Source organism: Amycolatopsis sp. NPDC006125, from assembly GCF_040614195.1.
Classification (GTDB): Bacteria; Actinomycetota; Actinomycetes; order Mycobacteriales; family Pseudonocardiaceae; genus Amycolatopsis_E; species Amycolatopsis_E tucumanensis.
In genome coordinates, this window is record NZ_JBEXTZ010000043.1 from 1 (window position 1) to 57,671 (window position 57,671).

Consider the following 57,671-nt stretch of genomic DNA (forward strand, 5'->3'; position numbering starts at 1 on the left):
TTCCGATCTCCGCCGAGGCGAAGGCGTGCGTGGCGCCCAGTTCCAGCGCCTTATGGTGCAGTCGCCGGTGCCGCCGCGGGCGCGGCCGGCCGCCGTCCCGGCATGGGCGACTCCGAGCCCGGCCTGCTCACCCACGCCGAGCTGCACGCCGGCGGGTACCACGACGACTACGACGACTACGTCGACGAGCCCCTGAACGACTCCGGTCCCGAGGACGACGCGCCCGAGGAGACCGGGAAGGGGAAGAAGGGCAAGGCGGCCCTGACGCCGAAGCAGCGCAAGAAGCGGCGCTGGAAGATCATCCGGCGCACCCTGTACGCCTTCTTCGGCGTGTTCGTGGTGCTGCCCGCGATCGCGTTCACGATCACCTACTTCCTGGTCGACGTGCCGACGCCGGAGGAGGTCCTGGCCCAGCAGGACCAGGTGGTGACCTACTACTACAGCGACGGCTCCGTCATGGGCAAGGAGATCCCGGACAGCGGCAACCGCCAGATCCTCAAGCCAGGCCAGATCCCGGACACCGTCAAGCACGCCGTGTACGCGGCCGAGGACGCGACGTTCGAGACCAACAACGGCTTCGACGTGATGGGCATCCTCGGCGCGGTCTACAACAACCTGACCGGCGGCTCCGGCGGTGGTTCGACCATCTCGCAGCAGTACATCAAGAAGGCCACCGAGAACGAGGCGCCCACGCTCACCCGCAAGGCGACCGAGCTGGTCAAGTCGTTCAAGATGAACCAGACGCAGTCCAAAGAGGACATCATCACGGCCTACTTGAACATCGTCTACTTCGGACGTGGCGCGTACGGCATCGAGGCGGCGGCGCACGCGTACTTCAACAAGACCTCGGCCGAGCTGACCCAGTCCGAGGCGGCGCTGCTGGCCGGCATGATCCAGGGCCCCGGCAAGTCGGAGAACGCCGAGTACACCACGTGGCGCTGGAACTACGTGATGGACCAGATGCTCAAGTACAACTGGATCACGCAGGCCGACCGCCAGTCCGCCCAGTACCCGACGCCGCTGCCGAAGGACCAGACCAAGCCGCAGGCGATCACCGGCAACAACGCCTTCATCCAGGCGCAGGTGGAGGCCGAACTGGAGGCCGCGGGCTACTCCAAGGAGAAGATCCAGGCCAACGGCTACAACGTCTACACGACGATCGACCCCAACGCGCAGCGGCTGGCCGAGAAGGCCGTCAACGACGTGATGCAGGGGCAGCCCGCGGAGCTGAAGAAGGCGCTGGTCGCGGTCGACCCGAAGACCCGCGGCGTCATCGCCTACTACGGCGGCCCGAACGACAAGACCGACTACATCGACTGGGCCAACACGGCACGCAACCCGGGGTCGTCGTTCAAGACGTTCGACCTGGTCGCGTTCCTGAAGATGGGGAAGGGCCTCGGCGAGACGTTCGACGGCACCACCCACCGCCAGTTCGGCGTGCTGCCCAACGGCAACCCGCGCTACATCAACAACGCGGGTGCGTCCAACAGCTGCTCGAAGGAGTGCACGGTCGCCGAGGCGACGATGCGCTCGACCAACACCGTGTTCTTCGACATGGTCGCCAACGTGACCGGTCCGCAGGCCGTCGCCGAAGCGGCGAAGGAGGCCGGGGTCACCTCGCTGAAGGCCGTCGACAACAACATCGCGCTCGGCGGTGGTTCGACCGCCGCGTCGCCGCTGGACATGGCGTCCGGCTACGCGACGATCGCCGACAACGGCACCTACCTGGACCGGCACTTCGTGCAGAAGGTGACCACGCCGGGCGGCGACATCGTGTACCAGCCGTCGAGCAACCCGAAGCCGGCGTTCGCCGAGGGTGACGCCAACAAGAGCAAGCAGATCGCGGGCAACGTGACCAACGCGCTCAAGCCGGTCATCGAGTTCTCGAAGCTGAGCTGCCCGAGCGGCCACGAGTGCGCCGGCAAGACCGGTACCCAGCAGTACGACGCCAGCGCCGGCAACGGCTCCGGGTCGGAAAAGGACAACTCGCAGGTGTGGATGGTCGGCTACACGCCGTCGGTCTCGGTCGCGTCCTGGGTCGGCAGTGACAAGAACACGCCGCTGCGGGACAAGAACGGCAACGCGGTTTCGTCGACCGGGCTGCCGGCCAAGATGTGGCAGCAGTTCCTGAACGACTACCTCAGGGGCAAGCCCAGCGAGAAGTTCCCGACGGTGTCGCCGATCGGCAAGAGCGCGACCGCCGGCGACGACGCGTCGTCCTCGACGAAGCCGTCGTCCAGCAGGCCGAGCACGACGAACTCCAGCACGCCGTCGTCGCCCCCGCCGTCGACGCCGCCGACCTCGGAGTCCACGGAGCCGTCGACGAGCCGGAGCCGGAACACGCCGACCTTCACGTTCCCCGGCGGCGACGACTTCGGGCCGACGAACACCCGCGACAACGGCTGATCCCCGGCTCACGCCGGAGGCCGTAACATCGCGCGGGTGTCCAGCCCGACCGACGAGACCACCTCGGCCGAACCCGCGCCGGCGTCACTCGACGCCGGTCAGCGGGTCGCGCCGTCCCGGACCGATCCGCTGGTCGCGGCCGCGAGCAGACCGATCGGCGGACCGCTCGGCGAGCACGCGGCCGTCGGGCGGCACTGGTTCTGGACGCCGCAGCGGGTCGGGCTGGCGCTGGCCACGCTGGCGCTGATGCTGTGCTGGTTCGGCAAGGCCAGCTGCATCCAGCAGTACGTCGACGACAACGGGCAGACCCAGCTGGACTGGCGGTCCGGCCGGCCGTACGTCGCGATGTGCTACAGCGACGTCGTGCCGCTGTTCAGCGCCGAGCGGCTGGACCAGCCCGGCACGTTCCCGTACCGGACGAGCTGGATCGACGACGCCGGCACGCCGAACGCGCACGTTCGGTACATGGAGTACCCGGTGCTGACCGGGCTGTTCCAGTGGGCGAACGCGAAGATCACGCAGGCGTGGAAGGCGATCTCCGACACCGGGTGGCTGCCCGGGGCGCTGCCGGTGGCGATCTACTTCAACATCACCGCGTTCTGGCTCGCGCTGGCCTGGCTGGTCACGGTGTGGGCGGTGGGCCGCACCGCGAACCGCAGACCGTGGGACGCGTGCCTGGCGGCGATCTCACCGCTGGTGCTGGTGCACGCGTTCACCAACTTCGACACGCTGGCCACCGCGTTCGCCGCGACCGGGCTGCTGGCATGGGCGCGGCGCAAACCGGCGGTCGCCGGGCTGCTGATCGGGCTCGGCGCGGCCGCGAAGCTGTACCCGTTGTTCCTGCTCGGACCGCTGCTCATCCTGTGCATCCGCGCCGGGAAGCTCCGCCCGTGGGCGGTCACCGCGGGCACCGCGGTCGGGACCTGGCTGGCCGTGAACCTGCCGATCGCGCTCACGCTGAACGCGGGCTGGCAGGAGTTCTTCCGGCTCAACGCGCAACGCGGGATGGACCCGGACTCGATCTACAACGTGATCTCCTACTTCACCGGCTGGGCCGGCTTCGACGGCCCGCTCGCGGCCGGGCAGACGCCGACCTGGCTGAACATCGTCAGCGGCACGCTGTTCCTGGCCTGCTGCGCCGGGATCGCCTACGTCGGGCTGTCCGCGCCGGTGCGGCCGCGGCTGGCGCAGCTGTGCTTCCTGGTGGTGGCCGCGTTCCTGCTGACCAACAAGGTGTGGAGCCCGCAGTACTCGCTGTGGCTGGTGCCGTTCGCGGTGCTGGCGATCCCGCGGTGGCGGCTGCTGCTCGGGTGGATGCTGCTGGACGCGCTGGTGTGGGTGCCGCGGATGTTCTACTACCTCGGCACCGACCACAAGGGACTGCCGCCGGACTGGTTCCTCGGGTTCGTCGCGCTGCGGGACCTGGCCGTGATCGGGCTGTGCGTGCTGGTGCTGCGGGAGATCTACCGCCCGGCCGAGGACCTGGTGCGCGCCGCGGGCGACGACGACCCGGCAGGCGGGGTGCTGGACCGGGCCCGCGACGTGGTGGTGCTGCAGCGACGCCGGGCCCGGCACGCGGTCTGAGATCAGCAGCCCCGCAGCACGCCGGCCAATGCGGACTTCTCGGCCTGGTCGACGGTGAGCCGGTAAGCGGCCTTGGCCTGCACGTACAGCGCGGCGTATTCGCAGCGGTGGCCCCGGGGCAGCCAGTGCGCCGGGTCCTGGCCGTTCCGCTGCTGGTAGCTGCCCTTGCTCACCGCGACGAGGAACCGCTCGTCGTTGCCGAACCGCTCCTTGTCGGCCTTCGACCAGGTGCGCACGCCGGACCGGTTGGCCTCGGCGGTGCCCACCACGTGGTCGACCTCCATGCCCGATTCGACCTTGACGGTCTGCCCGTCGTAGGGCGAGGTCCACTTGCCGGTGATCCGGCAGCTCCCCTTGACCTTCGTCCCGGTGCCCTGCCGCCGCAGGACCCGGTCCCGGACGCTGCAACCCTGCTTCATGTCCGGCGCGGCCTTGAACTGCGCCCAGTCGGAGCTGTAGTACCGCAGCTCGACGTCCTCGGGCGCCACGACCAGCGTGTCCAGCTGCTGCAAGGCGGCCGCGGGGCTGGGTGCGTCGTCCAGCGGCGTCCGCCCCTTGGACGAACACGCGGAAGCCACCAGGCACACACCGACGGCCAACACGATCGGAAACTTCTTCACTTCTTCCCCCTCGATCACGACAGCGGTCGCGATCATGGCAGGGGTCAGCCGAGCTTCTCCCGCAGGTAGGCGATGTCGTCGGCCTGGCCGTCGGCCGGGGTTTCGACCACCACGGGCGCTCCCGCGGCCGCCGCGACGGCTACCAGCGCCTCCGGGTCGATCGTGCCGCCGCCGTGCACCACGTTCGCGTGGCGGTCCCGGCCGGAGGCGAACTCGTCGCGTGAGTTGTTCAGGTGCACCAGGTCGATGCGGCCGGTGATCGCCCGCACCTTGTCGACCACGTCGTCCAGCTCCCAGCCCGCGGCGAACGCGTGGCAGGTGTCCAGGCAGAACCCGGCGCCGAACTCGGCCACCTCGTCCCACAGCCGCGCCAGCACGTCCATCTCCCGCGTCATCGCGCCGTCGCCGCCCGCCGTGTTCTCGATCAGGATCGGCACCGCGAAACCGCCGTCGGCCGCCTGCCGTTCGAACAGCTTGCGCCAGTTCGCCAGGCCCTCGGCCACGTCCTCGCCGCGGCCGACGTGACCGCCGTGCACGATCAGGCCCTTCGCGCCGATCTCCGCCGCGGCGGCCGCGTGCTGGGCGGCCAGCTTGCGCGACGGGATGCGGATCCGGTTGTTCAGGGAGGCCACGTTGACGATGTAGGGGGAGTGGATGAACACCTCCACCCCGGCCGCCTCGATGTCCGCCCGCGGCGGCTGCGCGACGGGCTTCTTCCAGCCCTGCGGGTCGGCCAGGAAGAACTGCACCACGTCGGCCGAGCGTTCCTTCGCGGCGGTCAGCGGGTCGTCGTCACGGACGTGCGCACCGATCTGCATGTGGCCACGCTACCGGCGGAATCGGCTCGGTTCTCGCCAACCTCGCGGACGCTATGAAGTACCGTGAGCGCGGTCCGTGACACCTGAGGGGGACTCATGGGGAAGACCGCGCGCCGTGCCGGGGTGGCCGGGTTCGTGCTGGCGCTGTCGGCCACGCTCGCCGCGCCGGGCGCGTTCGCCGAGGAGGCCGATCCCGCGCTGGCCGGCAGCTGCGCGGCGACCCTGCGGGACGAGCCGGGCGATGCCCTCACCCTCGACGTCGGCGCCCCGCTCGACCAGCCCGGTGTGCTCACCGTCGGCACCGGCAGCGAGTCCGCCCCAACCGGCCCGGACCAGCGCGACCCGCTGCTGGCGCTGCCGGTCGCGGACCTGACGAAGGCGCTGGGTGTCGGGGACGCGCCCGTCGTCGGCGACCTGGCCGCCGAGCAGCTGTGCCCCGGCGTGCAGGGCACGGTGAACACCCTGTCCGCGGCCACGCAGAGCGTGGTCTCCGGCGAGCCGCTCGACCCGCCGTCCGACCCCGCCCCCGGCCGACCCGCGCCCGGTGAACCCGGCGAGCCCGCGCCCGGCGCGCCTCAGCCCGGCCAGGACGTGACCCCGGCGCCCAGCGGCCCGGCCCCGGACGGCGGGATCGTGCCCGCCTCGTTCGTCACCGGCGGCCTGGTGGCCGGGTCCGGGATCGTCCCGCTGACGCCGCCGCTGTCGGCGCTGATCCGGCCCGGCGTCGTCCCGCCCACCGCGCCCGGGCTCGTCCCACCGGCTGGGACGGAGCCGCCGGTGGTCACGCAGAACTCCGGGACCGCCGAGGCGATGCCGTCGGCGACGACGCCGGCCCGGTTACCGCTGATCATCGCGGTGTTCGCGCTCGCGGTCGTGGCCGCCGCTCTGACCCGCGCCTGGGTGCGCCGCGCCTGACGGTCACGTTCCGGCGTGCGGGCGTCACGCACCTGCCCTAGCTTCGTTGGAACCAGTAGCGACGCGCTGGAGGACGAAGATGCAGGGTCGGACACGCAGGACCGCCGCGGTGGGCGCCGCCGCTTTCGCACTGGCCGGATCGGTCTCGCTCGCCCTGCCCGCGACCGCGAGCGCGGAGACGATCAGCGCACAGTGCGGCGACACCGTGACGGCCAAGCCCGGCGACGTCATCAAGACCCCGCTCGGCCTGAAGACCGTCACCGACGGGCTGACCTCGATCGTCGGCGGCCTGCTCGGCGGGCTGTGCCAGATCACCGTCAAGGTCGTGGACACGGTCGTCGAACCGCTGCCGGTCGTCGGCGCGCCGGCGGCGAGCGCGGTCAACGGCGCGGTCGCGGGCACCACCAACGGCCTGACCAGCACGGTCGACCAGACGGGCAAGGCCCTCACCGGGGGTGGTGCGAGCCAGCCGCAGCCGCAGACCCCACCGGGCGGCGGCAACCAGCAGACCCCGCCGGGAGTCACGCCCGGCCGCACCGAGGGCGCCGCGCCGGCCGCGATCCCCGGGTCGACCAGCCCCGTGCTGGCCGGCGATCCGTCGGCCTTCAGCCTCCTGCCGTTCGGCTCGGGCAGCGCGTACGCGCCGATGCGCAACTACGCGGGCCTGCCGTTCGCGGTGTCCGCGTTGTGGGCGCCCTCGCCAGGCCTGCGCTACGGCAGCCAAATCCCGGGTTACGCGCCGCAGTACGGCGCGCTCGGCCAGCCCGCGCAGTCCGGCCAGGCGGTGCAGAACGCGGGCCAGGCCGAGGCGTTGCCGGGCGGTTCGGACCGCGGCGGCAACGTCGCGCTACCAATGCTCATCGCCGTTGTCGCTCTATCGGGTGTCAGTGCCGCACTAGTACGCTCGTGGGTCTTACGCGGAGCTACCGCTTAGTATCCTTTGGGTCCGCTCGTCGTTAATCCCTTCCGGGGACACACGCCTGCGATCACTGGAGGTCCGCGCTCGTGCGCAACACCGGCCTGATGAAGACCACCCGTAGAGCGCTCACCGTCACCGCCGTCGCCGCGGCCATCGCCGGCGGTTCGCTCCTGTCCGCGGGCACCGCGTCGGCGAGCACCGTGCTGTCGCAAGCGTGCACCGGCACCGTGATCGGCGCCCTCAGCGACAGCGTCGCCGTGCAGGGCAAGGACCTCGCGGGCGTGGTCAAGGCAGGCGCGCAGGAGCAGGAGTGGTTCCTGCACCTCAACGGCGTGGACCCGCAGAAGGTCGCGGACACGGTCAGCAAGGCGGGCGCGATCACCGTCGGCCAGATCCCGGCGAACGCGGCCAGCGGCACCATCGCGGGCGACGCGATCGCCACCGCCGTCGCGACCACGCTGAAGAACGCGGGCGACCCGTACGCCGTCGGCCTCGGCATCGGCGCCGACCAGCAGAAGAAGACCCTCGACGCGATCACGAACAAGGTCACGGGCAACTGCGGGCTGACCACCTACGCGAACAACTACTCCCAGCCCGGCCTCCCCTCCTCGCAGCCCGGCACGACCGCACCCGCGCCCGGCACCCCGGCGGCCACGACCGTCCCGGGCATCTCGGGCACCGGATCGGCCACCGCCCCGCCGCGCAACTACGGCAACATCCCGGCCGCCGTGCCCGGGGTGGCCGGCGTCGCGGTGCCGCCGAGCGCGCTCTACCCGTCCTCGGCCACGCTGCCCGACCAGGCGCTGCCGCAGGTCGGCGTGCTGGGCGGCCAGTCCACCTCCGCCGGCGACCAGGCGGACGTGCGCAACGCGGGCAACGCCAGCGCGATCGGCGGCGAGCCGGCCGCGGGCAACGTCCAGCTGCCGATGCTCCTGGCGGTCGTGGCGCTGGCCGGGGTGAGCGCCGCGCTGGTGCGGACCTGGGTGCTGCGCAAACTGTCGTAGCCGCCACGTACACTCGACAACCGGCAAACCCTCCTGCCACGGAAAGCCCGTGGCCGTGAAGCCCACAGGAGGTGAGTGGTTGTGTCGCGCCATTACGAGGTGATGGTCATCCTCGACCCCACGCTCGACGAGCGTAAGGTCGCCCCGACTCTGGACACGTTCCTCAACGTGATCCGCACGTCCGGCGGAAGCGTGGAGAAGGTCGACGTGTGGGGCCGTCGCCGGCTCTCGTACGAGATCAAGAAGCACGCCGAGGGCATCTACGCCGTGCTGGACCTCAACAGCGAGCCCGACGCGGTGAAGGAGCTCGACCGGCAGCTGTCGCTGCAGGAGACCGTGCTCCGCACCAAGGTCGTCCGCAAGCCGGTTCCGCGCAAGGCCGCCAAGGCCGCGGCGAAGGCCTGAGGCGGATAGCCCATGGCTGGAGACACCGTCATCACCGTGGTCGGCAACCTGACGTCCGACCCCGAGCTGCGGTTCACCCCGTCCGGCGCCGCGGTCGCGAACTTCACCGTCGCGTCCACCCCGCGCACCTTCGACCGCCAGTCCGGCGAGTGGAAGGACGGCGAGGCGCTGTTCCTGCGCTGCAACATCTGGCGGCAGGCGGCGGAGAACGTCGCGGAGAGCCTGACGCGCGGTGCCCGCGTCGTCGTGCAGGGCCGCCTCAAGCAGCGGTCGTTCGAAACCAAGGAAGGCGAGAAGCGGACCGTCGTCGAGCTCGAGGTCGACGAGATCGGTCCGTCGCTGCGCTACGCCACCGCCAAGGTGAACAAGGTCAGCCGCGGCAGCGGCGGCGGTGGCGGCGGCTACGGCGGGAACACCGGCGGTGGTGCCCCCGCCGACGACCCGTGGGGTTCCGCACCGCCCGCGGGCGACAGCGGCGGTTTCGCCGACGAGCCCCCCTTCTGACCAACCACTCGTACTGAATTCCCAGGAGCATCACCGTGGCCAAGCCACCCATCCGCAAGCCCAAGAAGAAGGTCTGCGTGTTCTGCAAGGCCGAGCAGAAGGGCCACCCGGAACTCATCGACTACAAGGACACCAACCTGCTGCGGAAGTACATCTCCGACCGCGGCAAGATCCGTGCCCGCCGGGTGACCGGCAACTGCAGCCAGCACCAGCGCGACATCGCCACCGCGGTCAAGAACTCCCGCGAGATGGCGCTGCTGCCCTACACCTCGACCGCGCGCTGAGGAGGGACCACATCATGGCGAAGATCATCCTCACCACTGACGTGGCGAACCTCGGCGGCCCCGGCGACATCGTCGAGGTCAAGGACGGCTACGCGCGCAACTTCCTGCTGCCCCGCGGCTACGCCATCCAGGCCACCAAGGGCGCCGAGAAGAACGTGCAGACCATCCGACGCGCGCAGGAGTCCCGCCGCATCCGCGACCTCGACCACGCTCGTGAGGTCAAGGCCGCGCTGGAGGGTCTCGGCACCGTCGAGCTGACCGCGAAGGCCGCCGCCGGCTCGAAGAAGCTGTTCGGCTCGGTCACCACCGCCGACATCGCGAACGCGATCAAGGCGGCGGGCGGCCCGCTGCTCGACAAGCGCGTCCTGGAGACCGACGGGCACATCAAGACCGTCGGCAAGCACTCGGTGAACGCGCGCCTGCACCCCGACGTGCAGGCCTCGGTCCGCCTCGAGGTGAAGGCAGGCCAGTAGGTCGTCGAACCGGAGAACCGGGCAGGTTTCCGCAGCTCGCGGGACCTGCCCGGTTTTTCCTGTTCGGGCCCGGAACCGGGTGGCCTGCGCTAGCATCCAATCCGGGCGATCAACGCGGACCGGCGAGAACGTAGGGGGTTCCTGGCGATGACCGGTGAGAAGCCGACCGACCGGCTCACGGAGGTGCCGCCGCCGGCACCGATCCAGGTGGGCGGCAACGGCAGTCCTGGCGGGTACCAGTTCTCCCCGGACGAGGTGCGTGGCGTGATCAGCAAGTGGAAAGAGCTGCGCGACGACCTCCAGACGGACCTGGCGAACGCGCAGGCGGTCGCGCGCGTCGCGCCCCCCGGCAAGGAGTTCGCCAGCGGCGACTTCATCAACAAGGCGGCCAAGGCCTCCGGCGAGACCCTCCTGCTCCAGCACCAGCGGATGGTCGACTACGTCCAGAACTACATCGCGGCGCTGGAGAAGGCCGCGGGCATCGTCGAAGAGCAAGAGGCCGAGACGCACCAGTCGGTGGGCCGGTACCGGGAAGTCTGAGCATGATCCGCACGTGCCTGGCGGCCGCCACCGTGGCTGCCGCCGCACTCCTCACCGCCTGCTCGTCGAGCGGTGGCACCGCCGCCGCACCGAGCACGGCCCCGTCGATCGACCCGTCGCTGCGGGTGCCGGCCCCGTTGGCCGCCGACGCGCTGACCGGCAACCCGTGCGCGGGCCTGTCGGACGGTCAGGCGAGCGCCATCGGGCTCGCCACCCCGGGCGAGGTCATCCCGGGCCAGACCGGTTCGCGGTGCCAGTGGCAGTCGGCCGCGCACGACGCCAACAAGATCTTCATCTCGCCGCTCGCGGTGCAGGAGAACGGCCTGACCGGGGTGTACGCCACCAGGGGAGCGTCGAAGTACTTCGAGCCGACGACCATCGCCGGCTACCCGGCCGTGTACGCGGACAACGCCGACCTCCGGCCGAACGGCTCGTGCGCGCTGTGGGTCGGGGTCACCGACCAGCTGGCGGTCGGGGTCACGTCGAGCATCCTCGTCGGGCCCAACGCCACGAATCCTTGTCCCATCGTCGAAGAGGTCGCCGTCGCGATGGTTCAGCACCTGAAGGGGGACGCGTGATGCAGATTCGGCAGCAGGAGGGGTGGAGCCATGGTTGACGACTACACGGTCGGGCGCGTCGCCACGGGCGCGGCCGTCGGCGCGGCGGTCGGATCGGTCGTCCCGGGTGTCGGCACGGCGGTCGGCGCCGGGGTCGGCGCGGTCGTCGGCGGTCTCGTCGGCCTGATGAGCACGCCCGAGGCGGAGCACCACGAGGCCAACATCGCGGGCCGCACCATCGACGCGCGGCAGATCTGGGAGCAGATCAGCCCTGGCAACGCGACCTCGCTGGTCACGGGCGCCAACGCGGCGAACAGCCTGAAGAGCGTGCACGAGGAGCGCGGGCGGCTCATCCAGCAGATCAACGACCTGATGGACAACGCCTGGAAGGGCATGGCCTCCGGTCAGGCGCAGGCCGGCGCGCACCCGCTGGGCATCTGGCTGCAGGACTCGGCCACGAACCTCGGCAAGAGCCACACCTACCTCAACGACCAGGCCGCGGCCTTCGACACCGTGAAGTCCAAGGTGCAGGAGGTGCCGGCGCAGCCGCCGGATGGCAACTTCCTGGACGGCATCAACCCGATGTCGGACGTCGACGAGCAGATCGAGCAGTACAACCAGCGCGGCAAGGCGAACGTCGACGCGTTCAACGCCTACTACCAGGCCAGCATGAACAACGCGGGCGGGATGCCGCAGTACACGGCGTGGCAGGGCAACGTCTTCTCCGGCGGCGGCGTCCCGGGCGGGGTGCCCGGCGGGGTCGGCGGCGCCGGCAACATGCCCAGCGCGTCGGGCATGCCCGGCGACTTCAAGCCGGCCAGCACCGGTGACCTGCCGCAGTTCAACTCGACCAACCCGTCGGCCACCGTGCCGAAGACCCCGACCCCCGCCGGCTTCACGCCGGGCACCGGTTCGGGTGGGTACAACCCGGCCTTCGACGGGACCACGGCGGCGGGCTACACGCCGTCCTCCACCAGCGGGTTCGGTCCCGGTGGCGGCGCCGGAGCCGGCATCGGCGGTGGCGCTGGTGCGGGTGGCGGTGGCGTCGGCGCCTCCGGATTCGGCGCCGGGTTCGGGCCGGGAGCCGGCATCGGCACGGGCGCGACCGCAGGCACGGGCGCCGGGCCCGGCGGCGCGGGCGCCGGTGGTGCGGGCGGGCGATCCGGCCGTGGCGCGGGCCGCGCGGGCATGGCCGGGGCGCCGGGCATGGGCGGACGCGGCGGTCACGGCAACGGCGAGGAAGACGAAGAGCACGAGAACAAGTACATGGTGGGTGACGATCCGAACGAGCTGTTCGGTACCGACGAGCTGACGGCTCCGCCCGTCATCGGCGAATGAGGCCCGGGACCATGCCGGTGAACCGGCCGCTGACGATCACCACCCCGACGCTGCTCAACCTGCTGCAGCGCCGGGGTGCGGAGCCGCACAACACGCTGTCGCCCACCCCGACCTGGTACGACGAGACCGCCCAGCGGATCGTCGACCAGCAGGTCAACGCGGTGCTGACACACCACGGCCTGATGGGGCCGCGGGGCATGGACCGCGAGTTCGCCGCGATGATCGAGTCGATCGCGCGACCCGGTGTGGAGTTCTACGGCTGGTTCGAGGGCTCGTTCCCGGACGACGCGCCGCAGAACTTCGCGGTGCTCGCGGGCAGCGGCCCCGGTGGCGGGTTCGTCCTCGCCCGGCACATCAAGGAAGACGTCGTGGTGATGCGGCCGCAGCGTCCGGACCAGCTGCTCCCGGCGTTCCTGGACCAGATCCCCCGGGTGCCGCCGGGTGGCAGCAGCCCGATCGTGGCGCCGAAGAGCGAGGTCTACGGCGGTGGCCGCCGCTCGTCCGGGGAGGACGTGTCGATCATGCGCGGTGGCGGCCGGACGGTGGCCGACCCTGGCAAGGAGATCAAGCGCATCCTCGAGGCGCCGCGGGTCGCGGCCGGCAGTCTGTACGCCGCCGCCCGCACCCGGGCCGGCACGCGCAAGCGGTGCGACCGCGCGCTGAACTTCATCGACACGGCCGAGGGCCGCTGGCTGATGGAGGAGCGGCCGGGCACCGGCGAGTCGTTGATCGTGCTGACTCCCGGCACCCCGCAAGCGATCGGTGAACGACTACACAACGCGATTCGATCTCTGGGCTGATCGGCCCGCCGGACCCCCACTCGGACGAGTGGGGGGTCTTCTACTGTGCGTAGGCTCATCCACAGGTCGAGGCCTGCACTCGGCCGCGACACGCCGAAGATCGGCTTCCCGGCGACACGCCGAAGTTTTTTCACCGGAGTTCTCCACAGGTTACCCACAGGGTTTGACCTGCGGTTTTCCTGACGGTCCCCGGAGTTGCCCCCAGCTTGTCCACAGGGTGCGGCGTGCCTGTGACTGGTTGACCCCGCTCCTCCACAGGCTGTCCACAGAGCGGTCCCCAAGCAGGTTTGCACTGGTCCGTCCGAGCGATCTACGGTGCCCGCCGGAGTAGTAGCACTGGGTGCCCGCGGGACGCGGTTCCCGCGGGTGCGCCGGTCCCACACTCCGGCCGGGGATCCGGCATAATCGAACTGGTGTTCGCTGTCTGGGAGGTATCCGCGCGGTGGCGCTGACTGACGACCGTGGTCCGGCCTATCCGTCCGATCCCGGGCCCGAGGACCCGGGGCCGCGGTACGGCGAGTTCGACCGTCAGCCGCCGCAGGACATCCCGGCCGAGCAGTCCGTGCTCGGCGGCATGCTGCTGTCCAAGGACGCCATCGCCGACGTCGTCGAGGTGCTCTCGCCCAACGACTTCTACCTGCCCAAGCACCAGGCGGTCTACGACTGCGTCCTCGACCTCTACGCGCGCGGCGAGCCCGCCGACCCGATCACCGTGTCCGCCGAGCTGGAACGCCGTGGCGAACTGGCCCGCGTCGGCGGCGCGCCCTACCTGCACACCCTGATCGCGACCGTGCCGACCGCCGCCAACGCCGGCTACTACGCGCAGATCGTCGCGGAGAAGGCCGTGCTGCGCCGCCTGGTCGAGGCGGGCACGCGGATCGTGCAGTACGGCTACGGCGCGGCGAACGACGGCGGCGACATCGACGAGGTCGTGGACCGCGCGCAGGCCGCGATCTACGACGTCACCGAGCGGCGCACCAGCGAGGACTACGTGGCGCTGGAGGAACTGCTCCAGCCGACCATGGACGAGATCGACGCGATCGCCTCCCGCGGCGGGGTGTCGCAGGGTGTGCCGACCGGCTTCGCCGACCTCGACGAGGTGACCAACGGCCTGCACCCCGGCCAGATGGTCATCGTCGCCGCGCGTCCCGGTGTCGGCAAGTCGACACTGGGCCTGGACTTCGCGCGGTCGTGCTCCATCAAGCACGGCATGACCAGCGTCATCTTCTCCCTGGAGATGAGCCGCATCGAGATCGTCATGCGCATGCTCTCCGCGGAGGCCCGGATCCGGCTCGCCGACATGCGCAGCGGCCGCATGTCCGACGACGACTGGACCCGGCTGGCGCGGCGGATGAGCGAGATCAGCGAGGCGCCGCTGTTCATCGACGACTCCCCGAACATGACGATGATGGAGATCCGCGCCAAGGCGCGGCGGCTCAAGCAGCGCAACGACCTCAAGCTCGTGGTCCTGGACTACATGCAGCTGATGACGTCGGGCAAGCGCGTCGAGTCGCGGCAGCAGGAGGTCTCGGAGTTCTCCCGTCAGCTCAAGCTGCTGGCCAAGGAGCTCGAGGTGCCGGTGATCGCGATCAGCCAGCTGAACCGCGGTCCGGAACAACGCACCGACAAGCGCCCGATGCTGTCCGACCTGCGTGAGTCCGGCTCGCTGGAGCAGGACGCCGACATGGTCATCCTGATCAACCGGCCGGACGCGTGGGAGCGGGACGACCCGCGCGCGGGCGAGGCCGACCTGATCCTGGCGAAGCACCGCGCCGGCCCGACCAGCACGATCGTCGTCGCGCACCAGCTGCACTACAGCCGGTTCGCCGACCTGGCCCAGAGTTGACCGGCCCGGAGCCGGCCAGCACCACGCTCCGGCGCTTCACCGCGCGCGACGGAGCCGAGCTGGCCTACCGGGAGACCGGTTCGGGGCGCCCGTTGGTGCTGATCCACGGCTACTTCTCCACGTCGCAGGTCAACTGGATCAGCTACGGCCACGCCGCGCACCTCGCCGGGCTCGGGTTCCGCGTGATCACCCCGGACCTGCGTGGCCACGGCGAAAGCGCGAAGCCGCACGACCCGGCCGACTACCCGCCGGACGTGCTCGCCGACGACGCGTTCGACCTGGTCGAGCACCTCGGCCTGACCGACTACGACCTGGGCGGCTACTCGCTGGGCGGCCGGACGACCATCCGCATGCTGGTGCGCGGAGCCCGCCCGCGCCGGGCAGTCGTCGCCGGGATGGGCCTGCACGGCATCGAGCACACCAGCGGCGGCAACGCGCACTTCCGCAAGGTCCTCAACGGCCTGGGCACCTTCGAGCGCGGCACCGCGGAGTGGCGGGCGGAGGCGTTCTTCAAGCAGATCGGCGGCGACCGCGACGCGCTGCTGCACGTCCTCGACACCTCGGTCGACACGCCCCGCGCGGACCTGGCGCGCCTCGACACGCCGACGCTGGTCGTCGCCGGCACCGAGGACCCGCACAACAAGACCGCGCCGGACCTCGCGGCAGCCCTGCCGCACGGGCGGTACGTGAGCGTGCCGGGCAACCACCTCAGCGCGGTCGCGCAACCCGAGCTCGGCCACGCGATTGGCGAATTCCTCACCTCATAGGCCGAGCAGCTCGGGCCGGGCCGCGAGCGCGCGCCAGTAGTCGCCGGGCTGCTCGACCAGTCGCCGCCGGGTCAGGTCGAGCAGTCCAGACACGCTCCTCACCTCGGCCACCAGGACGCCGCCCGGGTCGTGGAACTCCTGCGCCACCCGCGAGATCTTGCCGGCGCCCCAGGCGAAGTCCGTGGTCACCGTGATCGTCGCGCGGGCCCGCAGCTCGCGGCGGAACCGGATCGTGGTCTCCAGGTTGACCGGCCCGAGGTCCTTCTCCCGCAGCCGGTCCGGGTCGATCCCGGCCGCCCACAGGCACTCCCACCGGGCGTGGTCGGCGAAGGCGAGGTAGGCCGGGCCGCGGACGTGCCCGTTGAGGTCGAGGTCGTCAGTGCGCACCGCGATCGTCAGCCGGAAGCTCATGGCGACGATCCTGCGGCCAGGCGGACCCCGGCGTCTGGAACGTTTCGGCCAGCCGCCGGCCGCGCACCAGCTCGGCGGGCGAGGAGCCGGTGAGCCGTCGGGTCTCCCGGCCGAGGTGGGACTGGTCGGCGTAACCGTGCTCGGCGGCGGCCGCGGCCAGTGCGGTCGCCGGCGTCAACCCGGCCAGGAAGGCCTGCAACCGCAACACGCGCTGGAGTCGTTTCGGCGACATGCCGACCTCGTGGGTGAACCGGCGGCGCAGCACGCGCTCACTCGTCCCGGTGCTGGTCGCCAGTTCGGGCACCCGGGCCCCGGACAGCAGGGAGACCGCCGCGGACACCACCGGATCCGGCTCCGCCGCACGCCAGCCGACCAGGTCTTCCAGCAACGCAAGCGCTTGCGCCGGGGTGGCGCAGCCGGCGAACCGGTCCTCGCGCACCTCCGGCCACAGCTCCCGCAGCGGCGTCGCGCCCGGCGGCAGGTCCGCGATCGAGGTCCCGAGCAGCGATCCGGCCACACCGCAGCGCAACCGCAGGCCGGCCGACCACGACGAGCGCAGCGGAACACGCAGGGCCGCGTCCCGCGTGACGACCGCCGAGAGCTCGCGCCCGTCCCACACCAGGTCGACGCACCCGTCCGGCAGCACGCGGATGTCCCGGACCCAGCCCGGCCTCCCCGCCCAAGCGGCGGCGACCACCGGCCGCAGGCCCGGGTGTGGTGGGCGAGAGCGGTACACGGAGGGACCCGCGCGGTGGTGCAGTGGGACGCTCACGGCCTCACCCTCCCGTCGCGGCGCGGATGCGGTCGGCGAGTTCGCGGGACCGCTTGACGAGTTCCGGCGGACCTTCGATGGTGTACGGCACGCCGACCATCGGCAAGGTCACCGCCAGCCACTCCCACGAGTCCACGGGTGTGACGAACCGGCAGCTGTGCTCGTCGAGCGCTTCCAGCGTGTCGGCTTCGGCCATCAGCCGCTCGGACACGACGGAGACCGGCGCGTCGAACCGGACGACCCCGCGATGCCTGCTGAGCGGGAAGTCCGCGCTGGACTGCACGAAGCTCACCGGGTCCGGCGGCAGCGGGCGCGGGGTGAACGTCGTCCCGGGCACGGTCACGTCGGTGATCCGGTCGATCCGGAAGGTCCGCCAGTCGCGGCGGTCGATGTCCCAGGCCAGCAGGTACCACCGCTTGCCCAGCAGCACCTGGCGGTACGGCTCGGCCCGGCGTTCGCTCCGTTCCCCGGCGCGCGTCGTGTACCCGAACCGCACGTCCTGGTGGGCGTGCGCGGCGGTGGCCAGCAGCTGGAGCACGCGCAGGTCGAGCAGGCCCACCGCCCGGGAGACCGCCTCGGTCGAAGCCAGCACCGCCGCGACCCGGTACCGCAACCGCGACGGCAGCACCTGCTCCAGCTTCCGCAGCGCACCGTCGGCAGCGCCCGTGGCGCCGTCCACCCGCGCCAGCGCCGCGAACCGCAGCCCGACGACCGTGGCCACGGCCTCCTCGTCGGTGAGCAGCAGCGGGGGCATCGCGCGGCCGGCGGCGAGCTGGTAGCGGCCGCCGGGCCCGGACACCGACGACACCGGGAAGCCCAGCTCGCGCAGCCGTTCGACGTCCCGGCGCAGGGTGCGCGGCGAGACACCCAGCCGCTCGGTCAGATCAGCGCCACTCCAGGTGCGGCCGGTCTGCAGCAACGACAGCAGCTCCAGCATCCGCGCGCTCGGTCCGTGCACGGATCGATGGTCGCAGGAATCGCGGCCAGGATGTGGCCGCGATCGTTCCTAGCGTCGACGGCATGACTGAACTACGGGTCGTCGGCGCCCGCGAGCACAACCTCCGGGACCTCACCGTCGCGCTGCCGAAGGACGCGTTCACCGTGGTCACCGGGGTGTCCGGGTCAGGCAAGTCGTCGCTGGTCTTCGACACGATCGCGGCCGAGTCCCAGCGGCAGCTCAACGAAACGTTCACCACCTTCGTGCGCAACCGGCTGCCCCGCTACGGCCAGCCCGACGTGGACGCGATCGAGAACCTGCCCGCCGCGATCGTGGTGGACCAGAAACGCCTCGGTGGCGGGCCGCGTTCGACGGTCGGCACGGTCACCGACATCTATTCGCTGATGCGGTTGCTCTGGTCGCGCGCCGGCCGGCCGTTCGCCGGGTACTCGAACGCGTTCTCCTTCAACGACCCCCAGGGGATGTGCCCGCACTGCACCGGGCTGGGCACCGCGCGGACGATCGTCGTCGACGAACTCATCGACCGCCGCCGCTCGCTCAACGAAGGCGCGATCCGGTTCCCCACGTTCCAGCCCGGCGGTTGGATGTGGCGCACCTTCGCCGACTCCGGCCTGTTCGACCTGGACAAACCGCTCGCCGAGTACACGCCCGCGGAGTGGGAAGCGTTCCTGCACGGCGTGCCGGACGCACCGTCCGCGAACTACGAAGGGCTGCTGCCGCGGTTCGAACGCATCTGGCTGCCGAAGGACGCCGACTCGCTGAAGGGCCGCACCCGCGAGGCCTTCGAGCGGGTCGTCATCCAGGAGACGTGCCCGAAGTGCCACGGCGCGCGGCTGTCGCCGGAGGCGCTGGCGTCCAAAGTGGGCGGACGGTCGATCGCCGAGTGCGCCGCGATGGAGGCCGAGGATCTGCTGTCCTTCGCGCGGACGCTGACCGAACCGGAGCCGGTGGTCGCCGCGCTGGTCGCGCAGTTGCGGCGGCTCGTGTCGATCGGCCTCGGCTACCTCACGATGGACCGCCCGACCTCGACCCTGTCCGGCGGCGAGTCGCAGCGTGTGAAGATGGTGCGCCACCTGGGCAGCAGCCTCACCGGCATGCTCTACGTGTTCGACGAGCCGAGCGTCGGGCTGCACCCGGACGACGTGACCCAGCTGGTCGCGCTGCTGAAGAGCCTGCGGGACAAGGGGAACACCGTCCTGGTGGTCGAGCACGACCCGGACGTGATCGCCGCGGCCGACCACGTCATCGACCTCGGGCCCGGCGCCGGGCAGGACGGTGGCCGGGTGGTCTACCAGGGCGGGGTCGCCGGGCTGGCGGACACGCCGACCGGCCGCCACCTGCGGCACCGCCCGCGGATCAAGGAGAACCCGCGACCGGCTGAGCGGTTCCTGGAGATCCGCGGGGCCACGCGGCACAACCTGCGCGGGGTCGACGCGGACATCCCACTGGGTGTGCTGACGGTCGTCACCGGGGTGGCCGGGTCCGGCAAGAGCACGCTGGTGCACGGGTTCGTCCCGGACGCGGTGTCGGTCGACCAGAGCCCGATCCGCGGATCGCGCCGGTCGAGCCCGGCGACCTTCACCGGGATGCTCGACGGCATCCGGCAGCGGTTCGCCGCCGCGAACGGGGTCAGCGCCTCGCTGTTCAGCGCCAACTCGGAGGGGGCCTGCCCGCGCTGCAACGGCCTCGGCGTGATCTACACCGACCTGGCCTTCCTCGACCCGATGGTCACGACGTGCGAGGAATGCCAGGGACGCCGGTTCGTCGAGGACGTCCTGCGCCACACCTACCGCGGTCACACGATCAGCGAGGTGCTCGACCTGTCCGCGAGGGACGCGCGGAGCGTGTTCCCCGACGAGCCGGTGCTGGACCGGCTCGTCGACGTCGGCCTCGGGTACCTGTCGCTCGGGCAGCCCCTGAACACGCTGTCCGGCGGGGAACGCCAGCGCCTGAAGCTCGCCGTCGAACTTTCCCGTCCCGGCCGGACCTACGTCTTCGACGAACCCACCACCGGGCTGCACCCCTCCGACGTCGCCGGCCTGGTCGAGCTGTTCGAGCGGCTGGTGGCGGCCGGCTCGACCGTCGTGGTCATCGAGCACAACCTCGACGTGATCGCCAGGGCGGACTGGGTGGTCGACCTGGGTCCCGGAGCGGGCAGGCACGGCGGGCGAGTGCTGTTCCAGGGACCGCCCGCGGAGCTGGTCCGTCAGCCGGGGTCGAAGACCGGGCGGCACCTGGCCCGGCTGTCAGGGAACGACTAACCCGGCGCGGCGCAGCGCCTCTTCCACCCGCAGCCGCTCGATGTCGCGTTCCACGCCCTCGGGCAGCGAGTCCAGCCAGTGCTGCAGGCCGAGTGCCGTGCAGGCCTGGACCAGCAGTGCGTCGTAGGCCTGGTGCGTCGCGCGGCGGCGCAGCATCGGCGCGTCCGGGGCGAGGTCTTCGAGGCAGCGGTGCACGCGGCGCAGGTCCGCCGCGAGGCGTTCGATGGGCAGGCCGGTCGGCGCGGGTGCCCGGCGGCGACGGAGGGCGGCGGCCACCGCGGGCGCTTTGCTCGCGAGCCAGAACAGCAACGGCGGCGTGGCACATACGACCAGGTAGATCGCCACGTTCACCGCCATGGCTCAGGATAGGCGCGCGCCGTCCGGGTAGGGCCACTCTGTACCGGTTCCGCGGCCGGGAATACTGCGCGCCCCCAGCGCGTCGGGTAGCGTAGTAGTTGAACTTTCAAACATGGAGGCTGCGATGAGTGCGACTCCCGTGCTCTACCTGAGCCATGGCGCGCCGCCGCTCGCCGATGACGCCCGGTGGACCCGTCAGCTGGCCGACTGGTCGGCGAACCTGCCCAAGCCCAAGGCGATCCTCGTCGTCTCGGCGCACTGGGAGGAGGCGCCGGTCACGGTCGGCGCGACCACGACGGTTCCGCTGGTCTACGACTTCTGGGGCTTCCCCGAGCACTACTACACCGTGAAATACCCGGCCCCCGGCGCGCCCGAGCTGGCCACGAAGGTGCGGAAACTGCTGTCCGGCCCCGGCACCGAGGTGCACGAGGCCCCCGACCGCGGCCTCGACCACGGCGCCTACGTGCCGCTCGTCGAGATGTACCCGGACGCGGACGTGCCGGTGCTGCAGATGTCCATGCCGACCCTGGACCCGCACAAGCTGTTCGAGCTGGGCCGCAAGCTGAAGCCGCTGCGGGACGAAGGCGTGCTGATCATCGGCAGCGGGTTCTTCACGCACAACCTCTCCGCGATGGGCGTCGGCGTGGACGGCAACCCGCCGCAGTGGTCCACCGAGTTCGACCAGTGGGGCGCGGAAACGTTGCGCGCCAACGACATCGACGCGCTGCTCGACTTCCGCCACAAGGCGCCTGCCGCGACGCTCGCGCACCCGCGCATCGAGCATTTCGCGCCGTTGTTCGTCAGCCTCGGCGCCGGCTCCGAGGACGCCAGGCCGGAAACGGTCATCGACGGCTACTGGTACGGCCTCGCGAAACGGTCGGTGCAGATCGGTTGAGAAAAGGAAAACGGGCCCGGAAGCACCACCGGGCCCGTTTTCACTTCGTCAGGGCGTCAGCCCTTGATGTTGATTCCCTTACCGCCGACCAGGTCGTTGACCTGCTGGAAGACGGCGGTCGGCTGGGAGTCCAGCTGCGCGATGGCCGGGAGGTCACCGGCGGGCAGGACACCCTCGACGCTCGCGGGTAGGTCCGCCAGGTCCGCACCCGGCAGCTCGACCGGCAGGGTGTTGACCTGCGGCAGCGCGGAGCGCTCCGAGCGGGCCGGCAGCGCCGGCAGCTTCGGCAGGGCGGTGGCGCCCATCTCCGGCATCGTGATCGGCAGCTCGATCTGCGGCTCCTTGCCGACGACCGAGATGTCCGTCGCGTTGCTGACCGTCGTGCTGGTGACCGCGATCAGGCCCAGCGGGATGTCGTAGACCTGCGCGACGACGCCGACCGGCACCTGCTTGCTGATCCCGGACAGCGCCTTGGCCGGGCCGGACGTGGTGTCCGTGCCGCCCACGGTCCCGGTGGTGGTGTTGTCGGCCACCGCGTGCGCGACCCCGCCCACGGACAGGGCGTTGCCGAACACCTGCGCCACGGCCGCGGCCGGGACGTCGAAGATGTCGCCGGACAGCGCGCCACCCTCGCCCGAGGTGGTGATGTCGCCACCCGAGTTGGCCTCGGTGTCGTTGACACCGGTCGCGTGCGCGACACCGACCAGGCTCGCGGCGTTGCCGAACACCTGGGCCACCGGCAGCGCCTGCGCCGCGAGCACGTTGCCCGCGATCGAGCCACCCTCGCCGTTGGTCTCGGCGTCGCCACCCGCGGTCGAGACGACGTCGTTGGACGCGTCGCCCTTGACCACGCCGCCCCACACCGCGGCGTCACCGAAGACGGTGGCCACGGCGCCGACCGGCGCCTCGACGATGTTGCCCGCGACGGAGCCGCCCTCGCCGGTGGTGTTCAGGTCGCCGCCCGCGGTCGAGTCGGTCACGTTCTCCGACTCGCCGAAGCCGTTGCCGATCCACGCGGCGCCGAGGCCGTGCACCTGCGCCGGGAGCGAAACCGGCACCGCGGCGAGGTTGCCTGCCGCGAAGCCGCCCTTGCCCGTCGCCTTGCCGTCGCCACCCGCGGTCGAGGTGGTGTCGGTCGTGGCCGCGCCGGCGCCCTGGCCGATCCACGCGCCGCCGATGCCGAACACCTGGACCGGGGCCGACACCGGAACCTGGACCAGGTTCGCGGAGGCCGCGGCGTTGTCGTCCTGGGTGTTGCCGTCGCCACCGGAGGTCACGGTCTTGGTCTCGGAAGCCTCCCCGGCCCCCTGACCGATCCACGAGCCGCCGACGCCGAACACCTCGGCGGGCACGGCAACCGGGACCTGCACGGCGTTGCCGGAGCCGGCCGAGTCGTTGCCCAGCGTCCCGGTGTAGCCACCGGCCTTGACGTCCTTCGTCTCGGTCGCGCTGCCCGAGGCGTTGCCGATCCACGAGCCGCCGACACCGAAGACCTCGACGGTGCCCGCCGGCGGAGCCGAAACGCTGTTGCCACCGAGGAAGCTGCCGTTGCCGGAGGTGAAGGTGTCCGAACCGGCCTGCGCCTCGGTCTCGTTGTCGCAGCCGTTGGCGTGCGCGTTGCCGATCCAGGTGCCGCCGACGCAGAACGCCTCGACGGGCAGGGCGACGGGCGCGTCGGCGATGTTGCCGGAACCGGCCGCGTTCTCACCGCTGGTGCTGGTGGTGCCGCCCGAGGTGGCCTCGCTGCCGAGGTCCACGCCACCGGACTGGCGGTCCGCGCCGCCGCCGACGAGGGAGTTGCCGATCCAGGCCGCGGCGTTGCCCGCAACGGTCGCCGGCACCGCGGGCTGCGGCTGCGCGACGTTGCCCGCCAGGAACGAGTCGTCACCGTCGGTCTGGATGTAGCTCGGGCCACGCGGGCCGTCGGCGGTGTCGCCGGCCTCGGCCTCGGCGTCGTACGAGCCGGCCGGGACGTCGGCGTCGCCGCCCCAGGAGATGGCGTTGCCCGACACCTTGGCGGGCAGGGCCACCGGGACGCCCGCGACGTTGCCGGTGCCGGCGCCCTTCGAGCCGTGCGTCTCGATCGAGCCGCCGGACTCCGCCTCGCTGGAGCCTTCGAAGTCGGTCTCGGCGTGGCCGAGGAACCAGCCCAGCGCGTTGCCCGACACCTGCAGCGGGGTCGCGCCCTGCGGGGCGATGACGTTGCCGGACAGGCCGCCGTTGGTGCCGTCGGTGACGATGTCACCGGTGGTCGACGCCTCCTGGGTCGCGCTGCCCGAGGTGTGACCGCTGCCGACCAGGCCGAGCGCGTTGCCCGAGATCTGGACGGGCAGGGCCCAGTCCAGCGCGACGACGTTGCCGGCGAGACCGCCGTGCGAACCGTCGGTGTTGATGTCCGAGTTGTGCTCGTAGGTCTGCGTGGCGTCCGACTCGACGGACGCGTCACCCAGCACACCGAGCGCGTTGCCGCTGATCAGGATCGGCAGCGCGGCGTTCAGCGAGACCTTGTTGCCGTGGAACGGGTCGCCGTTGTCCTGAACGGACGGAGCGGCGTCCTGCGCGACCGTGGCGCGCTGGGCACCCGGGTTCGTGGCCTGGCCCACGCGCTGCGCCGCACCGGTGGCGGCGTCGGTGGCCTTGGTGACCACGCCGTTGGCGGCGCCCATCGCCGGGGCGGCGGGCTTGAGGGCACCGGTCTTGGTGACCGGGGCAGCGGCCTTGTTGGCGGCGTCGGTGATCGGCTTGGTGCTGATCTCCTTGTGGACCTCAGGCAGGTTGACCTGCTTGCCCAGGGTGCCCAGGGCGTTGTCCTGGATGTCGACCGGCACGCTCAGGTTGACGTCCAGCGGACCGGCCGGACTGTCCGGGTTCACGTTCTCGTCGGCAGATGCGATGCCGGTACCCAGCATCAGCAAGCCACCCGTGACCAGCGCGGTTTGGATTCCGCGCTTTGCCCAGGTCTGCATCGAGGGTTTCTCCTTTTCTTCGGGTTCCCTTGCGGGGCTTGAGGGTCGGTGCGCTAACGGAGCACCGGGGTTCGCGGGCACGGGTGAGTGCGCCCGCGAGGGCTGAAAAGCGGGGTGCTCTGGTTGCGCGCGCGACACCGGCCCGAAGAAGGGGCACGGCGAACAGGGCGGCGCTTCGAGCTACCCCGCGCGGAAATCAGTCAGGAGTGACACCGGGCTGCTCGCCCGGCTGAACCGGCGTGTGCCGGGAAACGATGCGGACGGCACTGCGGTCGTCCACACCACGCACGGCCGGGCCGCCGGCGGGAACGCCGAACAGCAGGCCGTCGATGTGGCCACCGGTGACAGCGCCACCGGGGGCGAACGGAACACCCGCGGGCGCGAGCGGCCCGCGCAGCGGCGAGTACGGGAACTGGTCCCGGTGCTCGCCCTCGGAACGGTCGGCGGCGCGGTCGTGGTGACCGGCCTTGGCCGCCTGGCCGTGCGTGCTGTCCGGAAGCGCGTTGGCGACCGGACCCATCACGGCGTCGGCGACCGGAGCGGGCAGGACCTCGGCCGCGGGGAGCGCGGCAGGCTGTCCGTCGTCGCCGGAGCCGTCCAGGCCCGGCAGCTTGATCAGGCTTCCGCCAGCGGGGCGCAGGATGTTCCACACCTTGTCGCCGAAGTCCTTGACCGCGGGCGGTGGGGTCAGCGCCTGGCCGATGACCTGCGGCGCGTCCTGCGGCTTGCGGCTGATGTGCTCGGCCGTGCCGAGGGTGCGCTCGACCGGGCGCAGCACCGCGTCGCGCGTGAACGAGTGGACCGTCTGGCGCAGGTCCGCCGCGGCCTCCTCGCCGCGGGCGGGGTCCGCCGGACCGCCGGCCATGCCGTACTTCAGCACGGTCGCCGTGGCGTTGCCGACCAGGTCGGAGGCGCCCCAGGTGAGGTCGTCGGTCGCGGTGACCACGCGGTCGGTGACCGGGGTCGGCTCGTCACCGCTCGTGCGCGTGTCGGCGGGAGCGGGGGCGATCTGGGTGGCGGAGGCGGTGGCGTCGCCGAGCAGCCAGGCGGCCGCTGTGCCGAGTGCGGCACCGGCGATCACGAGCAGGGCGCGGACGAGCCAGCGCACGGCGGGTGCCGTACCCCGTCCCATGGCCGCGTTCGCCTGCAACACCGTTCTCCTGTCGAAAAAGTTGATCGCGGTTTCCCCGCCGGACCGTGTCCGAAACGTATTCGCATCGATGCGGTAACCGCTTGCGCTGTCGAGATAACCAAACCCCGGGCGACCCTCGCACCTTCGACACGACTTGATCGCACGATCGTGTGAAGAACACTGGGTGTGGTCGGGCCTTACGCGAGGTGACCGGGCCCCGGTGCGCCCAGGATGCCAGAGATCCTGGGCGCACCAAGGGAAATCAGCCCAGCGCGCCCTGCACGATGGACGGGATCGCGCCCGCCCAGGCAGAGCTGACGAGGCCGGCGGCACCGGCACCGGCGAGCGCGCCGGACTCGTTCCAGGCGTTGACGTAATCCGCACCCGTCGGGTGCGACGGCACCACGACCGGAGCGGTCAGCTCGTCAGCCGACGCCGTGCCGGCGAAGGCGAACGCGCCGAGGGCGATGGCGAAAGCGGCGGCGCCGCGGATCAGGGTCTTGCGCATGACGTGCACTCCTTTGTTTGTGGGTTCGTGGGTGAAAGCGCTATCCGAGGGCGCCCTGGACGATGGACGGGATCGCGCCCGCCCACGCCGAGCTGACGAGGCCGGCGGCACCGGCACCGGCGAGCGCGCCGGACTCGTTCCAGGCGTTGACGTAATCCGCACCCGTCGGGTGCGACGGCACGACCACCGGAGCGGTCAACCCGCTGTCGTCACGGACGCCGACGGCCCCGGCCGCCCCCTGCACGATCGACGGGATCGCGCCGGCCCACGCCGAGCTGACCAGCCCCGCGGCGCCCGCGCCGAAGCAGGCCCCGGACTGGTTCCACGCGTTGACGTAGTCGGCGCCGGTCGGGTGCGACGGCACCTGCGCGGGGCAGGTCACGCCGGACGGTTCCGAACCGGTCGCCGCCGACGCCGTTCCCCCGGCGGCGCCCATCGCGAGCAGGCCGGCCCCCACCAGCACCGCCGCCGCCGTCGTCTTGCGGAATTTGCTGAACATCGTCAGTGCACTCCTCTTCATTCGGCCGGAAGTTCCACGCACTCCCGTCGCAAATGACGTTAAACGTCGAATGGAAGAATTCACCAGATCGACTACCCGGAAGTGTGAAGAAAGCGTTTCCGGGCAGCACAAAAAGCCGCTCCACTGCTGGTCAGAGCGGCTGAAAATGGACACAACGGAGAACAGCTGGAAACGTCGCGGAGAATTCCGCCGGAAATCAGTCGGGGGAGACCTGCGGGCAGTCCGCCCGGATGAATTCAGGGAGAACGGGACGGAACCGGTCGGCCATTCCGGCGGGCACCGGCGGTGGCGCCGGACGTGGCGGGCACGCCCCGGCCGTGTCCGTCGGGTGCACCGGAGCCGTGCAGACGCCGTTCGCGGGCGGTGCCGGAGCCGCCGGTTCCGGCGCTTCCTCCCTCGGCTCCGACGGCCGCGGACCGTCCGGCATCGCGTCTGGTGCCGGTTCCGGGAGCCGGACCGGCGTGACGACGCGCTCGATCGCGGGCGGCGCGGGTGGCGTGATGCGCGCCGGGACCGGTCGCGGCTCCGGTTGCCGCGGCTTCGCCGTGGCTCGGCGTTCCGGCGCGGCCGGCGGCGGGACGCTCGCCCGGGTCGTGCTCGTGGTGCCGGTCGCGCGCGCCGGTTCCCGGAACACCGGCGCGGTGCCGGTCAGGTCGGCGACGATCCGGTCGGTCCGCAGCGGTGGCACGATCACCTCGGTCACCTGCCGCACGACCTCGTGCACCGGCTCGGTCGTCGTGCCGACGAGGTCGATCAACGGGGCCAGCGGATCCGGCCGCTCCTCGGCAGCCGACGCCGACGAGGCGAGGAGCCAGGACACCAGCGTGATCGCGAACGCCCCGGCGATGCCGAGCAGCACGCGCACCGGGGTGGTCCCGGCCGTGGTCCGTCGCGCCATGGAGAAGTTTCCACTCCCCTCATCGCGCTGGGTGCTCAACGCGATCACGCAGTGTCGATCTTGATCGAGATTGACATACCGCCGGAACCTGCGCTGGCCCGCTGCCGGCACTGCGCCTGATCGTGTGATGGCCGGCCCGGGCGCTGCTTGCGCGAGTTGCGCTGCCGTATTCGTCCGGCTCGATAGGGTGGATCCGTGAGTGAGCCGCAGCCCCCGAAGTACGGATTCCTCAGCGACGACTCGGTCGTCCCGCGTGGGCTCCGCGTCAGCGCCGCGTTCAGCTGGCGGTTCCTCGTGGTGGCCGCGGCCGCCTACCTCATCCTGCGGCTGCTCGCCTTCCTGTCGGTCGTGGTGATCCCGGTGGCGATCGCGCTGCTGCTCGCCGCGCTGCTCGCCCCGGCGGTGGCGCGGCTGGTGCAGATCCGGGTGCCCAGGGGGCTGGCGACGGCGATCGTGCTGATCGGCGGGCTCGCGGTGCTCGGCGGGCTGCTCGCGTTCGTGGTCATCAACGTCACCGACGGCCTGCCCGCGCTGACCAGCCAGGTCAACAGCAGCCTCGACCAGATCCGCGACTGGCTGATCAACGACCTGCACCTCAAGCAGGAGCAGATCCAGCAGTTCCTTGACAACTCGATCGCGTTCCTGCAGGACAACCAGGCCGCGTTCACCAACAGCGCGCTCACCACGGCGACCACCGTCGGCGAGATCCTCACCGGGTTCGTGCTGACGCTGTTCGTCCTGATCTTCTTCCTCGCCGGCGGCGACAAGATCTGGAGCTGGGTGACGCTGGGCATCCCGCAGCGGGTCCGGCGCCGGGTGGACGTCGCGGGCCGGCGCGGGTTCGCCTCGCTGGTCGCGTTCGTCCGTGCCACCGCCGCGGTCGCCGTGGTGGACGCGGTCGGCGTCGGGATCGGGCTGGCGATCCTCGGTGTCCCGCTCGCGATCCCGCTGTCCACGCTGGTGTTCCTCGGCGCGTTCATCCCGATCTTCGGCGCGGTGATCACCGGCGCGGTCGCCGTGCTCGTCGCGCTGGTCACCAAGGGTTTCGTCACCGCGCTGATCGTGCTGGCGATCCTGATCGCGGTCATGCAGCTGGAGAGCCACATCCTGCAGCCGCTGCTGCTCGGCCGGGCGGTCAAGCTGCACCCGCTGGCCGTGGTGCTCGGCATCGCCGCGGGTCTGGTCATCTACGGCATCCCGGGCGCGCTGCTCGCGGTGCCGCTGATGTCGATCGTCAACGCCGGCGTGCGCTCGCTGCTGCACGAGGTCGACCCGGACCCGGCCGAGGTCGACGTCCTGCACGACATCGAAGCCGTGCCCAACGCCGACCCCGCGGAGGCGGACAAGGAGCCCGGCGAACCGGACAAGTCGTGAGCCGCCGGTTCGGCCCGACGGCGCGCGAACCGGCGACCCCGCTGTGGTGGGGCACGATCGGCCTGCGCGTGCTCACTCTGCTGTTCGCGCTGGGTGCGGTGATCGTGCACAGCGACGGCTACCAGCGACCATGGCTGGCCTGGACCGTGCTCGGCGCGATGGCCTTGTGGACGGTCGCGACCGCGCTGGTCTACGCGCGGGAGGCGCTGCGGTGGCGGTGGCGCTGGTTCGTCCTCGCCGACGTCCTGGTCACCTGCGCCCTGATGCTGACCTCGCCGTGGATCCTGACCGACGCGCAGAACGCGGCCGTGGCGCCACTGATCACGACCGTGTGGGTGGCCGGCGCGCCGGTCGCCGCGGGCACCCGCTTCGGCGGGGTGGGCGGTGTCGCCGCGGGGCTGGTGATCGCGGCCGCGACGGGGATCGCGCGGCAGGGGTTCACCCTCGACGTGGCGCGCGACGGGGTGCTGCTGGTCGCGAGCGGGCTGCTGATCGGGATGAGCGCGACCACCGCCCGCAAGTCGGCGGCCGTGCTCGCCGAGGCGCTGCGCACCGAGGTCGCCAACGCCGAGCGGGAACGGCTGGCGCGGGACATCCACGACAGCGTGCTGCAGGTGCTGGCGCGCGTCCGGCGTCGCGGCGCCGAGCTGGGCGGGGAGGCGGCCGAGCTCGCCGAACTGGCCGGTGAGCAGGAGATCGCGCTGCGGGCGCTGGTCACCACCGGGCCGAGGGGGCACAGCACCGGCGAGACCGACCTGCGGGCCGCGCTGCAGCTGCTGGGGTCGTCGAAGGTGCAGGTCGCCGCTCCGGCGGGCGAGGTGAACCTGCCGTCGCGCACGACCGCGGAGCTGGTCGCCGTCGTCCGCGAGGCGCTGTCCAACGTCGACAAGCACGCCGGCCCGGCGGCCAAGGCGTGGGTGCTGCTGGAGGACGTCGGCGGCGAGGTCGTGGTGACCGTCCGGGACGACGGTCCGGGCATCCCCGAGGGACGGCTCGCGGATGCGGAGGGTGAGGGCCGGTTGGGCGTTGTTCGCTCGATGCGGGGACGCGTGGCCGAACTCGGTGGCACGATCTCCCTGGAGACCGCGCCAGGGCAGGGGACCGAATGGGAGATCCGGGTGCCGAGGAAATGATCAGCGTGATGGTCGTCGACGACCACCCGATCTGGCGGGACGGCGTGGCGCGCGACCTGACCGAGAACGGCTTCGACGTGCGGGCGACCGCGCCGGACGCCACCGCCGCGGTGCGCATCGCGGCCGCGGTCCGGCCGGACGTGGTGCTGATGGACATGAACCTGGGCAGCACGTCCGGGGTCGACGCGACCCGCGAGATCACCACGTCGCTCCCGGACACCCGGGTGCTGGTGCTGTCGGCCAGCGGCGAGCACAGCGACGTGCTGGAGGCGGTCAAGGCCGGGGCGTCCGGGTACCTGGTGAAGTCGGCGTCGGTGCGGGAACTGGTCGAGGCCGTGCGCCGGACCGCGGAGGGCGACCCGGTCTTCACGCCCGGGCTGGCCGGCCTGGTGCTGGGCGAGTACCGGCGGATGGCGGACGCGCCGGCCGGCGGGGTGGCGCCGCCGCGGCTGACCGAACGGGAGACCGACGTCCTGCGGCTGGTCGCGAAGGGCCTCACGGCGCGGCAGATCGCCGAGCGGCTCGTGTTGTCGCACCGGACGGTGGAGAACCACGTGCAGTCGACGCTGCGGAAGCTGCAGCTGCACAACCGCGTGGAGCTCGCGCGCTACGCGATCGAGCACGGGCTGGACAAAGACTAGGGATTTTCCCGGATCTCGGTTCGGGGTCCCCGGCCGTAGCGTGGTGGCATGGGCGAGGAGACCGGGACCAAGCCGATGAGCCCGCGCGACCTGCGGGTGTCGGACGCGGAGCGCGAGCACGTCGTCGAGGTGCTGCAGAAGGCGATCGGCCGCGGCATGATCGACCTGGACGAGTTCACCGAGCGCACCGACACGGCGCTGGCGGCGCGGACGCGGGGTGAGCTGAACGCCGTGCTCGCGGACCTGCCCGGGCTGGTGCACCCCGACGTGTACCCGGCCGCGCCCGCCGCGTCGTACTCGTCCGACCAGCGGCTCGAGCTGAACGCGAAGTACTCGGCGCTGGTGCGCAACGGCCGCTGGCTGGTGCCGCCGGAGGTCGTGGTGCGCAACCGGTACGGCTCGACGAAGCTCGACTTCAGCGAGGCGCAGGTGAGCAGCCCGGTGGTGCGCGTCGAGCTGGACTGCAAGTGGGGTTCGGTCGAGGTGATCATCCCCGAGCACGCGGCGGTCGACCTGAACGCGATCACCGAGATCAAGTACGGCTCGCTGCAGGACAAGACCGGTTCGGACGGCCGGCCGGGCAACCCGCGGCTGGTGTTCGCCGGGCGGTTGCACGGGGGCTCGCTGGTGATCCGCCACCCGCGGCGGGGGATTTTCGGCCTGTAGCGGCGGGGTAGCGCCGGGACGTTCGCACGGCGGGCGACGGGCACCCCTGGCGCGCGGCGGCCCTGCCGGGGAAGCTGGGCACCGGTAGCACGGGGGTCGCCCTGGCGGGGTGATGGCGCCCGGTAGGCGCCAGTGGTCGTGGCGTTGGCACCGGCTGCGCGCGGGCGTTCGTGCCGCCTGCGCGCGGGCGTTCGCGCCGCAGGTGGGCAGCGGCTACGGCGGAGACCGTGGCGCCACCGCGCCGAAGGGGCGCCACCGGCCGCGGGGCGCGAGCTCTCGCGGTGCCACCCGCCGCAAGCGCCTGCGCCCCGCGTGCGGCCAGCCCCACACCCAGCGCAATCAGCCCCACCGGGCTAACCCCCGCACGGTCAGCCCCACCGGGCTAACCCCCAGACGGTCAGCCACCGAGGCTCACCCGCACGGTCAGCCCCGCCGCAGCCAGCCCCGCCCGGCCAGCGCCGCGTAGTCAGTTCCCCCGCGGTCAGCCCCTTGCGGCGGCGCGGGCCTCGGCCGGTGTCGTGGCCTTGAGCGCGGCCTGTGCAGCCGCTTCACAGTCGGCCAGCGTGGCCGTGGCCAGGCCGGCTCCCACTGCGCGGATCGCGCTCGCGTTCATCGACAGGCTCGTCATGCCCAGGCCGGTGAGCACGCGGGCCAGCAAGGGATCCGCGGCCGCCTCACCGCACACGCCCGCTGGTTTGCCGCTCGCCTTCGCGGCTGCGCCGATCATCGCGATCAGCCGCAGCAGCGCGGGCTGCCACGGGTCGTTCAGGCCCGCCATCGCGCCCAGCTGCCGGTCCGCGGCGAAGGTGTACTGCGCCAGGTCGTTCGTGCCCACCGAGACGAAGTCGACCGCGGCCAGGATCTCCTCCGCCGCCAGCGCGGCCGACGGCACCTCGATCATCACCCCGGCCCGCGCGATCCCCGCCGCCCGCACGCGTTCCGCGAACCACGCCGCCTCCTCAGCCGTCGCCACCATCGGCGCCATCACCGACACCTCGGCGCCCGAATCCGCGGCCGCGCCCGCGATCGCTTCCAGTTGCCGGTCCAGCACGTCCGGCCGGTCGAACGCCACGCGCAGGCCCCGCACGCCGAGCGCCGGGTTCGGTTCCGCCGCGGGGGACAGGAACGCCAGCGGCTTGTCGGCGCCCGCGTCCAGCGTCCGCACGACCACCGGTTTCCCCGCGAACGGCGTCAGCACCGCGGCGTACGCGGCACGCTGCTCGCCGACCGGCGGCTCGGCCGGTGCGTCCAGGTAGCAGAACTCCGTGCGGAACAGGCCCACGCCCTCCGCGCCCGCATCCGCGGCGGCCCGCGCGTCGGCGGGTGAGCCGACGTTGCCGAGCACCTTGACGCGGTGGTCGTCCGCCGTCGCGCCGACGCCGTTCCACTCCGCCGCGCCCTCGCGTGCCGCGGCGACCACCGGGGCGTCCGCCGCGACGACCTCCACCACGCCGGTGTCGCCGTCCACCAGCAGCGCGTCCGCCTCCAGCGCGAGGACCCCGCGCACCGCCACCACCGCCGGGATGCCCAGCGAGCGGGCCAGGATCGCGGTGTGGCTGGTCGGCCCGCCCTCCTCGGTCACCAGCGCGAGCACCTGCGCCGGGTCGAGGCCCGCCGTGTCGGCAGGCGCCAGGTCCCGCGCGACGAGCACGCTCGGGCCGGCCAGGTCGGGCACGCCCGGCGGTGCGACACCCCGCAACTCCGCGATCACACGGTCCCGGATGTCCTCGATGTCGCGGACCCGCTCGGCCATGTACCCGCCGGCCGCTGCAAGCGCTTTCGCGAAGCCGTTCGCCGCCTCGTAGACCGCCCGCTCGGCGGGCCTGCCTTCCGCGGCCACCAACCGTTCCGCCTCGCTGATCAGCGCCGGGTCACCCGCCATCGCCGCGCTGGTCAGCAGGATCGTCGCGGCGTCGCCGGACGCCTGGCCCGCAAGCGCTTCCAGCCGCTCGGCGACCACGCGCGCGGCGGGGGCGATCCGCGCGGCCTCGGCCTGCGGATCGGACGGCGCGGGCCCGCTCTCGGGTGCGCCTGCGGGTTCGGGCACGGCGACGACCGGACCGCTCGCGCGACCCGGGCTCACCGGCACCCCGGACAGCCTCGTTTCCGACATGGTCTAGACCATACCCTCTCCGGATGCGTTCCCGACCAGCGTTCCACGAACCCGCGGCTTCCGCAGCCGTCGGACTGGAACGCACGCGACCAGAGCGCGGTGAGCCCGTCCGGGCACTCTTCCCTATGCAAACGTGAAGATTCTTGTAACTTCTGCGGCTGATGGTGCGACACTAGGGTGAGCGTCCGCGACGTCACCCGATCGGGGCAATCTCGACATCGGGCCGTCCCGCCAGGGTTCACGCGGGCTCTCACTTGGCGTCCGGCACCGGTTGCGCCACCGGAAGCCGGGCATCGGGTCGCTGGTACCGATCGCGTAGCCCCCCGAGCGATCGGTACCGGCGGCGCCCGATTACGTCGGAAATGCCGCGCTCACCTTCTAGAATGCCGGGATGGACAAGCCGACCCGACGGGGTCGCGAGCGCGCGGCGACCGATCAGGACATCCGCCGCACCGCGCGCAAGCTCCTCGTCGAGCGCGGACCGGAAGCCGTCACCCTGCGGGCCATCGCCCGCGAGCTCGGCATCACCGCACCCGCCCTCTACCGGTACTACGGCTCACGCGACGACCTCGTCGAGCACCTCCGCCTCGACGTCGTCGCCGACCTGGCCGCCGAACTCACCGAAGAACTCTCCGGGCTGCCCGACGACGGCGCGGTCCAGCTCTTCGCGATCTGCCGCGGCTTCCGCCGCTGGGCGCTCACCCACACCAAGGAGTTCACGCTCGTGTTCGCGTCGCCGACCGGCGAGGTCGGCTCGGCCGCGGGCAGCGTGGCGACCCTGAACCGGGCCAACGAGCCGTTCGGCCGGATCTTCCTCACCGCGGCCGGGCACCTGCTGGCCAACTTCCAGCTGGAGATCCCGCCGGCCGAAGCGGTGCCCGTCGAGCTGCACGACGACCTCACCGCGTTCCAGGACGACCTGCTGGCGGTGCTGCGCGAGTCCGGCGTCGACTTCCCGCCGGACAAGCTCGACCTGGGCACCACGTACGTGATGATCCAGTTCTGGGCGCGCCTCTACGGGCACGTGACGCTGGAGGTGTTCGGCAACTACCCGATCCCGATGTCCAAGCCGGACGCCGTGTTCGACGCGCTGCTGGCCGACCTCGCGCGCGAGATCGGCCTCGACACCCCCTAGAGGACCACGTTCACCAGGCGGCCCGGCACGACGATGACCTTGCGCGGCGTGCCGCCGTTCAACAGCGCCGCGATCTTCTCGTCGGCCAGCGCCGCCGCCTCGACGGCGTCCTTCGCCGCGTCGGCGGGCACCTGGATCCGCGCGCGGACCTTGCCGTTGACCTGGATCGGGTACTCCACCGTGTCCTCGACCAGGAACTTCTCGTCCGCGACCGGGAACGGGCCGTGCACCAGCGAGTCCTCGTGGCCCAGCCGGTGCCACAGCTCCTCGGCGATGTGCGGGCACAGCGGCGCCAGCATCAGCACCAGCGGCTCGACCAGCTCGCGCGGCGTCGCCTCGGCGGCGCCGTAGACCTTGGTGAGGTGGTTGTTGTACTCGATCAGCTTCGCGCCGGCGGTGTTGAACCGCAGGCCCGAGTAGTCGTCGCGGACCCCGGCGATGGTCTTGTGCAGGATCCGGCGGTCCTCGTCCGTCGCCTCCGCGCCGGACACGCGCAGCTCACCGGTCTGCTCGGAGACCACCAGCCGCCACACCCGCTGCAGGAACCGGTGGGCGCCGACGACGTCCTTGGTCGCCCACGGCCGGGAGTCGGCCAGCGGGCCCATCGACATCTCGTAGAACCGGAAGGTGTCGGCCCCGTAGTCCGCCGCCATCTGGTCGGGCGTGACCACGTTCTTCAGGCTCTTGCCCATCTTCCCGTACTCTTGCTTGACTTCCTTGCCCTGGTGGAAGAACTTGCCGTCCTTCTCCTCGACCTCCTCGGCCGGGACGTAGAAGCCGCGCTCGTCGGTGTAGGCGTAGGCCTGGATGTAGCCCTGGTTGAACAGCCGCCGGTACGGCTCCTCGGCGCTGACGTACCCCAGGTCGAACAGCACCTTCTGCCAGAACCGCGAGTACAGCAGGTGCAGCACCGCGTGCTCGACGCCGCCGACGTACAGGTCGACACCGCCCGGGTCGTTCACGCCGTGCTCGGCCGGGCGCGGGCCCATCCAGTACTGCTCGTTGCCCGCGTCGACGAACCGCTCGGCGTTGTCCGGGTCGATGTAGCGCAGCTGGTACCAGCAGGAACCGGCCCAGTTCGGCATCGTGTTGGTGTCGCGGCGGTAGGTCTTCTTGCCGTCGCCGAGGTCCAGCTCGACCTCGACCCAGTCGCTCGCGCGGGACAGCGGCGGCGACGGCTCGCTGTCGGCGTCCTCCGGGTCGAAGGTGCGCGGCGAGTAGTCGTCCACCTCGGGCAGCTCGACCGGCAGCATGTGCTCCGGGATCGCGTGCGCCTGGCCGTCCTCGTCGTACACGATGGGGAACGGCTCGCCCCAGTACCGCTGCCGCGAGAACAGCCAGTCGCGCAGCTTGTACTGCACCGTGCCGGCGCCGTGGCCGTTCTCCTCCAGCCACTGGATGATCGTCTTCTTGGCGTCGTCGACGTTCATCCCGTCCAGGAAGCCACTGTTGATCGCGACCCCGTCGCCGGTGAACGCCTTGCCGTCGAAGCCCTCGCTCGGCTGGACCGTGCGGACGATCTCCAGGCCGAACTTCTCCGCGAAGTCCCAGTCGCGCTGGTCCTGCGCGGGCACCGCCATGATCGCGCCGGTGCCGTAGCCCATCAGCACGTAGTCGGCGATGAAGACCGGGATCTCCTTGCCGTTGACCGGGTTCACCGCGTACGAGCCGACGAAGACGCCCGTCTTGTCCTTGCTCTCCTGGCGGTCCAGTTCGGACTTCCGGGACGCGGCGCGGCGGTAGGCGGCGACGGCCTCGGCCGGGGTGGCGGCCCCGCCGGTCCACCGCTCGTCCACATCGGACGGCCACTGCGCGGTGGTCAGCTCGTCGACCAGCGGGTGCTCGGGCGCCAGCACCATGTAGGTGGCGCCGAACAGCGTGTCCGGACGGGTGGTGAAGACCTCGATCTTGTGCTCACCGGCGGCGAAGGTGACGCGCGCGCCGTGCGATCGGCCGATCCAGTTGCGCTGCATCGACTTGACCTTCTCCGGCCACTCCAGCCGGTCCAGGTCGTCGACCAAGCGGTCGGCGTAGGCGGTGATGCGCATCATCCACTGGCGAAGGTTGCGGCGGAACACCGGGAAGTTGCCGCGCTCGCTGCGGCCGTCCGGCGTGACCTCCTCGTTGGACAGCACCGTGCCCAGGCCGGGGCACCAGTTCACCGGCGCCTCGGAGATGTAGGCCAGCCGGTGCTCGTCCAGGATCTTCAGCTGCTCGGCGCGGGTCAGCTCGCACCAGCCGCGCCCGTCGGGCGTGCGGCGCTTGTCCTGCGCGTACTCGGCCTCCAGCTCGACGATGGGGCGGGCCTTGCCCAGCTTCTCGTCGTACCAGGAGTTGTAGATCTTCAGGAAGATCCACTGGGTCCACTTGTAGTACTCCGGATCGATCGTCGCGATCCGGCGGCGCTCGTCGTGGCCAAGCCCCAGCCTGCGGATCTGCCGCAGGTAGGTCTCCATGTTCTGCTCGGTCGTCGTGCGCGGGTGCTGCCCCGTCTGCACCGCGTACTGCTCGGCGGGCAGGCCGAACGCGTCGAAGCCCATGGTGTGCAGGACGTTGCGCCCGATCATCCGGTGGTAGCGGGCGTAGACGTCCGTCGCGATGAAGCCCAGCGGGTGCCCGACGTGCAGACCGGCCCCCGACGGGTAGGGGAACATGTCCTGCACGAAGAGCTTGTCCGAGGGAACGCTGGAGTCGGTCGCCAGCGAGCCGGCCGGGTTCGGTGCGTGGAAGGTGCCGTGATCGGCCCAGTAGTTCTGCCAGCGCAGCTCGACCCGACCGGCCAGCTCGGCGTTGTACCGGTGGCCGGGCGTTTCCTCGATTGCTTCACTCACCCAACCATGGTAAGCGGCCCGGCCTGCCCGGCTCTCAGCGCACCGCGAATGCGATGACCTGCGTGATCTGGCGGGTCGACAGGTTGTCGTCGCTGACCAGCAGCAGGGTCCGCTCGCCGCTCGGCAGGCGCGGTCCCCAGGTCATGCCCTCCAGGTTGTCGACCTTGGACAGCGGGTAGTCGGCCAGGTCGAGCAGCAGCTTCTTCCGCACCGGCCGCACCTTCGCGCCGTCCAGGGAAGCGGTGTGCAGGACGTTCGTCGCGCCGGTCGTGTCGACCTCGTAGATCCGCACCTTGTTGCCGACGCCGGACACGTAGGAGCGCTCCATCACGAGGTAGCGCGACGGGTCCAGCGGATCGGCGGCGAGGATCGACGAGACGCCGGTGTCGGTGGTGCCGCCGGGCGGGTTCGAGTCGGCGAAGACCGGTTCCTGCGGGTAGGCGTACTGCGCGAGGACCGGACCGGTGCGGGCCTGCACGGTGATCCGGGACAGCGCGCCCCGCTCGGGCGTCGCGACCGGGCCGTCCTGCAGCAGCGGGCCCTCCACCGAGCTGACGACGAGCGTGCCCGCGGCGGCGAAGGTGAGGCCTTCCAGCACGAGGTTGCGGCGCGGGCCGGAGTCCGGGCGCATCCGCTCGTTGTCCGGAATCGGCAGGGTGCGCACGTAGCCGCCGTCGCGCCGGGCCACCTGGACCGACGGGTCGATCAGCGCGGTGTCCGACCGGATGCCCTCCTGGCTCCAGTAGTAGGAGCCGGTCCACGGGTCGACCCGCATCTCCTCGGGGTCGACCGAGTCCTCCGGGTAGGTGCCGCCGTCCGGCTGCCGGAACAGCTGCGCGCTGGTGAAGGTGACCGGTCCGAGCCCCTTGGCGGACACCGGGACCTTCGCCGTGAAGAACCGGGCCGGCGCCTCGGAGGTGTCGTCGGCGATGAAGACGTACTCGCCGGTGCGCGGGTCGTAGTCGATGCTCGACAACTCCCCGATCGTGTAGTCGCCGACGGGCAGCGCGTGCGAGATAATTTGTTCCCCCAGGAAACGCACGGGCGCGGGAGCGGCCTGTGCGGCGGGAGCGACGGTCAAGAGCAGAGAGCCGGCGAGCACGCCGGCCGAGAGTCGCTTCAGCATGGCGTGCAGCACAGCGCACGTGGGTGTCCAGCGGGTAGCGCCAACATCACGCTTATGCTCGTTGACGTGTTCGTAGTCGCGCTGGTTCCGCTCGTGCTGGGTGTCGTCGTGGGCTGGGGAGGCCTGCTCGGCTGGCGGGAGAAACTCCCGCGCGACCGCGGCGCCGGTGTGCGCACGGCCGCCACCCTGCGCTCCGACGAGGCGTTCCGCGTCGCGAACCGCGTCGCCGGGCTGCCCACCATGGTCGCCGGGGTGATCGGGATCGTGGCCGGGATCGCCGGCCTGCTCATGCCGGGCACCGCGGGTGTCCTGACCGCGACCGCGATCGGCCTGGTCGGCATGTTCGCGCTCGTCGCCGGTGGTGGCGTGCTGGGCAACCGGGCCGCGGCCGCCGTGCCGCCGCCGGCTCCCGCCGCGCCGGCCGGGTGCTCCGGTTGCGCTTGCGGCGGGTGTGCCGTGCAGCGCGCCTAGTTTCGCTGCAAGTCGCCCGGGTGGGTGGCCAGCAACGCCGTCGGCACACCCTGGCGGCGCAGGACCTGGCCCCACAGGTCCCGCTCCGGCGTGGCCAGCACGTCGCTGGGCAGCGCCGGGACGATGAGCCAGTCACCGCGGTCGATCTCGCCGTCCAGCTGACCGGAGTCCCAGCCCGCGTAACCCGCGAACACGCGCAGGCCACGCACCTTCGGCACCAGCGCGTCCGGATCGGCGTCCAGGTCGACCAGCGCCACCGGACCACGCACGCCGATCAGCCCCGGCACGCCCGACGCGGTCTCCCCGGCACGCAGCGCGGCCAGGCACAACGCGGTCTTCTTCTCCACCGGGCCGCCGACGAACACCGACTGCGGCTCCACCACGTGCCGTCCCCAGCTGGGCAGCACGTCGTCGACCGGCACGTCGCTCGGGCGGTTCAGGACGACCCCGAGCGTTCCCTCCTCCCGGTGGTCGATGATGAACACCACCGTGCGGCGGAAGTTGGGATCGAACATCGTAGGAGCGGCGACCAGGAGCGATCCCGGTTCAACCTCGGCGTCCGCTGGCACGCACCCATGATCCCACTCCCGGAAAACAGGGCCGCACGGCCGGGAACAAGGCGCGGCCCCCACCCGTTGGACTGGGTGGCCGGCGCACTCCGTGTCCCCCGGGCTCACTGAAGAAAAGCCTTTGTGGAATACCGTTCGGCAGGAGCCACACTGCGCAATGCCGCCGAGAGGCGACCAAGTGCGCCGGCCCTCGAAATCTTCCCCTCCTTCCGGCGCGCCCGGCACCGTAAGCTGGTGAGCCGTGACAGCGAGTGCACATCCCGTCGAGAAGGTGTCACCGCGCGCGTTCTTCGCGATGGCGGGCTTCCGCACGCTTCTGTTCACCCGCTTCGCCGCCCAGTTCTCCGACGGCATGTTCCGGGCCGGGCTGGCCGGGGCGGTGCTGTTCAACCCCGAGCGCGGCGCCGACCCGCTGACCATCGCGGGCGGGTTCGCCGTCCTGCTGCTGCCGTACTCGTTCATCGGGCCGTTCGCGGGCGCTCTGCTGGACCGCTGGGACCGGCGGCGCGTGCTGATCGTGGCCAACCTGCTGCGCGGCACGGCGATCGTCGCGACCGCGGTCTCGGTCGGGCTCGGGTTCGCCGGGCTGGAACTGTTCGTGCTCGCGCTGATCGTGGAGGGCATCTCGCGGTTCGTCGGGTCCGGTCTGTCCGCGTCGCTGCCGCACGTCGTGCCAGCGGGCACCCTGGTCACGGCCAACGCGGTGGCGACCACGCTCGGCTCGCTGGTCGCGGTGCTCGGCGGCGGGGTCGCCATCGGGTTGCGGTCGTTGATCGGCGCCGGGAACACCGGTTCCGGCTGGACGACGGCCGTCGCGATGCTCGGCACTGTGGTCTCGGCCGCGATCGCCCGCCGGTTCGCCCGTGGCGCGCTGGGACCGGATTCGGTCGACGAGCCCAGTGATGCGTTCCTTGCCGTGGCCCGCGGCTTGGTCGACGGGGCCAAGGCCGCGCTGGGCGCGCCCAGCGTCGTCGCCGGGTTCGTCGCGCTGCTCGCGCACCGGGCGTCCTACGGCATTTCGCTGCTGATCACGGTGCTGCTGCTGCGGTTCAGCTTCACCGACCAGGGGCTGCTCAAGGCCGGGCTGCCCGGACTGGGGCAGCTCGCCGCGATGGCGGGCGCCGGGATCCTGTTCGCCGGCTTCCTCACGCCGCGGCTGGTGCGCAGGCTCGGCCGCCGCCGCGCGATCCCCGGCGCGCTGGTGGTCGCCGCGGTCGCGCAGGCCGGGCTCGGCCTGCCGATGCAGCTGCCGACCGTGCTGGTCGCGTCGTTCGTCATCACCGCCGCAGGCCAGGTCGTCAAGCTGTGCGTGGACTCCTCGATCCAGCACGACGTGCGCGACGAGGCCCGCGGCCGGGTGTTCTCCCTGTACGACACGCTGTTCAACATCACGCAGGTGATCGCGGTCTCCCTCGCCGCGACGGTCGTGCCGTTGACCGGGCGGTCCGTGTCGCTGCTGCTCGTCGCCACCGCGCTGTACCTGCTCGGCGCGGCCGGGTACCTGGTGATCGCGCGGCGCGCCCGCACCGAGTGACGGAATTTTCCCGATTACGCCGACCGGCGGAACGCGGCCCACTAGAGTGGCCCGCGTGAGCACCCCGGGGGACGACCGCGCGCAGAAGGAAGCCCGCAACGCGGCGATGCGTGAGACCGTCGACCAGTTGATGGACAAGTTCCACCAGCAGACGGCGCAGCTGAGGGAGGCGCAGGAGGCCGCGTCCGCCCTCACCGCGGAACTGTCCTCGCCGGACGGCCTGGTCAAGGTCACCATCGACGCGCAGGGCACGCTGGCCGACCTCAAGCTCGCTCCGACGACGTTCGACCGCACCCGCCCGGAGGCGCTGGCGCGCACGATCAGCGACCTGGTGCGCCGCGGGATGCTGCAGGTCAAGCAGCAGCAGGCCGAGTTGTTCCGGCCGCTGACCGCGGACCTGCCCGACCTGTCCGAGTTCATCGAGGGCGCGCCGTCGCTGGCCGGCCTGATGCCGGACATCCCGGACTTCCTCGAACCCGAGCCGGAACCGGAGCCGCGCCCCGCCGAGGACCCGGAGTCGCAGACGATCATGCGCCGGGACGCGCCGATTTCTGCGCCGGCACCGAAACCGGCGGCGCGCCGCCCGCGTCCGAGCAACGACGACGACGAAATGCCCGACACCTGGATGACGCGGGGTGACCGATGACCGGACCCGGTACCGGCCATGACATGGACCCGGACACGGTCCGGTCCGGCGCGGGGAAGTTCCGGCCGGCGGGTGACGACCTGAAGGCCGCCGGCGCGGCGCTCAAGGCCGCGCTCGAGGCGCAGGGCGCCTGCTGGGGCAACGACGAGTCCGGCCAGGCGTTCGCCAAGGACTACGAACCGGCCGCGAAGAACTGCACCGAGGCCTTCGGGAGCCTCGACCAGGCGCTGAAGGACGTGGCGAAGGCCGTGAAGGACGCCGCGGACGCGACCGAGGGCACGCACAAGGACGCCGAGAAGGTCATCAAGAACACAGGTCAGGTCTGACCATGGGGATGGAGTTCCCCGAGGACGTCAAGTGGCTGCTGCCCATCGTCGTCGGCGAGCACTGGCCGGAGGGCGACGAGGACAAGCTGCGCGAGGTCCGGGACGCGTGGCTGGCCGCACGGGACGCGCTGGGGCCGATCGTCGACAAGGCGAACGGGGCCGCGTCGGAGGTGCTGAGCACCTGGACCGGTCAGCCCGCGGTCGAGTTCCAGAAGATGTGGGACAAGTTCGTCACCGGTGACGAGGCCTACTTCACGAACCTGACCAAGGCGTGCGAGGCGCTGGCGCAGTCGGCGGACGCGACGGCGCTCGACGTCGAGTACACGAAGTACATGATCATCGCGTCGCTGATCATCCTGGCGATCCAGATCGCGGCGATGATCGCGGCCGCCGTGGTGACGTTCGGCGGGTCGACGGCGGGCATCGTGCCCGCGCAGATGGCCACGCGGATGACCGTGCAGATGGTCTTCCGGCAGCTCGTGCAGAAGATGCTGCAGGAGGGCTTTCGCAAGGTCGCGATGCAGTTGCTGAAGCGGCTGGCCAAGGAGATCGCGATGAACGTCGCGATGAACCTGGCGCTGGACGGCGGCATCCAGGCGCTGCAGATGGCCAAGGGCGACCGCAAGAGCTGGGACTTCGACAAGACCGCCGGTGCGCTGGCCAGCGGTGTGGCCGGCGGTGTCGCCGGGGCGGCCGGGCACGCGATCCCGAAGGGCGCGACCAAGGGGCTGCAGGACAGCGTCGCCGGGCAGATCGCGGACCGCGCCGTGCGGGAGGGCGTGCGCGGGGCCGTCGAAGGCGTGGCCACGACGGTCGGGCAGGCCGCGCTGACCGGCGACCTCGGCAACCTGAAGATGCAGGACCTGGCGATGGGCGCGTCCGCGGGGGCCGTGGACCGCGCGACCGGTGGCGCCAAGGACCAGATCAACGAGATCAAGAGCTTCAACGCCGACGTGCGGGCGGGCAACATCAAGGTCGACGGTTCGCCGGTGGATTCCGGCTCGTCGGACTCGGGTGGTTCGTCGTCGTCTTCGGACTCGGGTGGCTCGTCCCGTTCGGATTCCGGTGGTTCGTCGCGCTCCGATTCGAGCGGTTCGTCGTCTGCGCCGGCCGCGCGTGAGCCGGCGATGGCCTCGTCGGGCAGCTCGTCCGGGTCGGTGTCGAACGCGATCGCGAACGACCGGGTGAGCGGCCAGTCGGCGGTGGTGGCGGATCGCCCCGCCACGACGGCTGAACCCCCACGGTCCACTTCGGACGGCGGTGCCGCCCACCAGGGCGGCCAGGCCCCGGCGGCGTCGACCGCCGCACCGGCAGCCCCGGTCGGCGGCGCACCAGTGGGCGGCGCCCCCAGCCAGGCCGGCGGGGGTTCGACGGCAGGTACTTCGGGCGGTTCGTCCGGCGGTTCGTCCGGCGGTTCGTCCGGCGGTTCGTCCGGCGGTTCCTCCGCGGGTTCGTCCGCAGGCAGTTCGTCGTCCGGCGGTTCGTCCGCAGGTGGCTCGTCATCCGGCGGTTCGTCCGCAGGTGGCTCGTCATCCGGCGGTTCGTCGGCAGGCGGTTCGTCGGCAGGTGGCTCGGCGGGTTCGGCGGGCAGCTCCTCCGCGGGCTCGGCCGGCAGCTCCGCGGGCGGTTCTTCCGCTGGTTCTGCCAGCGGTTCTTCTGCTGGTTCGTCCGCCGGCTCCGCAGCCGGCTCGTCCAGCGGCTCCGCCGCAGGCTCCGGCAGTGCTTCGGCGGGCTCCTCGTCCGGCAGCTCCTCCGCGGGTTCCGCCAACACGGGGGGTACCTCGTCCCGCGGCACGTCCGGGACTTCGGACGGCGCCCCGGCCACCGGTGCGGACCGGGTGCCCGCCCTGGCCGGTGCGGGTCCGGCCCAGCCGGGCAGCGGGTTCCCGCCCAACGACCCGTCGACGAACCCGGACGGCGTGGCAGCCGCCGGTTACACACCCGGTGGCTTCGGCCCTACCGGAGGCGCACCTTCGTCGCCCCAGCACGGCGACCGGGGACAGCAGCCGCCGCCGCAGATGCCTCCCGCCGCGCCGATGCAGGGTTACCCGGGCGGCGCACCTCAGGGCTACGGCCAGGGTGCTCAGCCGCCGCGTGCTCCGCAGGCCGGCCCTCCGGTGCAGGGCAGGCCGCCCCAAGGCTTCGCCCAGGGCGCACCGTTCCAGGGGCGGCCACCTCAGGGCGCCCCCGCACAAGGCGCGCCGTTCCAGGGACAGCCGCCCCAGAGCGGCCCGGCGCAAGGTGGCCCGGCGCAAGGCGGCCCCATGCAGGGCGGTCCGGTTCAAGGTGGCCCGGCGCAGGGCGGCCCGTTCCAGGGGCAGCCACCTCAGGGCAGGCCCCCGCAGGGATTCGCCCAAGGCGCACCATTCCAAGGCCAGGGCGGCCCGGTGCAGGGCAGGCCACCCCAAGGCGCTCCACTCCAAGGCCAACCGCCGCAGGGCAGGCCGCCCCACGGCACGCCCGTGCAAGGCGGTCCCGTCCAGGGTGCGCCGATGCAGGGCGGCCCTGCCCAAGGCGGCCCTGCCCAAGGCGGCCCTGCCCAAGGCGGCCCGGTTCAAGGCGGCCCAGTCCAGGGCGGCCCTGCACAGGGTGCACCGATGCAGGGTGGCCCGGTTCAAGGCCGTCCGGTTCAGGGCGGTCCCGTTCAGGGCGGTCCGTTCCAAGGGCAGTCACCTCAGGGCGGCGCCCCGCAAGGCGGGCAGGTCCGGCCGCCGGTTCAGGGACAGCCGCCCCAGGGCGGTCCCTCTCAGGGCGCGCCGTTCCGGGGTCAGCCGCAGAGTGGGTACGGCAACACGGCACCCCAGCGCCCGATGGGCACGCCGCCGAACGGTGGTCCGCCCCGGCCGCCTCAGGGTGGGTACGGCCCGCCCTCGCAGCAGCCACCGACTTACGGGCCGCCGTCGCAGCAACCGCGCTCGCCGCAGGGCGGGCAGCCGTACGGTCCGCCACAGCAGACTCCGCAGGGTGGATACGGCCAGCAGTCGCAGGGCGGGCGGCCTGGCGCGCCCACGGATCCGCGCTGGATGCTGGCCACCCCGCCCGAACAGCCGGCGCCGCTCCCGCAGGCGGGCCCGCCGGCCGAGACGCCCATCTCGCGCGACACGCCCGTGCCGACGCGCGAGACCGCGGCGCAGCCCACGGCCGAGGAAACCGCAACCCCGCGCCGCGAGGAGACGCCTGCCGCCGAACGCACCCCCTTCGACCCGGCGCAGGACACCGTCACCCCTCCGCGCGAGGACGCGCCCGCCGCCGAGCGGACGCCGTTCGACCCGCCGCAGGACACCGCAACTCCTCGCCAGGAGGCACCCGCGGCCGAGCGCAGCCCGTTGGACCCCGCCGAAGACACCGCGACGCCACGCCGCGATGAAGCACCCACCCCCGAACGCACCCCGTTCGACCCCGCGGAGGACACGGCCACCCCACGGCGCGACCAGGCACCCTCGGAACGAAACCCGTTCGACTCCGCCGATGACACCGCCGCCCCCACGCGCGACCAGGCACCCGCCGAACGAAACCCGTTCGACCCCGCGGAGGACACGGCCACCCCTGCGCGCGACGAGGCGCCCGCCGCCGAGCGCACCCCGTTCGATCCCCCGGAGGACACCGCCACCCCGACCCGCGAGGACGCGGTGCCGGAGCGCGACCGGCCGGTCGTCGACGAGCCGTACATCGCGGACCTGGACTTCCGCACACACGACCGCGCCGACTTCGACGCCCTCGGCGAGGACCAGCTCGCCAGCGGCATCGTCGACGAGCGCACCGGCAGGCTCACCCACGAGCACGAGTTCCTCGAAGCGCTGCAGATGCGCGACCTGGACGCGGCTCTGCGCCACATGACCGACAACGGCGCCTACGCCGTGCACAGCTACACCTCGAGCGCCGTCTTCGACGTCATCAACGACGCACTGCGCACCGGGCGGAACCTCGACGACGTCATGCCGATGGTCCGCGCGCTCGTGTCCGGCCTGAACGAGATGCCGCGGTACGAGGGCGAGACGGTGCGCCGGGTCAACGTGCGCGGCGAGGCGGCCGCCATCGTGGCCAGCCGGTACGAAGTCGACGCGGTCGTGGTCGAGTCGCAGTTCCTCAGCTCGAGCCGTTCCGACATGGGCGCGGCCATGTGGCCCGGCGACGTCGAGATGATCATCGAGGGCAAGACCGGTCGATACATCGAGTCCCTGGCCTCGAACAAGGCGGAACACGAGGTCCTGTACAAGCCGGGCACCCAGCTGGTCGTCAAAGAGAAGATCGAGATCGAGACCCCGCACGGCGGCAAGAAGTGGGTGATCCGGCTCGAGGAGATCACCCCCGACGACCCGCGTTACCTCCCGCCCGACGCCGCCAAGCAGCAGATGGACCGCAACCGCGAGGTGGCGGACGTCCAGGCAGCGGAGATCCACGCCGCGTCCCAGCGCGAGTTCGCGCGCGCCTTCGGCGGTGAAGCCGCGGCGGCCGATGTCCCGGCGAAGTCCGACTCGGACACCACGTCGAAGCCCCCACAGGAAGCCCCGAAACCGCCGAAGATCGGTGAACCGGCGAACGGCTGGGGTGACATCCGCCGGTCCTCCGACGTCGTCGGTGAGCCGGCCATCCACGCGCGGAGCACGGATCCCGTCGACCCGCGTGCCCAGGCCACCGGCCCCACGCCGCTCACCCGCAACGCCCACCAAGAGGTCCGCTTCCTCCGCGAGCACCTGCCGGAGATCGCGGACGTCAACACCCGCGGCTACTACGCCGACGCGATGCCGGAGGCCTACCGGACCAACTCGGCCGAATCCGTGCTCGCGTTCGAGCTGCGCATGGAAGGCATCCAGGCCGAGGCGCAGCCGGGCAGACCGGACGACCCGCGCGGCAGGGACTTCCTCGCCAGGCAGCTCGGTGGCGAGTTCCACCAGCTGCCGGACTACAACAGCGTGGTGCGCGAGATGGCCGGGCAGCCGGTCGGTTCGCGGGCCGTGTTGTCGGTCGACACGCCGGACGGTCAGCGCGCGTTCAGCGTGGTCAACACCGAACACGGGGTGGCGCTGGTCGACCCGATGACGAGCCGGCTCGCCGACCTGCCGCCGAACCCGTCCGGTGTGCACCTGATGCAGACGCACACCGGCGACGGCACGCCGTTGTCCAGCAAGAGCGAACCGGCCCCGTCCACCACGCCGGAGCCGCCGGTCAGCCGGATCAGCGAGCTGCTCGGCACAGGTCCCGAACGCACCGATCCGGTTTGGAACCCCGCCGCGGGCGACGCTCTGCGGAACCGCCTGGACGGCGTTCCGGCGCAGCCCGGCTCGGCGACGCCGGTCCGCCCGGACGAGGCGCCGGGTTCGCACCCGCACCAGCAGCCGCCGCCGCACCAGGGCGGGCCGTACCAGCAGCAGGGGCAGTTCGGGCCGCCTCAGCAGGCGCCTGTCCACAACCCGTACCAGCAGCAGGGGCAGCACCAGCAGCCGGTCCACAACCCCTACCAGCAGCAAGGGCAGTTCGGACCGCCCCAGCACACGCCGGTGCACAACCCGTACCAGCAGCCCGCGCCGACGCAGCCGAACCAAACCCGTCCCGCGCCGGTTCACCAGCAGCAAGGGCAGTTCGGGCCGCCTCAGCAGGCGCCCGTGCACAACCCGTACCAGCAGGGGCAGCACCAGCAGCCGGTCCACGACCCCTACCAGCAGCAGGGCCAGCACCAGCAGCCCGTCCACAACCCCTACCAGCAGCAGGGGCAGTTCGGGCCGCCTCAGCAGGCGCCCGTGCACAACCCGTACCAGCAGCAAGCGCCGGTCCAGTCGCGACCCGGCCCACTGGTGCAGCAGGGCGTGCCGCTGTTGCAGAACCAGCCGGCGCCCTGGTCGAACATGGCCGGCGCGACACCGCTCCACCAGCTGCCCGCCATCCACGCGGGCACTGTCGGCCCCAACGAACGCGCCTACGTCGCGGCGCGGCACCCGGAGCTGCCGAACGTCAACCCGAACCGCGTCCTGCCGAACGCCGTGGACATGGGCTACTGGCACAACTGCACTCGGTGCGTCGTGGCGTACGCGCAGCGGCTGATCGGGATCGACGCGCAGGCCGATCCGGTCCTGCCCAAGGACCTCGCGGCCTTCGACCGCATGAAGTGGCTGGAGGACCAGCTCGGCGCCAAGTGGGTGCACGGTGTGGGCAGCTACGACAATGCGATCGCGCGCGTGGCGAACATGCCGCACGGCTCGCACAACGTGATTTACGTGTCGTACCAGCAGCCCGACGGTTCGCACCAGGCGCACGTCGCCCTCGCCGTCAACACGCCGGAAGGCGTCGTGTTCATAGACCCGCAGAACGGCGGGTTGATGAGGCTTCCGACCAACCCGACGAGCGTCAGCCTCCTGCCGTTCGGGTCGCTCGCCACCAGCAACGGGCTGGCGGCGAACCCGCAGTTCGCGCTGCCTTACGGCACGCAGCAGGCTCCGAACGCGCCCGGCCCGCAGACCCTCAACCTGCAGGCCCCGAACACCCCGGGGCCCGCTCCGCAGACGGTCAACCTGCAGGCGCCGAACACCCAGGCGCCGAACCCGCAGGTCCCGGACACGCCGGTCCAGCAAATCCCGCAGGTCCCGGACACGCCGGTCCAGCAGACTCCGCAGGTCCCGGACACACCGGTCCAGCAGATCCCGCAGCTGCAGGACACTCCGATGACGCCGTTGCAGCACGGCTCGGCCACGCCGACGACCCCGATCACCCTGGGGCCGTTCATGCCGGTCGAACCGCCCGTCCACGACGGCGGAACGCCGGACGGACACGACACCCTGGAGCTCCAGCGCGACCAGGCATCGCAGGCGGACGCGCCGGCCGACCGAGACGGGACGCCGGAGGAAGCGGCACCGCGGGACGAGACGACTCGCCGGGACGAGAGTCCCGAAGAGCAGTCGCCGCGCGACGACACGCCGCGCGAACCGGAGCCGCGGAATGACCGCCGCGACGCGCTTCGGGATGGGATCCCGGAGGCACGGGACACCCTCCCGGACGCACGGCAGGACGACGCTCCCGAAGCACCGGCTCCCCGGGACGAAGCGCCCCAGGCACGCGACACCGCTCCCGACGCCGCAAGCCGACAGGACGACACCCCGCAGGCACCAGCTCCCCGGGACGAAACCCCGCAGGCACGCGACACCCTCCCGGACGCACGGCACGACGACGCTCCCGAAGCACCGGCTCCCCGGGACGAAACCGCCGAGCCACGCGACGTCACCTCGAACGAGCCGGTGCCCCGGGATGACACCGCCGAGGCGCCGACCTCCCGTGACGAAACCCCCGCGGATCCGGACGAACCCGGGCCACGGGACGAGAACCCAGACGACCACCGGGCCGCGGACGACACCGCGGACCGCGGCGCGGACGATCTCCGCCCCGGCGAGGACACCGTCGTCGTCAACGGGCAGACCATGCGCGTCGACGACGCGTTCCAGCGGCTGCTGGACGAGCACCCCGAGCTCCGAGACGCCGTCGACAACAACCCGGGCTTCCGGCGCCTGCTCCTCACCAATCTGGGCATCCTGGTCAACCTGATCACCTACCCGGACGCGATCCCGGTGGTCGAGGAAGCCTGGGACGAGCGGCTGCCGATGCCGAAGTTCCCGGACCACGTCGAGGCGGACTTCCGGCCACCGGCCGAGCACCAGCCGCCGCCCGAGCGGCCCCAGCAGCCCGGCTTCCCCCCGGCAGGCGGAGGCTTCCCGCCCGGCGGCATCGGTGACCAGCTGCTGCCCGGGTTCGACCCCTCGCGCGCGAGCGACCCCGCCTACACGGACGCCTACCTGCGCGACCAGCTGGAACGCGCCGCCGCCGCACGGCGGGAGCTGGACTCCGCGCTGGGCGGCATCGCGAACGCGGTCGGGGGCACCGCCCTCCCCGCGACCTCACCCGGCTGGGACGAGCTCCAGCGGAACCTCGCCGGGTTCGACGGCGACGCCTCCCGCCTGTCCGGCCTCGCGTCCGCGGGGATGCAGGTCGGCAGCGCGGACGACGCTTACCGCGCGGCCGCCCAGCTCGCCGGCACCCCCGGCATGGAGGTCCTCGCCACCGAGGACCGGCTCGCCCAGGGCGGCGGACTGGACATGCAGGTGCGCACCTCGGACGGCACGGTCGGCGCGGTCAGCATGATGCCCCCGATGCCGGGCATGGCCGGGCCGGGCGCCGCGGGCGGCACCGCCCGGGGCGGCAGGCACCGCAAGCTCGACGGACCCCAGCAACCCCTGGTGGAGGAAGCCGTCGAGGTCCCGACCCCGCAGTACTTCAAGTGCTTCAACAAGACCTACAGGGTCGACCGGGACGGCGACGGCAACCTCACCGGCTTCCTGCTCAACGTCCGCACCGGCCAGTTCGAGGAGAACAGCACGCACCTGGAGAAGGTCCTGCAGGACGAGCTGCCGTCGAACTTCCGCTCGCTGACCGAGGCGGAGTTCATCGCGGAGACCGAACGGGAGCGCGCCTTCTACCTCCGCGGCGAGGGACCGTTGTTCGCGCTCTACGCCACGGTCGACGGGATGCGCAAGCAGGCCAAGGAAGAGGGCCGGGCGCTCACCGCCCAGGAGGAGTCTTTCATCGAGTCGGTGCAGCGGCGCACGTTCGGCATGTGGGAGGCGCAGCCCGCTGGTTTCCCGTGCACCTCCATCCTCGCGTGAGCTGGTTACAGTGAGCGGCACTACGGAGATGGGCAGGGAGGCGACGGCGATCATGGAGCCGCACCGTCCGTTGCTCGTGCGCATCGGCACGCTCGCCAGGGCCGACGCGCCGTCCGGGTGGGAACGGATCGAGCTGAACTTCCGCCAGGTCGGTGACCACGCCGAGCTGGAGCCGATCGCGTTCACGCGCGGCTCCGGCCGGACCTTCCCGGCGTCGGCCGAGCTGGCCGAGGTGTTCGCCGAACTACGGGAGGCCATGTACGAGCCGGGTGTCGGGGCCTGGCTGCAGGCCCGATACGCGCTGCACCCGTCCGGTGAGTTCGACCTCGACGTCAGCACCACGAGCCAACCGTGGTGGCGGACGCCCCCGGACGACCTGCCCGCCGCGCTGGAAGCCGAGTTGAAAGCGTTTCCCCGGGATCCGGAGCACCTGCCGGACTGGTGGCGCCGCGCGGCCGGCCTGCCGCTCGGCGTCAAGTTCCGGCACGCCCGCGTGGTCGACACCTACGAGGACGGCGCCGCGCCCGTCATGGGGCGTCCGCCGGTGCCCGAGAACGAGGTGCCGGCGCTCCTGCGGTATCTCGAACGCCAGCCCGCGGTGCTGGTCGGCAGCGGGCTGGGCCCGGACATCTTCAGCGGCGGCACCGAGTCCGACGTGCCGGAGAGCTACCACACCGACGGCTCCTGGATCTGGCACGCGTCGGTCCCGCACTACCTGCGCAAGTACGGCACGCCACCGGAGCCGGACTTCCTCGCGCACATCCGGGACCAGGACTTCCAGCCGCCCTATGTCGACAAGCTGACCCGGCGCACCGCGGCGGCCGACCTGCTCGGCCGGTCCCGTCCGAAGGCCGATCCGGGCGAGGCGCTGCCGACCACCGGCGACATCGCGGCTGAACTGGAGACCCGCACCGATCCGGCGCTGGAGGACCCGGCGTTGCTGGTGGTGCTGGCGCAGCGGCTGGCCGAGCACGGCATCTGGCCCGCGGCCTACCGGCTGGCGTCGCGAGCCGACGGCGCGTGGTGCCTCAACCCGACCGATCGCGGCTGGGAAGTCGCGCGCTACGCCGGTGGGGCGCCGGTGCGCCCGCAGTACTTCGAACGCGCCGAGGACGCGGCGCAGCACCTGCTCGGCGCCCTGCTGCTGCACCCCGCGCGGACCACGGGCGGCGCCGAGACCCCGCTGGAAACCTCCGCCGAGCTCGCGGACTGGCCGATCCAGCCCGCCGAGGGCGAGCCGCCGCTGACCCTGCTGCGCAACAAACGCCTGATCCGGCTGCCCGCGGCCACGGTCGTGCAGCGCTTCGGCGACGAGACCGGCAACCTGGTCCACCACGACGAAACCCGTTTCCCCGCGACCTCGCTGCCCATCGAGCGGGACCGCGAGGAGCGGCGCTACCGGCTCCGGCGCAGCCTCGCGGTCGTGACCGGCATCGCGATCCCCTGGGCGAACCTGCCCGGTGGCGGTGTCGCGTACGTCCTGCCGAAACCGCTGAGCGAGCACGTGGCGGACGCAAGCCTGGAAAGGATCGAGTAGTGGAAGCGGCAGAAGCGGTCGCGAAGGTCGAGGAGTGGCTGCGCGAGGTCCACCCCGGCGCCGGCCTGCGTGCCGACCAGGCGAACCTCGTGCGGCGCCCGGAAGGCTGGTACGTCCCCTACAACTCCACCGCCTACCTCGACGGCGGCGACCTCGGCGAGCAGATCATCCCGCCACCCGCGCTGATCGTCCGCGACCCGGAGGGCGACCTGCGCCACGCGTCGCCCATCAGCGACGGCTTCAGCATCCCCGCCCAGTACCCGGGCCGCGACCACTGGGCCGAGGTCATCGACCCCGAGTACGCCGCCTCCGGCCTCGGTCGCCTCGGCGTGCCGCTCGCCGCGATCACGGGCTGGCAGCGCCACCTGCCGGACGGCACGGACACCGGCGAGTTCCGCCCGAACCCCGAGTACCGGACGGGGCCGAGCCGGCGTGGCTACCCGATGCCGTGGACCACGCTCGACCACCTCGTCGAGTTCCGCCACATCGGCTGGCTGGACCAGCGGAAGTTCGTCATCGGCCTGCTCGAGGAGAGCGTGCTGGTGCCGCTGTCCGACGGCCGGGTGCGCCACCAGTCCACCAAGGACGGTCGTCGCACGGTGGAGCTGTGGACGTCGACCCGCTTCTTCCCGCCGGGCAGCCGGGAGTGGTTCTGGCTGGACCCGGTGACCCTGCTGTCCCACGTGCCGGAAGCCGACCTGGTCATCCACGGCCCGTGGCAGCTCCCGGTCGAGGTCACCACCGAGGAGATCCGCGCGGCGAACGCCGAGTTCCCCCGGTACAGCGACAAGATCGAGGTCACCGGCGAATGCGTGGAGGCCTCGGCGGACCTGACGCGCTGGGCCGCCGACACCGCGGCGCGGATCGGGCTGCCCGAGCCGGTGGACCTGCCGGTCGACGCGGGGGACAGCGCCCGCGCCCACGGTTTCGAGCTCACCGCGGACGAGTGCTACCGGGTGGTCGCCGGACGGTCCTGGGTCCGGCGCATGGGCATGGCGCTGCCGCCGCGACCGCCGTACGACCTCGCCGCGTTCGGCCTGGCCCGCGGGTACGACGACAACGGCGAACCGGTGTTGCGGGTGGACTCGTTCGGCAAGTTCGCCGACGTCGGCCAGGACACCAACTTCAGCTGGCAACGCATCCTCGGCGCGTACGTCGGCTTCGCGCTCGGGGAAGCGCTGGGCAACTCGGCGGACGGGACCGAGCCCGGTCCGGTCGGCCCGCTCACCCAGCGCCTGCTGTTCCTCACCGAGGCCGTCCTGCGCGGCGGTGCGGCGCACGAGGCGACCACCCGGTGGCTGCACACCCAGGGCGAGGCGGTGCCGGACATCGAAGGGTGGCTGCCGCACCTGGCCGAGCTGCACGCCGTCCGCGATCCGGACCCGGCCGATCTCCACTCCGGCCCGGCGGTCCTGCTCGGCGCGCTGCCCGGTGTGCTCACCGTCGGTGGCCGGGGCGAGGTGCCGTTCGGCGCGTCCGAGGCGGCGGTCCGCTCCTTCTCGGCCCTGCCGGAATCGGACGATACCGACGTGACCTTCGCCGTGTTCCTCGGCCTGCTGTTCGAACGATCACTGGAGCGGGAGTTCAGCCCCGCGTTGTGGGTGTCGGCCGGTGCGGTGCTGCAGGACCGGGACGGACCGCGGTGGGACGCCGTGCGCGAGCTGGCCGCGCGGTCCCTGATCGCCATCCCGGAACAGGGCCTGTACCACCTGCCCGAGCCCGAGGAGATCGGTGACGGCCACGACACGGCGTCCGTCCTCGGGCGCGCGCTCGCCGCGGTGAGCGGGTTCGAGAACAACCCCGAGGTCGCCCTGCTGCGCGCGGTGAACCACTCCGGGCGCGGCGCGCTGACCGGGGCGATCGCCGGCGCGCTGGCCGGCGCGCGCAACGGCGTGCCCGGCCTGCCGCAGAAGTGGGTGGACCAGCTCGAACTCAAACCGCTGATCGAGCGGGTCGTCACGGACGTCGCCCGCCGGTTCGAGGGGATCCCGGAGGGGGAGGAAGGACAGCGATGGCTTCGGCGCTATCCGGCGATCCGGCCGTGACGGCTCAGCGCTTCACCGACTGGAAGGCCGTGCCGGACCCCGAGTTCCGGCGCAACGAGTTCCCCGGGCTCGGCACCCCGGAGCCGGCGATCGTGCGGTGGATCGAGGTCGACGAGCGCGAGCAGCCGACCGGCAACGTCCGGGAGAACCCCGCGCACCGGCCCGGCCCGGAGTGGTTCGGCAGCCCGAAAGCCACCACCCCGGCGGCGAGGCTGCTGGGCATGCACCGCGTCGGCTGGATCGACGGGCCGACCATGCGCAGGCTGTTGCTGGACTGCGAGGTCCTGGTTCCGCTCGGTGCGGACGGCGAGCCCGTCCGCAACCGCACGCGGGACGGCCAGATCGTCGTCCCCGCCTACACCGCGACGGGCACGGTCCCGGCCGGTGTGCACCGGTGGCGCCGGATCCGGCCCCGCGACCTGCTGCGGCCCGACGCGGGGGAAACCCGGCTGGACCTCGACCCCGGGCACGTCCTGTCCGTGGGCGTCGACCTGGCGGCGGAGATCGACGGGGCCGAGCAGAACCCGGGCCGGTATGTCGACGAGGTCGCGCCCGAGGTTTCCCCACGGATCGCGGAGCTGGCTGCCGAGTCCGGGCTCGGCGACCTCGTTCCGCAGCGGCTCCGCGCGGTCGGCGGCTGGGCCAGGAAGAACGGGTACGAGCTCAGCGCCGACGAATGCGAGCGCTACGCACGCGCGTACGCCCTGTGGGTGCGCAACCTGCGGCTGCGCCACGACGGCCGGCCGGTCGAGTGGCCTGCCGACCTCCCCGGGGCGGGCCTGATCAACCACTACGACAACACCGGGCAGCCCGAACCGAGGCCGTGGACGCTGGGCAAGTTCCAGGACGCCGGGACACCCTCGGGGCTGTTCGCCTGGCACCGCGTCGTCGGCGCCTACGTCGGGTTCGCGGTCGGGGAGTGCCTCGCTCTCGGCAACGGCGACGTGCTCGGCCCGATGACCCGGCAGGCCCTCCGGCACACCGAAGCCGTCATGCGTGGCCTGCCGTTCATGACCCTCACCGGCGACGTGCCCGAGGGGTTCCCGCCCGCACCGAAGCCGGAGAGCTGGCTCTCGGTCGCGCTCGGCGACGGCCCGGAAGCGCCGCCGAACCCGCTGACCGCCGTGCTCGCCGCGACCATGACCGCGGGCTTCGAGCTCGAAAACGCCGGGCTGCCGTACCAGATGGCCGTCGCGCGGGCCCTGACCGGCGCGGACGGCGAGTCCGCCACCGCGATCGAGCTGGTCGTGCGGCTGCTCACGAAGGTGCTGGTCAACGGCGAGCCGTCGTGGCCGTTCCACGCCGTCCTTGGTGAGCTGCGGAAGTCCGGGCAGACGCCGTTCGACGAGATCGCCGCGATCGTCCTCGCGATGCGCGACGGCCGCGACATCCCGGACACCGAGCAGATCGAGACGCTCGGCGACCCGGCGAGCCCGCTCGCGGTGGCCGGGCGCGCCGTGTTCGCCGCCACCAAGCGGCAGCACGACCCGTTCGCCGCGATCCAGGCCGCCGGACTGCAGGCGGCCGAACCGCCGCTGACCGCCGCGCTCACCGGCGCGCTGGCCGGCGCCCGGCTCGGCGTGCCCGGCCTGCCCGCGGACCTGGTCGGGGCCCTGACGCCGCTGGGATTGCTGGACAACATCGCCAACGACATCTACCTGCACTTCAACCTGTACGGCGTCACGCGCAGCCGGTCGTTGCGGGAGGACTGGGCGCGCCGGTACCCGCCCGGCTAAGTTTGACGGGCCCGTTTTCCGGACGCAGGGGGAAGTCGTGCGGTACCGAGTGGAGTTGGCGGAGCGCCCCGACGGGCTGTACGCCGTGTGGCAGGGGCGCGTCTTCCCGGCGCAACGCTCCAGCGCGGACGGCACCGTCCTGCTCGTGACGCCGCCCGGTGAGGACGCGCCCGCCGACTTCGACAAGGAGTTCGACGGGCGGCCGGCGAAGGTGCTGCCGGAAGCCGAGGTCGCCGCGACCTTCAGCCTGCAGACGCACTGCCTGTTCGACGACGACATCTACCGCGTCGCCCCCGGCGAGGGGCTGACGTTGCGCTGGAACGGCACCGACGAGACGCGGGCGCGGCAGCTCGGCCTGCACGACTTCGCCGTCGACGCCACCGAGGCCGAGATCACCGCGATCTGGCAGGAGCGGCACGACTTCGCCGCCGGTGTGCGGCAGCTCGGAGCCGGGGATCCACAGGAGCTGGTGCGGGAGATCGCGCGGCTGTTGCGGGACGTCGTGCCCGACGGCTGGGAGCGGATCGCCGCGCAGTTCCGGCAGGTCGGGGACTACGCGGAGATCGAGGTCCGCGCCGCGGGCGAGGGCGAGTCGGTGTCGTTGCCCGCGTCGCCGCGGCTCGGGCAGCTGTTCGGCGACCTGCGGGCCGCGATGTACCAGCCGGGCGCCGGGACGTGGTTCAAGGGCACGTTGACGCTGGTCGCGCCCGCCGACTTCACGTTCGACTACGACTCGTCGGCCGAGCCGAACTGGCGCCAGTCACCCTCAGGCAGGCCGACCGCCCGCGCGTACGAGGCCGAGCTGGAGCACTTCCCGCGCGACCGGAAGCAGGTCCCGGACTGGCTCGCGGCGAAGGCCGGCTTGCCGGTGGACGCGGCGTTCCGGCACGCCGCGGTCGTCGACGGGCCCGGCGAGCCACCCGTGGTCAACCGGCAGGCGCTGCCGCCGGACGAGGCCCGCGGGTTGTTCGACTACCTGTACCGGGCGCCGGTCGCGGTGGCCAGGCCGAACCGGCTGCCGGACCTGTTCGCGCCTGCGGCGCAGCCGGACGTGCCCGACGCGTTCCACACCGACGGCACCTGGATCTGGGCCGCGGCGGTGCCGCACTACCTGCGGAAATACGGTCTGCCGCCGCAGCCGGAGCTGGTCGAGCACGTGCGCGCGCAGGGTTACCGGGCGCCGACCGTGCCGGCGCACCTGCTCGCGGCCGCGGAGGCGGAGCTGCTGGGCAGGCCGCTGCCGCCACAGCCCGACGCGGGTGAGGTGGACGCGGTCACGCTCATCGACCGCGGCGGCGATCCGCCGTACGGGCTGCGGGCGTCGGAGGTGCTGACGGTCCTGGAGCGGCGGCTGGCGGAGTACGGGATCGCGCCCTCGGCGTACCGGATCGGTTCGCGGGCCGAGGGGGCGTGGAGTCTGCAGCGGACGGAGTCGAGCTGGGAGGTCACCGGCCCGGACGGCGCGGAGCCGGCGGCGTTCGCGCGGGTCGAGGAGGCGGCGCGGTTCCTGCTCGGATCGCTGCTGCTGTACCCGGTGCGGGCGGTCGACGACGAGGGCGACTGGCCGATCACACCGCAGCGGGGCGAGCCGCCGCTGACGTTCTACCGCGCGAAGCGGCTGGTCACGTTGCCCGCAGGGACGACGCTGGTCCGGTTCGGCGGCGAGGCGGGCAACCTGGTGCACG

46 protein-coding genes (1 of these 46 running past the window's edge) are annotated in these 57,671 nt (G+C 72.1%); 31 read left to right on the forward strand and 15 right to left on the reverse strand.

Going from position 1 to position 57,671, the window contains the following annotated elements; genetic code table 11:
- Nucleotides 1-102 precede the first annotated feature (102 nt).
- Together ABZ193_RS22230 and ABZ193_RS22235 are read left to right on the forward strand one after the other, a co-directional pair.
- A complete protein-coding gene (locus ABZ193_RS22230) occupies nucleotides 103-2,406 on the forward strand; it encodes a transglycosylase domain-containing protein (RefSeq protein WP_354711305.1) in 2,304 nt (767 codons plus the stop codon).
- Between the two features lie 36 nt (nucleotides 2,407-2,442).
- Entirely contained in the window at nucleotides 2,443-3,990 is a 1,548-nt protein-coding gene (locus tag ABZ193_RS22235) for a glycosyltransferase 87 family protein (protein WP_354711306.1), read from the forward strand.
- Between the two features lie 2 nt (nucleotides 3,991-3,992).
- Here ABZ193_RS22235 and ABZ193_RS22240 read toward each other — a convergent pair whose 3' ends face one another.
- Both ABZ193_RS22240 and ABZ193_RS22245 read right to left on the reverse strand, forming a co-directional pair.
- The gene (locus ABZ193_RS22240) at nucleotides 3,993-4,610 is read right to left on the reverse strand and encodes an HNH endonuclease (RefSeq protein ID WP_354711307.1); all 618 of its coding nucleotides are present in this window, start codon (nucleotides 4,608-4,610) and stop codon (nucleotides 3,993-3,995) included.
- A gap of 44 nt (nucleotides 4,611-4,654) precedes the next feature.
- A complete protein-coding gene (locus tag ABZ193_RS22245) occupies nucleotides 4,655-5,428 on the reverse strand; it encodes a deoxyribonuclease IV (protein WP_354711308.1) in 774 nt (257 codons plus the stop codon).
- A gap of 96 nt (nucleotides 5,429-5,524) precedes the next feature.
- Here ABZ193_RS22245 and ABZ193_RS22250 point away from each other — a divergent pair, with 96 nt between their 5' ends.
- From ABZ193_RS22250 to ABZ193_RS22310, 13 genes are all read left to right on the forward strand, one after another.
- Nucleotides 5,525-6,343 carry a hypothetical protein gene (locus tag ABZ193_RS22250; RefSeq protein WP_354711309.1) on the forward strand — a complete coding sequence of 273 codons (819 nt, stop codon included), beginning with the start codon at nucleotides 5,525-5,527 and terminating at the stop codon, nucleotides 6,341-6,343.
- A gap of 109 nt (nucleotides 6,344-6,452) precedes the next feature.
- Nucleotides 6,453-7,277, forward strand: coding sequence for a hypothetical protein (locus tag ABZ193_RS22255; protein WP_020423404.1), 825 nt, complete (start codon nucleotides 6,453-6,455; stop codon nucleotides 7,275-7,277).
- A 71-nt stretch (nucleotides 7,278-7,348) separates the two neighbouring features.
- A complete protein-coding gene (locus ABZ193_RS22260) occupies nucleotides 7,349-8,266 on the forward strand; it encodes a hypothetical protein (RefSeq protein WP_354711310.1) in 918 nt (305 codons plus the stop codon).
- Between the two features lie 81 nt (nucleotides 8,267-8,347).
- Entirely contained in the window at nucleotides 8,348-8,671 is a 324-nt protein-coding gene (gene rpsF / locus ABZ193_RS22265) for a 30S ribosomal protein S6 (protein ID WP_020423406.1), read from the forward strand.
- Between the two features lie 12 nt (nucleotides 8,672-8,683).
- Nucleotides 8,684-9,175, forward strand: a complete 492-nt coding sequence (locus ABZ193_RS22270) for a single-stranded DNA-binding protein (protein WP_017985887.1) — start codon at nucleotides 8,684-8,686, stop codon at nucleotides 9,173-9,175.
- A 35-nt stretch (nucleotides 9,176-9,210) separates the two neighbouring features.
- Nucleotides 9,211-9,459 (forward strand): 30S ribosomal protein S18, encoded by a 249-nt coding sequence (gene rpsR, locus ABZ193_RS22275; protein WP_020423407.1) that lies wholly within the window; start codon nucleotides 9,211-9,213, stop codon nucleotides 9,457-9,459.
- Nucleotides 9,460-9,473: 14 nt separating this feature from the next.
- Nucleotides 9,474-9,932, forward strand: coding sequence for a 50S ribosomal protein L9 (gene rplI, locus ABZ193_RS22280; RefSeq protein WP_020423408.1), 459 nt, complete (start codon nucleotides 9,474-9,476; stop codon nucleotides 9,930-9,932).
- Nucleotides 9,933-10,079: 147 nt separating this feature from the next.
- A complete protein-coding gene (locus ABZ193_RS22285) occupies nucleotides 10,080-10,472 on the forward strand; it encodes a hypothetical protein (protein WP_020423409.1) in 393 nt (130 codons plus the stop codon).
- A 2-nt stretch (nucleotides 10,473-10,474) separates the two neighbouring features.
- Nucleotides 10,475-11,050, forward strand: a complete 576-nt coding sequence (locus ABZ193_RS22290) for a DUF3558 domain-containing protein (protein WP_020423410.1) — start codon at nucleotides 10,475-10,477, stop codon at nucleotides 11,048-11,050.
- Between the two features lie 30 nt (nucleotides 11,051-11,080).
- The gene (locus ABZ193_RS22295; RefSeq protein ID WP_354711312.1) at nucleotides 11,081-12,367 is read left to right on the forward strand and encodes a glycine zipper domain-containing protein; all 1,287 of its coding nucleotides are present in this window, start codon (nucleotides 11,081-11,083) and stop codon (nucleotides 12,365-12,367) included.
- A complete protein-coding gene (locus ABZ193_RS22300; protein ID WP_345069992.1) occupies nucleotides 12,364-13,167 on the forward strand; it encodes an ESX secretion-associated protein EspG in 804 nt (267 codons plus the stop codon). Before ABZ193_RS22295 ends, ABZ193_RS22300 begins: the two co-directional genes overlap by 4 nt.
- A gap of 442 nt (nucleotides 13,168-13,609) precedes the next feature.
- On the forward strand, nucleotides 13,610-15,013 hold the full coding sequence (gene dnaB, locus ABZ193_RS22305) for a replicative DNA helicase (protein WP_017985894.1): 1,404 nt from the start codon (nucleotides 13,610-13,612) through the stop codon (nucleotides 15,011-15,013).
- A complete protein-coding gene (locus tag ABZ193_RS22310; protein ID WP_354711314.1) occupies nucleotides 15,010-15,780 on the forward strand; it encodes an alpha/beta fold hydrolase in 771 nt (256 codons plus the stop codon). The genes dnaB and ABZ193_RS22310 overlap by 4 nt, the downstream gene beginning before the upstream one ends.
- On the opposite strand, the gene ABZ193_RS22315 is transcribed toward ABZ193_RS22310, so the two are convergent.
- From ABZ193_RS22315 to ABZ193_RS22325, 3 genes are read right to left on the reverse strand one after another with little or no spacing between them, the layout of a single operon-like run.
- Complete coding sequence (locus ABZ193_RS22315; protein WP_354711315.1) at nucleotides 15,775-16,191, reverse strand: acyl-CoA thioesterase; 417 nt, start codon at nucleotides 16,189-16,191, stop codon at nucleotides 15,775-15,777. The genes ABZ193_RS22310 and ABZ193_RS22315 overlap by 6 nt on opposite strands.
- Nucleotides 16,157-16,963: a helix-turn-helix domain-containing protein gene (locus tag ABZ193_RS22320; protein WP_354711316.1), complete on the reverse strand. Its 807-nt coding sequence runs from the start codon at nucleotides 16,961-16,963 to the stop codon at nucleotides 16,157-16,159. The genes ABZ193_RS22315 and ABZ193_RS22320 overlap by 35 nt, the downstream gene beginning before the upstream one ends.
- A gap of 4 nt (nucleotides 16,964-16,967) precedes the next feature.
- Complete coding sequence (locus ABZ193_RS22325) at nucleotides 16,968-17,921, reverse strand: YafY family protein (protein ID WP_354711317.1); 954 nt, start codon at nucleotides 17,919-17,921, stop codon at nucleotides 16,968-16,970.
- A gap of 62 nt (nucleotides 17,922-17,983) precedes the next feature.
- Between ABZ193_RS22325 and ABZ193_RS22330 the strand changes: the two genes are divergently transcribed.
- Nucleotides 17,984-20,182 carry an excinuclease ABC subunit UvrA gene (locus ABZ193_RS22330; RefSeq protein ID WP_354711318.1) on the forward strand — a complete coding sequence of 733 codons (2,199 nt, stop codon included), beginning with the start codon at nucleotides 17,984-17,986 and terminating at the stop codon, nucleotides 20,180-20,182.
- Here the strand turns inward: ABZ193_RS22330 and ABZ193_RS22335 are convergent.
- On the reverse strand, nucleotides 20,168-20,539 hold the full coding sequence (locus ABZ193_RS22335) for a hypothetical protein (protein ID WP_020416188.1): 372 nt from the start codon (nucleotides 20,537-20,539) through the stop codon (nucleotides 20,168-20,170). The genes ABZ193_RS22330 and ABZ193_RS22335 overlap by 15 nt on opposite strands.
- Nucleotides 20,540-20,663: 124 nt before the next feature.
- Between ABZ193_RS22335 and ABZ193_RS22340 the strand changes: the two genes are divergently transcribed.
- The gene (locus ABZ193_RS22340) at nucleotides 20,664-21,434 is read left to right on the forward strand and encodes a class III extradiol ring-cleavage dioxygenase (RefSeq protein ID WP_354711320.1); all 771 of its coding nucleotides are present in this window, start codon (nucleotides 20,664-20,666) and stop codon (nucleotides 21,432-21,434) included.
- 56 nt (nucleotides 21,435-21,490) lie between these two features.
- Here the strand turns inward: ABZ193_RS22340 and ABZ193_RS22345 are convergent, their stop codons facing one another.
- From ABZ193_RS22345 to ABZ193_RS22365, 5 genes are all read right to left on the reverse strand, one after another.
- On the reverse strand, nucleotides 21,491-24,400 hold the full coding sequence (locus tag ABZ193_RS22345) for a hypothetical protein (protein ID WP_354711321.1): 2,910 nt from the start codon (nucleotides 24,398-24,400) through the stop codon (nucleotides 21,491-21,493).
- Between the two features lie 196 nt (nucleotides 24,401-24,596).
- Complete coding sequence (locus tag ABZ193_RS22350; protein WP_020416191.1) at nucleotides 24,597-25,508, reverse strand: hypothetical protein; 912 nt, start codon at nucleotides 25,506-25,508, stop codon at nucleotides 24,597-24,599.
- 286 nt (nucleotides 25,509-25,794) lie between these two features.
- Entirely contained in the window at nucleotides 25,795-26,040 is a 246-nt protein-coding gene (locus ABZ193_RS22355; protein ID WP_020416192.1) for a hypothetical protein, read from the reverse strand.
- 40 nt (nucleotides 26,041-26,080) lie between these two features.
- Nucleotides 26,081-26,539 carry a hypothetical protein gene (locus ABZ193_RS22360; protein ID WP_020416193.1) on the reverse strand — a complete coding sequence of 153 codons (459 nt, stop codon included), beginning with the start codon at nucleotides 26,537-26,539 and terminating at the stop codon, nucleotides 26,081-26,083.
- A gap of 217 nt (nucleotides 26,540-26,756) precedes the next feature.
- The gene (locus ABZ193_RS22365; protein WP_020416194.1) at nucleotides 26,757-27,458 is read right to left on the reverse strand and encodes a hypothetical protein; all 702 of its coding nucleotides are present in this window, start codon (nucleotides 27,456-27,458) and stop codon (nucleotides 26,757-26,759) included.
- A 195-nt stretch (nucleotides 27,459-27,653) separates the two neighbouring features.
- Between ABZ193_RS22365 and ABZ193_RS22370 the strand changes: the two genes are divergently transcribed.
- From ABZ193_RS22370 to ABZ193_RS22385, 4 genes are read left to right on the forward strand one after another with little or no spacing between them, the layout of a single operon-like run.
- Nucleotides 27,654-28,832: an AI-2E family transporter gene (locus tag ABZ193_RS22370; RefSeq protein WP_020416195.1), complete on the forward strand. Its 1,179-nt coding sequence runs from the start codon at nucleotides 27,654-27,656 to the stop codon at nucleotides 28,830-28,832.
- On the forward strand, nucleotides 28,829-29,965 hold the full coding sequence (locus ABZ193_RS22375) for a DUF5931 domain-containing protein (RefSeq protein WP_237335852.1): 1,137 nt from the start codon (nucleotides 28,829-28,831) through the stop codon (nucleotides 29,963-29,965). Before ABZ193_RS22370 ends, ABZ193_RS22375 begins: the two co-directional genes overlap by 4 nt.
- Nucleotides 29,962-30,606 carry a response regulator transcription factor gene (locus ABZ193_RS22380; RefSeq protein ID WP_037322754.1) on the forward strand — a complete coding sequence of 215 codons (645 nt, stop codon included), beginning with the start codon at nucleotides 29,962-29,964 and terminating at the stop codon, nucleotides 30,604-30,606. The genes ABZ193_RS22375 and ABZ193_RS22380 overlap by 4 nt, the downstream gene beginning before the upstream one ends.
- Before the next feature lie 48 nt (nucleotides 30,607-30,654).
- The gene (locus ABZ193_RS22385) at nucleotides 30,655-31,272 is read left to right on the forward strand and encodes a DUF1707 domain-containing protein (RefSeq protein ID WP_020416198.1); all 618 of its coding nucleotides are present in this window, start codon (nucleotides 30,655-30,657) and stop codon (nucleotides 31,270-31,272) included.
- A gap of 481 nt (nucleotides 31,273-31,753) precedes the next feature.
- Here ABZ193_RS22385 and ptsP read toward each other — a convergent pair whose 3' ends face one another.
- A complete protein-coding gene (gene ptsP, locus ABZ193_RS22390) occupies nucleotides 31,754-33,385 on the reverse strand; it encodes a phosphoenolpyruvate--protein phosphotransferase (RefSeq protein WP_354711322.1) in 1,632 nt (543 codons plus the stop codon).
- Nucleotides 33,386-33,776: 391 nt separating this feature from the next.
- Between ptsP and ABZ193_RS22395 the strand changes: the two genes are divergently transcribed.
- Nucleotides 33,777-34,520, forward strand: coding sequence for a TetR/AcrR family transcriptional regulator (locus ABZ193_RS22395; protein ID WP_020416200.1), 744 nt, complete (start codon nucleotides 33,777-33,779; stop codon nucleotides 34,518-34,520).
- On the opposite strand, the gene leuS is transcribed toward ABZ193_RS22395, so the two are convergent.
- Nucleotides 34,517-37,351: a leucine--tRNA ligase gene (gene leuS, locus ABZ193_RS22400; RefSeq protein WP_020416201.1), complete on the reverse strand. Its 2,835-nt coding sequence runs from the start codon at nucleotides 37,349-37,351 to the stop codon at nucleotides 34,517-34,519. The two genes, ABZ193_RS22395 and leuS, sit on opposite strands and share 4 nt — an antisense overlap.
- Nucleotides 37,352-37,385: 34 nt before the next feature.
- A complete protein-coding gene (locus tag ABZ193_RS22405) occupies nucleotides 37,386-38,477 on the reverse strand; it encodes an esterase-like activity of phytase family protein (protein ID WP_354711323.1) in 1,092 nt (363 codons plus the stop codon).
- 66 nt (nucleotides 38,478-38,543) lie between these two features.
- Here ABZ193_RS22405 and ABZ193_RS22410 point away from each other — a divergent pair, with 66 nt between their 5' ends.
- Nucleotides 38,544-38,948: an SdpI family protein gene (locus tag ABZ193_RS22410; RefSeq protein WP_027935573.1), complete on the forward strand. Its 405-nt coding sequence runs from the start codon at nucleotides 38,544-38,546 to the stop codon at nucleotides 38,946-38,948.
- Here ABZ193_RS22410 and ABZ193_RS22415 read toward each other — a convergent pair.
- Nucleotides 38,945-39,580, reverse strand: a complete 636-nt coding sequence (locus ABZ193_RS22415; protein ID WP_255346830.1) for a YqgE/AlgH family protein — start codon at nucleotides 39,578-39,580, stop codon at nucleotides 38,945-38,947. The genes ABZ193_RS22410 and ABZ193_RS22415 overlap by 4 nt on opposite strands.
- A gap of 232 nt (nucleotides 39,581-39,812) precedes the next feature.
- Here ABZ193_RS22415 and ABZ193_RS22420 point away from each other — a divergent pair, with 232 nt between their 5' ends.
- The 8 genes in view from ABZ193_RS22420 to ABZ193_RS22455 are tightly spaced (at most 55 nt apart) and all read left to right on the forward strand, a layout consistent with a single transcriptional unit that may run on beyond the window.
- The gene (locus ABZ193_RS22420; protein ID WP_039791177.1) at nucleotides 39,813-41,051 is read left to right on the forward strand and encodes an MFS transporter; all 1,239 of its coding nucleotides are present in this window, start codon (nucleotides 39,813-39,815) and stop codon (nucleotides 41,049-41,051) included.
- A 55-nt stretch (nucleotides 41,052-41,106) separates the two neighbouring features.
- Nucleotides 41,107-41,697, forward strand: a complete 591-nt coding sequence (locus ABZ193_RS22425; protein ID WP_020416205.1) for a YbaB/EbfC family nucleoid-associated protein — start codon at nucleotides 41,107-41,109, stop codon at nucleotides 41,695-41,697.
- Nucleotides 41,694-42,023 carry a hypothetical protein gene (locus ABZ193_RS22430; RefSeq protein ID WP_237335849.1) on the forward strand — a complete coding sequence of 110 codons (330 nt, stop codon included), beginning with the start codon at nucleotides 41,694-41,696 and terminating at the stop codon, nucleotides 42,021-42,023. Before ABZ193_RS22425 ends, ABZ193_RS22430 begins: the two co-directional genes overlap by 4 nt.
- A gap of 2 nt (nucleotides 42,024-42,025) precedes the next feature.
- Nucleotides 42,026-50,668, forward strand: a complete 8,643-nt coding sequence (locus tag ABZ193_RS22435; protein WP_354711325.1) for a toxin glutamine deamidase domain-containing protein — start codon at nucleotides 42,026-42,028, stop codon at nucleotides 50,666-50,668.
- Nucleotides 50,669-50,696: 28 nt separating this feature from the next.
- The gene (locus ABZ193_RS22440; protein WP_020416208.1) at nucleotides 50,697-52,205 is read left to right on the forward strand and encodes a TNT domain-containing protein; all 1,509 of its coding nucleotides are present in this window, start codon (nucleotides 50,697-50,699) and stop codon (nucleotides 52,203-52,205) included.
- Nucleotides 52,205-54,250, forward strand: a complete 2,046-nt coding sequence (locus ABZ193_RS22445; RefSeq protein ID WP_354711326.1) for a YrhB domain-containing protein — start codon at nucleotides 52,205-52,207, stop codon at nucleotides 54,248-54,250. The genes ABZ193_RS22440 and ABZ193_RS22445 overlap by 1 nt, the downstream gene beginning before the upstream one ends.
- Complete coding sequence (locus ABZ193_RS22450) at nucleotides 54,217-55,986, forward strand: hypothetical protein (protein ID WP_354711328.1); 1,770 nt, start codon at nucleotides 54,217-54,219, stop codon at nucleotides 55,984-55,986. Before ABZ193_RS22445 ends, ABZ193_RS22450 begins: the two co-directional genes overlap by 34 nt.
- Before the next feature lie 37 nt (nucleotides 55,987-56,023).
- A protein-coding gene (locus ABZ193_RS22455) for a TNT domain-containing protein (protein ID WP_354711329.1) crosses the window boundary here: on the forward strand, nucleotides 56,024-57,671 show its 5' portion. Its footprint extends 200 nt past the window's final position; 1,648 of the gene's 1,848 nt are visible here — the first part of the coding sequence; it begins with the start codon at nucleotides 56,024-56,026; its stop codon lies off the right edge, out of view.

Excerpts from the sequence above, each read along its gene's own strand:
- ABZ193_RS22270 (WP_017985887.1), top strand. The coding sequence starts at position 8,684 with ATGGCTGGAGACACCGTCATCACCGTGGTCGGCAACCTGACGTCCGAC.
- ABZ193_RS22360 (WP_020416193.1), bottom strand. The coding sequence starts at position 26,539 with ATGTTCAGCAAATTCCGCAAGACGACGGCGGCGGCGGTGCTGGTGGGG.
- ABZ193_RS22365 (WP_020416194.1), bottom strand. The coding sequence starts at position 27,458 with ATGGCGCGACGGACCACGGCCGGGACCACCCCGGTGCGCGTGCTGCTC.
- ABZ193_RS22315 (WP_354711315.1), bottom strand. The coding sequence starts at position 16,191 with ATGAGCTTCCGGCTGACGATCGCGGTGCGCACTGACGACCTCGACCTC.
- ABZ193_RS22295 (WP_354711312.1), top strand. The coding sequence starts at position 11,081 with ATGGTTGACGACTACACGGTCGGGCGCGTCGCCACGGGCGCGGCCGTC.
- ptsP (WP_354711322.1), bottom strand. The coding sequence starts at position 33,385 with ATGTCGGAAACGAGGCTGTCCGGGGTGCCGGTGAGCCCGGGTCGCGCG.
- ABZ193_RS22300 (WP_345069992.1), top strand. The coding sequence starts at position 12,364 with ATGAGGCCCGGGACCATGCCGGTGAACCGGCCGCTGACGATCACCACC.
- ABZ193_RS22355 (WP_020416192.1), bottom strand. The coding sequence starts at position 26,040 with ATGCGCAAGACCCTGATCCGCGGCGCCGCCGCTTTCGCCATCGCCCTC.
- rplI (WP_020423408.1), top strand. The coding sequence starts at position 9,474 with ATGGCGAAGATCATCCTCACCACTGACGTGGCGAACCTCGGCGGCCCC.
- ABZ193_RS22435 (WP_354711325.1), top strand. The coding sequence starts at position 42,026 with ATGGGGATGGAGTTCCCCGAGGACGTCAAGTGGCTGCTGCCCATCGTC.
- ABZ193_RS22420 (WP_039791177.1), top strand. The coding sequence starts at position 39,813 with ATGGCGGGCTTCCGCACGCTTCTGTTCACCCGCTTCGCCGCCCAGTTC.
- ABZ193_RS22440 (WP_020416208.1), top strand. The coding sequence starts at position 50,697 with ATGGGCAGGGAGGCGACGGCGATCATGGAGCCGCACCGTCCGTTGCTC.
- ABZ193_RS22285 (WP_020423409.1), top strand. The coding sequence starts at position 10,080 with ATGACCGGTGAGAAGCCGACCGACCGGCTCACGGAGGTGCCGCCGCCG.
- ABZ193_RS22450 (WP_354711328.1), top strand. The coding sequence starts at position 54,217 with ATGGCTTCGGCGCTATCCGGCGATCCGGCCGTGACGGCTCAGCGCTTC.
- ABZ193_RS22380 (WP_037322754.1), top strand. The coding sequence starts at position 29,962 with ATGATCAGCGTGATGGTCGTCGACGACCACCCGATCTGGCGGGACGGC.
- ABZ193_RS22230 (WP_354711305.1), top strand. The coding sequence starts at position 103 with ATGGGCGACTCCGAGCCCGGCCTGCTCACCCACGCCGAGCTGCACGCC.
- ABZ193_RS22245 (WP_354711308.1), bottom strand. The coding sequence starts at position 5,428 with ATGCAGATCGGTGCGCACGTCCGTGACGACGACCCGCTGACCGCCGCG.
- ABZ193_RS22395 (WP_020416200.1), top strand. The coding sequence starts at position 33,777 with ATGGACAAGCCGACCCGACGGGGTCGCGAGCGCGCGGCGACCGATCAG.
- ABZ193_RS22250 (WP_354711309.1), top strand. The coding sequence starts at position 5,525 with ATGGGGAAGACCGCGCGCCGTGCCGGGGTGGCCGGGTTCGTGCTGGCG.
- ABZ193_RS22405 (WP_354711323.1), bottom strand. The coding sequence starts at position 38,477 with ATGCTGAAGCGACTCTCGGCCGGCGTGCTCGCCGGCTCTCTGCTCTTG.
- ABZ193_RS22330 (WP_354711318.1), top strand. The coding sequence starts at position 17,984 with ATGACTGAACTACGGGTCGTCGGCGCCCGCGAGCACAACCTCCGGGAC.
- ABZ193_RS22290 (WP_020423410.1), top strand. The coding sequence starts at position 10,475 with ATGATCCGCACGTGCCTGGCGGCCGCCACCGTGGCTGCCGCCGCACTC.
- ABZ193_RS22335 (WP_020416188.1), bottom strand. The coding sequence starts at position 20,539 with ATGGCGGTGAACGTGGCGATCTACCTGGTCGTATGTGCCACGCCGCCG.
- ABZ193_RS22340 (WP_354711320.1), top strand. The coding sequence starts at position 20,664 with ATGAGTGCGACTCCCGTGCTCTACCTGAGCCATGGCGCGCCGCCGCTC.
- ABZ193_RS22385 (WP_020416198.1), top strand. The coding sequence starts at position 30,655 with ATGGGCGAGGAGACCGGGACCAAGCCGATGAGCCCGCGCGACCTGCGG.
- ABZ193_RS22345 (WP_354711321.1), bottom strand. The coding sequence starts at position 24,400 with ATGCAGACCTGGGCAAAGCGCGGAATCCAAACCGCGCTGGTCACGGGT.
- ABZ193_RS22430 (WP_237335849.1), top strand. The coding sequence starts at position 41,694 with ATGACCGGACCCGGTACCGGCCATGACATGGACCCGGACACGGTCCGG.